Annotated in this window: 43 protein-coding genes, 2 tRNA genes and 2 pseudogenes (1 of these 47 running past the window's edge); 29 read left to right on the top strand and 18 right to left on the bottom strand. The window is 65.0% G+C overall.

Annotated elements, in window-relative coordinates:
• A protein-coding gene (locus tag NGM28_RS13465; RefSeq protein WP_252090481.1) for a carboxy terminal-processing peptidase crosses the window boundary here: on the top strand, positions 1–1,499 show its 3' portion. It extends 583 nt beyond the left edge of the window; only the last 1,499 of its 2,082 coding nucleotides appear in the window; its start codon lies beyond the left edge, outside the window; it ends in the stop codon at positions 1,497–1,499.
• 108 nt (positions 1,500–1,607) lie between these two features.
• A complete protein-coding gene (locus NGM28_RS13460) occupies positions 1,608–3,359 on the top strand; it encodes a bifunctional diguanylate cyclase/phosphodiesterase (protein ID WP_252090480.1) in 1,752 nt (583 codons plus the stop codon).
• Between the two features lie 100 nt (positions 3,360–3,459).
• Here the strand turns inward: NGM28_RS13460 and NGM28_RS13455 are convergent, their stop codons facing one another.
• The 4 genes from NGM28_RS13455 to bamJ all read right to left on the bottom strand — a co-directional run bounded on the left by NGM28_RS13455 (position 3,460) and on the right by bamJ (position 5,719).
• Entirely contained in the window at positions 3,460–3,834 is a 375-nt protein-coding gene (locus NGM28_RS13455) for a hypothetical protein (RefSeq protein WP_011532716.1), read from the bottom strand.
• The gene (locus tag NGM28_RS13450; protein ID WP_252090479.1) at positions 3,831–4,175 is read right to left on the bottom strand and encodes a helix-turn-helix domain-containing protein; all 345 of its coding nucleotides are present in this window, start codon (positions 4,173–4,175) and stop codon (positions 3,831–3,833) included. The genes NGM28_RS13455 and NGM28_RS13450 overlap by 4 nt, the downstream gene beginning before the upstream one ends.
• A gap of 90 nt (positions 4,176–4,265) precedes the next feature.
• Positions 4,266–4,706: a YkvA family protein gene (locus NGM28_RS13445; RefSeq protein ID WP_252090478.1), complete on the bottom strand. Its 441-nt coding sequence runs from the start codon at positions 4,704–4,706 to the stop codon at positions 4,266–4,268.
• Between the two features lie 284 nt (positions 4,707–4,990).
• Positions 4,991–5,719, bottom strand: a complete 729-nt coding sequence (gene bamJ / locus NGM28_RS13440; protein ID WP_011532713.1) for a BamJ family beta-barrel-assembly machinery protein — start codon at positions 5,717–5,719, stop codon at positions 4,991–4,993.
• A 258-nt stretch (positions 5,720–5,977) separates the two neighbouring features.
• Between bamJ and NGM28_RS13435 the strand changes: the two genes are divergently transcribed.
• The 11 genes from NGM28_RS13435 (at position 5,978) to NGM28_RS13385 (ending at position 17,507) form a co-directional block, all read left to right on the top strand.
• Positions 5,978–6,712 carry an AraC family transcriptional regulator gene (locus tag NGM28_RS13435; RefSeq protein ID WP_240067091.1) on the top strand — a complete coding sequence of 245 codons (735 nt, stop codon included), beginning with the start codon at positions 5,978–5,980 and terminating at the stop codon, positions 6,710–6,712.
• Positions 6,713–6,895: 183 nt separating this feature from the next.
• Positions 6,896–7,969 (top strand): SDR family oxidoreductase, encoded by a 1,074-nt coding sequence (locus NGM28_RS13430; RefSeq protein WP_240067092.1) that lies wholly within the window; start codon positions 6,896–6,898, stop codon positions 7,967–7,969.
• Between the two features lie 5 nt (positions 7,970–7,974).
• Positions 7,975–9,234: an aspartate aminotransferase family protein gene (locus tag NGM28_RS13425; RefSeq protein WP_252090477.1), complete on the top strand. Its 1,260-nt coding sequence runs from the start codon at positions 7,975–7,977 to the stop codon at positions 9,232–9,234.
• A gap of 10 nt (positions 9,235–9,244) precedes the next feature.
• Entirely contained in the window at positions 9,245–9,688 is a 444-nt protein-coding gene (locus NGM28_RS13420; RefSeq protein WP_213659997.1) for a type II toxin-antitoxin system RatA family toxin, read from the top strand.
• Between the two features lie 4 nt (positions 9,689–9,692).
• A complete protein-coding gene (locus NGM28_RS13415) occupies positions 9,693–10,838 on the top strand; it encodes an acyl-CoA dehydrogenase family protein (protein WP_240067094.1) in 1,146 nt (381 codons plus the stop codon).
• Positions 10,835–11,662 (top strand): SDR family NAD(P)-dependent oxidoreductase, encoded by an 828-nt coding sequence (locus NGM28_RS13410; protein WP_240067095.1) that lies wholly within the window; start codon positions 10,835–10,837, stop codon positions 11,660–11,662. The genes NGM28_RS13415 and NGM28_RS13410 overlap by 4 nt, the downstream gene beginning before the upstream one ends.
• Positions 11,663–11,672: 10 nt before the next feature.
• The gene (locus NGM28_RS13405) at positions 11,673–12,644 is read left to right on the top strand and encodes a fatty acid desaturase (protein ID WP_240067096.1); all 972 of its coding nucleotides are present in this window, start codon (positions 11,673–11,675) and stop codon (positions 12,642–12,644) included.
• Positions 12,645–12,684: 40 nt separating this feature from the next.
• Positions 12,685–13,485 (top strand): DUF3050 domain-containing protein, encoded by an 801-nt coding sequence (locus tag NGM28_RS13400; RefSeq protein WP_240067097.1) that lies wholly within the window; start codon positions 12,685–12,687, stop codon positions 13,483–13,485.
• A gap of 70 nt (positions 13,486–13,555) precedes the next feature.
• Entirely contained in the window at positions 13,556–14,623 is a 1,068-nt protein-coding gene (locus NGM28_RS13395; protein ID WP_252090476.1) for an HlyD family secretion protein, read from the top strand.
• A complete protein-coding gene (locus tag NGM28_RS13390; RefSeq protein WP_252090475.1) occupies positions 14,620–16,191 on the top strand; it encodes a DHA2 family efflux MFS transporter permease subunit in 1,572 nt (523 codons plus the stop codon). Before NGM28_RS13395 ends, NGM28_RS13390 begins: the two co-directional genes overlap by 4 nt.
• Complete coding sequence (locus NGM28_RS13385) at positions 16,161–17,507, top strand: TolC family outer membrane protein (RefSeq protein ID WP_252090474.1); 1,347 nt, start codon at positions 16,161–16,163, stop codon at positions 17,505–17,507. The genes NGM28_RS13390 and NGM28_RS13385 overlap by 31 nt, the downstream gene beginning before the upstream one ends.
• Here the strand turns inward: NGM28_RS13385 and pcaQ are convergent.
• Positions 17,498–18,430 (bottom strand): pca operon transcription factor PcaQ, encoded by a 933-nt coding sequence (pcaQ, locus tag NGM28_RS13380; protein ID WP_252090473.1) that lies wholly within the window; start codon positions 18,428–18,430, stop codon positions 17,498–17,500. The two genes, NGM28_RS13385 and pcaQ, sit on opposite strands and share 10 nt — an antisense overlap.
• Positions 18,431–19,061: 631 nt before the next feature.
• Between pcaQ and NGM28_RS13375 the strand changes: the two are divergent.
• Both NGM28_RS13375 and NGM28_RS13370 read left to right on the top strand, forming a co-directional pair.
• Positions 19,062–19,280, top strand: a pseudogene (locus NGM28_RS13375) (hypothetical protein).
• Positions 19,281–19,401: 121 nt separating this feature from the next.
• A complete protein-coding gene (locus NGM28_RS13370) occupies positions 19,402–19,671 on the top strand; it encodes a DUF3077 domain-containing protein (RefSeq protein WP_240066207.1) in 270 nt (89 codons plus the stop codon).
• A gap of 158 nt (positions 19,672–19,829) precedes the next feature.
• Here the strand turns inward: NGM28_RS13370 and NGM28_RS13365 are convergent, their stop codons facing one another.
• The 5 genes and pseudogenes from NGM28_RS13365 to NGM28_RS13345 form a co-directional block, all read right to left on the bottom strand.
• The gene (locus tag NGM28_RS13365) at positions 19,830–20,222 is read right to left on the bottom strand and encodes a hypothetical protein (protein WP_252090472.1); all 393 of its coding nucleotides are present in this window, start codon (positions 20,220–20,222) and stop codon (positions 19,830–19,832) included.
• Positions 20,223–20,583: 361 nt separating this feature from the next.
• A pseudogene (locus tag NGM28_RS13360) lies at positions 20,584–24,907 on the bottom strand (RHS repeat-associated core domain-containing protein); the annotation flags it as partial.
• 282 nt (positions 24,908–25,189) lie between these two features.
• A complete protein-coding gene (nirD, locus tag NGM28_RS13355) occupies positions 25,190–25,552 on the bottom strand; it encodes a nitrite reductase small subunit NirD (RefSeq protein ID WP_248919074.1) in 363 nt (120 codons plus the stop codon).
• A complete protein-coding gene (gene nirB, locus NGM28_RS13350) occupies positions 25,552–28,104 on the bottom strand; it encodes a nitrite reductase large subunit NirB (RefSeq protein ID WP_252090471.1) in 2,553 nt (850 codons plus the stop codon). Before nirB ends, nirD begins: the two co-directional genes overlap by 1 nt.
• 282 nt (positions 28,105–28,386) lie before the next feature.
• Complete coding sequence (locus NGM28_RS13345) at positions 28,387–32,370, bottom strand: bifunctional nitrate reductase/sulfite reductase flavoprotein subunit alpha (RefSeq protein WP_252090470.1); 3,984 nt, start codon at positions 32,368–32,370, stop codon at positions 28,387–28,389.
• A 340-nt stretch (positions 32,371–32,710) separates the two neighbouring features.
• Between NGM28_RS13345 and NGM28_RS13340 the strand changes: the two genes are divergently transcribed.
• The 4 genes from NGM28_RS13340 to NGM28_RS13325 all read left to right on the top strand — a co-directional run bounded on the left by NGM28_RS13340 (position 32,711) and on the right by NGM28_RS13325 (position 37,140).
• Positions 32,711–32,914, top strand: a complete 204-nt coding sequence (locus NGM28_RS13340) for a ParD-like family protein (RefSeq protein ID WP_011532704.1) — start codon at positions 32,711–32,713, stop codon at positions 32,912–32,914.
• Positions 32,911–33,687, top strand: a complete 777-nt coding sequence (gene map / locus NGM28_RS13335) for a type I methionyl aminopeptidase (protein WP_252090469.1) — start codon at positions 32,911–32,913, stop codon at positions 33,685–33,687. The genes NGM28_RS13340 and map overlap by 4 nt, the downstream gene beginning before the upstream one ends.
• Before the next feature lie 136 nt (positions 33,688–33,823).
• Positions 33,824–34,516, top strand: coding sequence for a DUF1266 domain-containing protein (locus NGM28_RS13330; RefSeq protein WP_240066215.1), 693 nt, complete (start codon positions 33,824–33,826; stop codon positions 34,514–34,516).
• Entirely contained in the window at positions 34,513–37,140 is a 2,628-nt protein-coding gene (locus tag NGM28_RS13325) for a DUF805 domain-containing protein (protein WP_252090468.1), read from the top strand. Before NGM28_RS13330 ends, NGM28_RS13325 begins: the two co-directional genes overlap by 4 nt.
• Here NGM28_RS13325 and NGM28_RS13320 read toward each other — a convergent pair.
• The 3 genes from NGM28_RS13320 to NGM28_RS13310 all read right to left on the bottom strand — a co-directional run bounded on the left by NGM28_RS13320 (position 37,134) and on the right by NGM28_RS13310 (position 39,164).
• Complete coding sequence (locus NGM28_RS13320; RefSeq protein WP_252090467.1) at positions 37,134–38,840, bottom strand: molecular chaperone HscC; 1,707 nt, start codon at positions 38,838–38,840, stop codon at positions 37,134–37,136. The genes NGM28_RS13325 and NGM28_RS13320 overlap by 7 nt on opposite strands.
• A 158-nt stretch (positions 38,841–38,998) precedes the next feature.
• Positions 38,999–39,075 (bottom strand) — tRNA-Asp (locus NGM28_RS13315).
• A gap of 13 nt (positions 39,076–39,088) precedes the next feature.
• Positions 39,089–39,164 (bottom strand) — tRNA-Val (locus NGM28_RS13310).
• Between the two features lie 216 nt (positions 39,165–39,380).
• On the opposite strand from NGM28_RS13310, the gene rdgC reads away from it, so the two are divergent.
• Positions 39,381–40,301 (top strand): recombination-associated protein RdgC, encoded by a 921-nt coding sequence (gene rdgC / locus NGM28_RS13305; protein WP_240066218.1) that lies wholly within the window; start codon positions 39,381–39,383, stop codon positions 40,299–40,301.
• A gap of 195 nt (positions 40,302–40,496) precedes the next feature.
• Positions 40,497–40,814 (top strand): quaternary ammonium compound efflux SMR transporter SugE, encoded by a 318-nt coding sequence (gene sugE, locus NGM28_RS13300; RefSeq protein WP_240066219.1) that lies wholly within the window; start codon positions 40,497–40,499, stop codon positions 40,812–40,814.
• 18 nt (positions 40,815–40,832) lie between these two features.
• Here sugE and NGM28_RS13295 read toward each other — a convergent pair whose 3' ends face one another.
• A complete protein-coding gene (locus tag NGM28_RS13295; RefSeq protein ID WP_252090466.1) occupies positions 40,833–42,707 on the bottom strand; it encodes an MFS transporter in 1,875 nt (624 codons plus the stop codon).
• 236 nt (positions 42,708–42,943) lie between these two features.
• Here NGM28_RS13295 and NGM28_RS13290 point away from each other — a divergent pair, with 236 nt between their 5' ends.
• Positions 42,944–44,044: a hypothetical protein gene (locus NGM28_RS13290; RefSeq protein ID WP_252090465.1), complete on the top strand. Its 1,101-nt coding sequence runs from the start codon at positions 42,944–42,946 to the stop codon at positions 44,042–44,044.
• 2 nt (positions 44,045–44,046) lie between these two features.
• The gene (locus tag NGM28_RS13285) at positions 44,047–44,616 is read left to right on the top strand and encodes a LemA family protein (RefSeq protein WP_252090464.1); all 570 of its coding nucleotides are present in this window, start codon (positions 44,047–44,049) and stop codon (positions 44,614–44,616) included.
• 14 nt (positions 44,617–44,630) lie between these two features.
• Here NGM28_RS13285 and NGM28_RS13280 read toward each other — a convergent pair whose 3' ends face one another.
• Entirely contained in the window at positions 44,631–45,770 is a 1,140-nt protein-coding gene (locus NGM28_RS13280) for a TDT family transporter (RefSeq protein ID WP_252090463.1), read from the bottom strand.
• A 163-nt stretch (positions 45,771–45,933) separates the two neighbouring features.
• On the opposite strand from NGM28_RS13280, the gene NGM28_RS13275 reads away from it, so the two are divergent.
• Both NGM28_RS13275 and NGM28_RS13270 read left to right on the top strand, forming a co-directional pair.
• A complete protein-coding gene (locus NGM28_RS13275; protein ID WP_252090462.1) occupies positions 45,934–47,118 on the top strand; it encodes an MFS transporter in 1,185 nt (394 codons plus the stop codon).
• Between the two features lie 222 nt (positions 47,119–47,340).
• Positions 47,341–50,817 carry a hybrid sensor histidine kinase/response regulator gene (locus NGM28_RS13270; protein WP_252090461.1) on the top strand — a complete coding sequence of 1,159 codons (3,477 nt, stop codon included), beginning with the start codon at positions 47,341–47,343 and terminating at the stop codon, positions 50,815–50,817.
• Here NGM28_RS13270 and NGM28_RS13265 read toward each other — a convergent pair.
• Both NGM28_RS13265 and NGM28_RS13260 read right to left on the bottom strand, forming a co-directional pair.
• Positions 50,789–52,147: a DNA recombination protein RmuC gene (locus NGM28_RS13265; protein ID WP_240066268.1), complete on the bottom strand. Its 1,359-nt coding sequence runs from the start codon at positions 52,145–52,147 to the stop codon at positions 50,789–50,791. The two genes, NGM28_RS13270 and NGM28_RS13265, sit on opposite strands and share 29 nt — an antisense overlap.
• Positions 52,148–52,527: 380 nt before the next feature.
• Complete coding sequence (locus NGM28_RS13260) at positions 52,528–52,932, bottom strand: tetratricopeptide repeat protein (protein WP_240066226.1); 405 nt, start codon at positions 52,930–52,932, stop codon at positions 52,528–52,530.
• Positions 52,933–53,861: 929 nt separating this feature from the next.
• On the opposite strand from NGM28_RS13260, the gene NGM28_RS13255 reads away from it, so the two are divergent.
• From NGM28_RS13255 to NGM28_RS13245, 3 genes are all read left to right on the top strand, one after another.
• Positions 53,862–54,086, top strand: coding sequence for a hypothetical protein (locus tag NGM28_RS13255; RefSeq protein WP_011532690.1), 225 nt, complete (start codon positions 53,862–53,864; stop codon positions 54,084–54,086).
• A 260-nt stretch (positions 54,087–54,346) separates the two neighbouring features.
• On the top strand, positions 54,347–54,829 hold the full coding sequence (locus tag NGM28_RS13250; protein WP_240066227.1) for a hypothetical protein: 483 nt from the start codon (positions 54,347–54,349) through the stop codon (positions 54,827–54,829).
• Positions 54,830–54,975: 146 nt separating this feature from the next.
• Entirely contained in the window at positions 54,976–56,238 is a 1,263-nt protein-coding gene (locus tag NGM28_RS13245) for an OmpP1/FadL family transporter (RefSeq protein ID WP_240066228.1), read from the top strand.
• Positions 56,239–56,280: 42 nt separating this feature from the next.
• Here the strand turns inward: NGM28_RS13245 and NGM28_RS13240 are convergent, their stop codons facing one another.
• Complete coding sequence (locus NGM28_RS13240; RefSeq protein WP_240066229.1) at positions 56,281–57,213, bottom strand: LysR family transcriptional regulator; 933 nt, start codon at positions 57,211–57,213, stop codon at positions 56,281–56,283.
• A 116-nt stretch (positions 57,214–57,329) separates the two neighbouring features.
• On the opposite strand from NGM28_RS13240, the gene NGM28_RS13235 reads away from it, so the two are divergent.
• The gene (locus tag NGM28_RS13235) at positions 57,330–57,590 is read left to right on the top strand and encodes a DUF2798 domain-containing protein (protein WP_213659964.1); all 261 of its coding nucleotides are present in this window, start codon (positions 57,330–57,332) and stop codon (positions 57,588–57,590) included.
• Positions 57,591–57,671 lie beyond the last annotated feature (81 nt).

Raw genomic sequence — 57,671 nt, 5'->3', positions numbered from 1 at the left:
AGCGCTACAAGAACCAGCTGTCGCGCCTGGACCAGACCCGTGCCGAAGACATCTTCCAGGCCTACATCAACACCTTCGCCCAATCCTACGACCCGCACACCAACTACCTGTCGCCGGACAACGCCGAGAACTTCGACATCAACATGAGCCTGTCGCTCGAAGGCATCGGCGCGGTGCTGCAGAGCGACAACGACCAGGTCAAGATCGTGCGCCTGGTGCCGGCCGGCCCGGCGGCGAAAACCAAGCAGGTCGCCCCCGCCGACAAGATCATCGGCGTTGCCCAGGGCAACAAGGAAATGGTCGATGTGGTCGGCTGGCGCCTGGACGAAGTGGTCAAGCTGATCCGCGGCCCGAAAGGCTCGGTGGTGCGCCTGGAAGTCATCCCGGCCAGCAACGCGCCGAACGACCAGACCAGCAAGATCGTCGCGATCACCCGCGAAGCCGTGAAGCTCGAGGAGCAGGCGGCGAAGAAGTCGGTGCTCAAGCTCAAGCAGGACGGGCGCGACTACAAGCTGGGGATCATCGAGATCCCGGCCTTCTACCTGGACTTCAAGGCCTACCGCGCGGGTGACCCGGACTACAAGAGCACCACCCGCGACGTGAAGAAGCTGCTGACCGAACTGCAGAAGGAAAAGGTCGACGGCGTGGTCATCGACCTGCGCAACAATGGTGGCGGCTCGCTGCAGGAAGCCACCGAACTGACCAGCCTGTTCATCGAGAAAGGCCCGACCGTGCTGGTGCGCAACGCCGACGGCCGTGTCGACGTGCTCGAGGACGAGAACCCCGGCGCCTTCTACAAGGGCCCGCTGGCGCTGCTGGTCAACCGCCTCTCGGCGTCCGCCTCGGAGATCTTCGCCGGTGCCATGCAGGACTACCACCGCGCGCTGATCATCGGTGGCCAGACCTTCGGCAAGGGTACCGTGCAAACCATCCAGCCGCTCAACCACGGCGAGCTCAAGCTCACCCTGGCCAAGTTCTACCGGGTTTCCGGGCAGAGCACCCAGCACCAGGGCGTGCTGCCGGACATCGCCTATCCGTCGATCATCGACACGAAGGAAATCGGCGAAAGCGCGCTGCCTGAAGCCATGCCCTGGGACACCATCCGCCCGGTGGTCAAGCCGGCCTCCGACCCGTTCAAGCCGTTCCTGGCCCAGCTCAAGGCGCAGCATGACGCCCGCAGCGACAAGGACGCCGAGTTCGTCTACATCCGCGACCGCCTGGCGTTGACGCAGAAGCTGATGAACGAGAAGACCGTCAGCCTCAACGAGCAGGAACGTCGCGCCCGCCACGACGAGATCGAGGCCAAGCAACTGGCCCTTGAGAACATCCGTCGCAAGGCCAAGGGCGAGGAGCCGCTCAAGGAGCTGAAGAAGGAAGACGAAGATGCGCTGCCGGCCGAGCCGGAAGACACCAAGCCCGAGGACGACGCCTACCTGTCCGAGACAGGCCGCATCCTGCTCGATTACCTGAGCCTGAGCACTTCGGTGGCCAAGCACTGAAGTGATGGCAGAATAATGTGACCTGTCATCAAACAGTCATCGCGCTGTCGTGAAATAGAAGGGCCGGACGTGCAAGCGTCCGGCCCTTTTTCATTCAGGAAGCAGTCCATGACCGTCACCGAACAGCTCAGCGCATTGAGCGCCATCCTGGCTCAACGCAGCGTCCACAGCCTGTTCCAGCCCATCGTCTGCCTGTCCGAACGCCGCATCCTCGGTTACGAGGCCCTCAGCCGCGGCCCGTCCAACAGCCCGTTGCATTCGCCGTTGAACCTGTTCGCCATCGCCCGTCAGGCCGGGCGCCTGAGCGAGCTGGAAGTGCTGTGCCGGGAAAGCGCCTGCCGCCGCTTCAGCGAGCAGGGCCTGGAGGGCAAGCTGTTTCTCAACATCTCGCCGGAATCGCTGCTCGAACCCCACCACCCGTCCGGGCGCACCCTGGAGATGCTCGAACAGGTCGGCCTGCCACCCAGCCGCGTGGTCATCGAGCTGACCGAACAGACGCCCACCGAAGACTTCCAGCTGCTGTACAACGCCCTGCACCACTACCGCGACATGGGCTTCTCGATTGCCCTGGACGACCTCGGGGCGGGCTATTCGAGCCTGCGCCTGTGGTCGGAACTGCGCCCCGACTACGTGAAGATCGACCGCCATTTCATCGACGGTATTCACCTGGACCCGCTCAAGCGTGAGTTCGTCGGCTCCATCCTGCAGATCGCCCGCGCTTCCCGTGCCCAGGTGATCGCCGAAGGTATCGAACTGAAAGAAGAACTGGCGGTACTCGGCGAGATGGGCGTCGACCTGGTGCAGGGCTACCTGCTTGGCCGTCCCCAGGAGTTTCCACCCCGCGACACCCTCACCCTGCTGCCCCAGGCGCCAGGTACTGGCGTGGCCCTGGGCGAAGACAGCCGCGACCTCAGCGCCCTGCTCATCGAGCAACCTGCGGTGACCCTCGACACAGCTACGCAGCACGTACTCGAAGCCTTTCGCCGCCAGGCCAACCTGAACTCCCTGGCGGTGCTGGACGAGCGCGGCAAACCCTGCGGCATCGTGCATCGCCATTCGCTGGCCGATGCCCTGCTAAAACCCTTCGGTACCGACCTGTTCGCGCGCAAGCCGATCAGCCGGTTGATGAGCCAGGACTACCTGGCTGTCGAGCGCGGCCAATCGCTGCAACAGGTCAGCCGCTTGCTCACCAGCCGTGCCCGCCAGCGTATCGAGGAAGATTTCATCATCACCCAGAGCGGTCGTTACCTGGGGCTGGGGCGAGTGATCGACGTGCTCAAGCTGATCACCGAGCAGAAGCTCCAGCAGGCCCGGCATGCCAACCCGCTGACCCTGCTGCCGGGCAATGTGCCGATCCAGCAGTGCCTGGCCCGCCTGCTGGAACAGCGACGCGAGGCGGCGGTGTGCTACGTCGATATCGACAGCTTCAAGCCGTTCAACGACATCTACGGCTACGCCCGGGGCGATGAAGTGCTGCTGTGCCTGGCCCAGTGCCTGAACGATTGCGTGGACCCGAGCCGCGACTTCGTCGGGCATATCGGCGGGGATGATTTCATGCTGGTGCTGGGGTCCAGGGACTGGCGCGCGCGCCTGCAACTGCTGCTGGAAGCCTTTGCCCGGCAATGCCGGCGCTTCTACCGCAGCGAGCACCTGGAGGCAGGGGGCTTCACCTCGCACAACCGCCAGGGCCAGCGCGAGACCTTTGCGTTGCTGTCGCTCTCGATCGGGGTGGTGTGGCTGGCGGCCGATAGTCGCCTAGAGCTGGATGCGGGGCAGTTGGCCGAGCTGGCCTCCCAGGCCAAGCGTCAGGCCAAGGATACCCGCGGGCCGAGCCTGAGCCTGATTGATACCACACTGTAGGAGCGGCTTCAGCCGCGATCACCCGCGAAACGGGTGCCAGGTAACGCGTTGCCTGCATCGCGGCTGAAGCCGCTCCTACAGTGGTGTGTTGGTATGAACATCAGGCCCGTTCGGCCTCCGGATAGCGGTACTCGAACACTCGAACTACTTCCGAGGCATGCCAGGACGCCGCCTCCATGCCATCCACCGGCCCCGAGAACCGCCCCAGCCGCTCGACGCACTCGAAGAACCCGGTGCGCGGCAGGCGACTGGCGCCCTGGCTGATCACCAGCGAGCTGCGCAAGGGCTGCTCGGCGCGGGCATCGAGCACGGCGAGATACTCCAGGGCGGCGGTCAGGGTCTGCATGGCCGGGCTGGGTAGCTGCAGACGCTCGAGCAGCGCCCGGTAAGTGAGCAGGTGGCGTTGACGGCGGGCCAGGTCGAGCTCGGTCAACAGGTTCTCCCATTGCTGACGGCTGATCCTGACCTGGCTCATGACGGTTCGCTCCAGCCCGCCACGCCCAGGTGCCAGGCCAGGCTGCGCAGGATCGCCGCATCCGGGCGACGCTCGCCGGCCTCGATCATGGCGAGGTAAGCCGGGCTGATACCAACCGTGCGCGCCAGCTGTTCGGGCGCAAGCCCCTTGGCCTGGCGCAACGACACCAGCTGGTCCAATGAAGACAAGCTGGCGCTCTGAGGTGTGCTTGCGCTGTTGTCGGTGGAGCTTGATGTACTGGCAGGTGCCTGGCCTGCGGCCGCGAGCAGCGCCTGGTATTGCTCCCAGGGCACGACGGCGTACTCGGGCTGACCGTCCCGGCTGATGACCTGAATACCCATAACAACCCCCTTGACGTTGGATCACGGCATGTAATCCGTAGGCATAACGCTTATGCCAATTATATTACCAACCTCGGGGATCCGGTGAACTCAGTTGCCAGGTCGTTCCAGGCGCAGGGCTTCAGGGTTGTCCGGCAGGCGCTCGACCACCCGCAGTTTCTCCGGGGCCTGGCTGTCGCGCCAGGCCTTGAAGCGGCCCAGTTCGTCGGCGACGGTCTTGAGCACCCAGCCCAGCACGGCGATGTCGTCGAGCAGACCGACACCGAGCAACCAGTCCGGGATCGCATCCAGCGGGCTGACGAAGTACAGCAGCCCGGCAACAATGGTGACCAGCGCCTTGGGGCTCACCGCACGGTACTCGCCACGCCACCAGGCCAGGCACAGCGCCTGCATCAACCGTACATCCTCACGCAGTTGCCCCAGCTTGGGGCCCTTGCGGGCCACGGCGAACAGCAGCGCCGGCAAGCGCCCACGGCTGAGCAGGCGCTCGGCCAAGGGCAGGAAGCGGGCAAAATTCCAGGGTGCGCTCATGAAACCTCCAGAGGAGCCAGGAAGGTTATCCACAAAAATTGTGGATAACCTTGTGAACAGGGTCGCCTTCACGGCACAAGGTGCCCGTCAGGCAAGGGCCGGGCACGAATCGGGCGTTTTTTACACAGTCGTTTCAAAGACGCAAACGTTTTGCGACAACCACACCCGTGTTCGCGCGCCAGCATAGTTTGCGACAGTGGCGCAGGCCATCCGTTCGCGTCAAGCGCCCCTGAAAACGACGACGCCCCGTCGAAACGGGGCGCCAGGGGGAAGCAAGCCAGGGTTTACTTGGCGGGCGCTTCTTCGACTTCAGCCTTGCTCAGGTCCTTGATGCCCAGCAATTCCAGGTCGAACACCAGTACCGAGTTGGCCGGGATCAGCGGGCTCGGGCTCTGGGCGCCGTAGGCCAGTTCGGCCGGGATGTACAGCTTGTACTTCTCGCCGACGTGCATCAGTTGCAGGCCTTCGACCCAGCCTGGGATCACGCCGCTGACCGGCAGGTCGATCGGGCTGCCGCGCTCGACGGAGCTGTCGAACACCTTGCCGTCGATCAGCTTGCCTTCGTAGTGGACAGTGACCACGTCGGTCGGCTTGGGCTGCGGGCCGTCGGCCTTCTTGACCACTTCGTACTGCAGGCCGGAAGCAGTGGTGACCACGCCGGGTTTCTTGGCGTTTTCCTCGAGGAATTTCTTGCCGCTGGCGGCCGCTTCCTCGCTGGCCTTGGCCAGGCGCTCTTCGGCGCGCTTCTGCAGGGCGCTGAAAGCCTCGACCAGCTCTTCGTCCTTCAGGCGCTGTTCTTTCTTGCCGACAGCGTCTTCGATACCTTGGGCGACGGCTTTGGAGTCCAGGTCGTCCATGCCTTCCTGAGCCAGGCTCTTGCCCATGTTCAGGCCGATACCGTAGGAGGCTTTCTGTGCCGGAGTCTTCAGCTCGACGCTGCTGGTCTGGGCGTCGCAACCGGCCAGGACCAGGCCTACCAGGGCAACCGCAGCCGCCAAACGATGCTGTTTCATGCTAATTCCTTGTTCATGCGCCATAGGGGCAATCAGGGTAAAGCCGCGAGCTTATCAGGCGGCCACGACCAATGGCTACCGGCATGAGAGCGACAAAAGTCCTGGAAGTTCCACTACTGAAACGGCTGGCGTCAGTGCAAATGATTATATGTTGCGAATTGTATCGACCGACATATATCAGACCGCTATCATGGCCGGCGATTCAGCGGCTGGCCGAGGGACGGCCAGCCTGTCAGGAACGGGCTTCAGGGACGTGCGATGAGATGGGATGGCGAGGTAACTTTCGGTGACTACTGGCTGGGCTATACCGGCACGGCCGACCAGACCAGCGCCCATGCCCACGTTGCCATCCAGCTCTGCATTGGCCTGCGCGGCGACATCACCGTGGAACTTGCCGGCCGCACGCTGACCGGTGCCGGGGTGATCATCGGCCCCTTCGTCGACCACCGCTCCCTGCCCAGCCCCGACCGCATCGCGTTCCTCTATCTCTACCCCGACGCTCCACTGGGCCGTGCGCTGAATGCCCTGGTCGACGCCAGCGGCACAGCTGTGGCCAGCGCCGAGATCGTCGACTGTATCCGCCAGGCCGACAGCTTCCAGGAGGTGGTCGAAACCCTGGAGCGCCTGCTGGTGACTGAAGACGCCTTCGACCCGCGGCTCTCCAATGCCCTGCACCTGTTGCGCGACGATTGTGCGGGGATCGGCGCGGTCTCCCGCGCGGCCAGCGCCGTCGGCCTTTCCAGCCCACGCCTGCGCTTCTTCGCCACCCGCCACATGGGCGTGCCGCTCTCGCAATGGATCATCTGGCGCAAGCTCGAACGTGCCTGCCACGCCCTCGCCCACGATGCCAGCCTCACTGACGCGGCCATGGCCGGCGGTTTCGCCGACCAGGCCCACCTCACCCGCATGATGCGGCGCATGGTCGGGATGTCGCCCAGCCGCGTCGCCCAGGTACTGCGCAATACGAGCGATTCGTTCAAGAATCAGCAGTAGTGAAACGCCATCATCGCCTCCGACCTCCGCTGACCGGGATCTCCACTTCCTAGCGCAGGCATTGCCGGCCCAGGCCGGCTTTTTTCATCGTTCCGATCACGTGGTCGCCGGCGCAGCCGTGCGGGCGGCTGCCCATGAAAACTGCCAATTCACCCACTTTCTGCGAGCAAGGAGTGCAAGCACATGTCCGGTCCTTCACGGATGACTGTTTTCCTTACCGGCGGTGCCGGCGTACTGGGCGATACCCTGATTGACCAACTGGCCGAGCGCTACGACCTGATCTGCCTGACCCGGCGCAGCGCCATTCGCCACCCCGGCGTCGAGACCCTGCGCGGCGACATCTGCCAACCACGCCTGGGCCTGAGCGCAGCCGACTACCTGGCCCTGCTGCCACGCATCGACTGGGTGATCCACAGCGCCGCCATCACCCGCCTGGATGGCCACGCCGAAGCCGTGTTCTCGGTCAACTACCAGGGCACCGAGCAGGTGCTGCAGCTGGTGCGCGACGCCCAGGTGCCGCTCTACCACATCAGCACCGCGTTCACCCACCCATGCGACTACCACCCCGGCGTGATGCCCTCGACGCCCTACGAGATCGTCAAGCGCCAGGCCGAGACCCTGGTGCGCGAGGCCGGTGTGCCGGTGTCGATCTTCCGCCCGTCGATCATCATCGGCGACAGCCAGACCGGCCACATGCCCATCCTGCAAGGGTTCCACCTGACCATGGGGCTGATGATGTCGGGCTACCTGCCGATCATCCCGTGCCCGGAGGGCGGGCGGGTCGACGTGATTGCCCGCGACGTCGCCGCCGCAGCCATCGTCAGCGCCCTGGACCAGCGCCTGATCGGCGACGACTACTTCCTCAGCAATGGCCCGCAGGCGCTGGACATCCGCACGCTGCTGGACCTGATGTGCGCCGAGATGGCCCAGCAAGGCAAGCCGTTCCAGCGCCCGCGCTGCATGAACCCGGATATCTACGAGCGCCTGGTGCGCCCGGTGTTCCTGCCTGCGCTTGAAGAAAACATCCGCGCGGCCCTCGGCCGGGCCACCCAGCTGTGCCGCTACGCCAGCCTGCTGCAGCCACTGCCCAGTTCGCTGGCCGAGCTGCTGCCGGCCAGGCGCCTGGCGCAACGCTCACCGCGCGAAGAGCTGGCGCTCACCCTCGCCCGCCTGTCACCCAAGCTCTCGGCCATGCAACGCATGCTGAAAGTGCCCGCCCCCGCGCAACGCCGCGCCGATGTCGCCCTGGAGGCCTGAACACGATGAACAGCTTCAGCACAATGCCCGATGCCTTCGACACCGCGCTGATCCAGCAGCAGTACCGTGATCACGTCAACGCCGGCTACGCCCGCCTGGCGTCGATGATGAACCTGCCGATCGAGACCGCGAGCGCCGGGGTGTACCTGTTCGACAGCGAGGGCAATCGCTACCTGGACGCCGGTGGCTATGGCGTGTTCCTGCTGGGCCACGGGCACCCCGACGTATTGGAGCGGGTCAGCCGCCAGTTGCACGGCCATCCGCTGGCCAGCAAGCTGCTGCTCAACCCGTACCAGGCCCAGGCCGCCGCGGCGCTGGCCGCAGTCTGCCCCGGCAACCTGCAGTACGTGTATTTCTGCAGCTCCGGCACCGAGGCCACCGAGGCGGCGCTCAAGCTGGCCTGGCTCAACGACTGCAAGCACGTGATCTCGACCGTCGGCGGCTACCACGGCAAGACCTTGGGCGCGCTGGCAGTAACCGGCCGGGAGCTCTATCGCTCGCCGTTCGCCAACCGCCTTGGCGAAAGCCAGTTCGTGCCGTTCGGTGACATCGAGGCACTGCGTCACACCCTCGAAGGGCTGCCTGAACGGGCCTGCGTGATCCTCGAGCCGGTGCAGGCCGAAGCGGGCGTGATCCTGCCGCCACCCGGTTATCTGCGCCAGGTGCGCGACCTGTGCGACCAGTACAACGCGGTGCTGATCGCCGACGAGATCCAGTCGGGGCTGGGCCGCACCGGGCGCTGGTGGGCCTGCGACCATGAAGGCGTGGTGCCCGACATCCTGTTGGTAGGCAAGAGCCTGTCCGGCGGCTGCGTGCCGGTCAGCGCCATGGTCTGCACCCCCGACATCCAGGCACCGCTCAACCGCAACCCGTTGATGCACACCACTACCTTTGGTGCCAACCCGCTGGCCATGGCTGCGGTGCTGGCCACGCTGCAGGTCATGCAGCGCGACAGCCTGGTGGCGCGGGCCGAGGCCTTGGGTCAGCAGGTGCAAAGCGGCCTGCAAGCCGTGCTGCGCGAACAGCCCCGCGCCGACCAGGTGCGCTTGCGCTGCGCCGGCCTGCTGCTGGGGCTGGAGTTCGCCGACGCGGGGCTGGCCGCCAACATGGTCATGCACCTGATCGACCAGCGCATCGTGGTCAACCACTCGCTCAACGATCACCGGGTGATCCGCCTCACGCCACCCGCACTGTACAGCGACAGCGACGTAGCCTGGCTGCTCGACGGCCTCGCCAAAGCCCTTGCCCGCACTTTCGCCCAATAAGGAGCGCGACATGAAAGAAGTCAGCCTCAACGCCTACGTTCCCAGCCAGAGCGCCGAGCAGGTGTATGCCGCCATCAGCAACTTCAGCCTGTACCCGCAACTGTGCGAGTCGGTGCGCAACATCGAGATCGAATCGATCGACGACAACCAGGTGCTGAGCAACTGGGAGGTGAACTTCCACAGCGGCATTCTCAAGTGGCAGGAGCGCGATGTCTTCGACCCCGCCAACCTGCATATCCACTTCCGCCAGACTGCCGGCGACATCGACCACTTCTCGGGGTACTGGCAGGTCAGCGAAGCACCCGAGGGCGCCAGCATCGCCTTCCACTCCTGCTTCGACCTGGGCATGCCGATGCTCGCCGACATGCTCGACCCGGTGGCCCGCCAGGCGATCCGCGACAACATCAGCGCCATCATCAATGGCCTGTTCCCGAACAGTCAGATCAAGGATTGATGTGATGCCCTTGTCATTGCTACAGCGCGCCAGGCAGACCCTGGAACACTTCGCCCCCGGTTTCGCCCGCTTGCTGGCGGAGCTGCCCTTCGACCAGCGCGAAGCCCACGGCAGCCCGGTGGTGGACTGGTTCAAGCGCACCGGCCCGGTGGGCCTGCTGGTGCCCAAGGCGGCAGGCGGCCTGGGGGCCACGGCGTTAGAAGCCGTACAGGTGCAGTTGGCCATCGGCGCCCTGTCGCCCTCGCTGGCGATCGCCAGCACCATGCACCAGTTCTCCGTCGCCAGCCTGGTCGCCGTGGCGGCCAAGGGCGCGGGCGCCGAAGGCCTGCTGCTGTCGGCCATCGCCCAGCAACGTTTGCTGGTGGCCTCGGGCTTCGCCGAGGGCGTGCCGGGGGGCGGCATCCTCGACGCCGGCATGGAAGCGGTGCGCCTGGCCGACGGCGTGCGCCTCAACGGCAGCAAGCAACCCTGCAGCCTGGCCAGTTCCATGGACCTGCTGACCGCCAGTTTCAGCCGTGACACCGACCAGGGTGAAGAGCTGATGATCGCCTTGATTCCAGCTGCGGCGCCGGGCATGAGCCGCCACCCGTTCTGGGCCAACAGCGCGCTGGCTGGGGCCCAGAGCCTGGAGCTGCGCCTGGAGGACGTCTACGTCAACGACAAGATGATCTTCTCGGCCGGGCTCAAGGCGCAGCTGGGCGAAGTGCAGACCATCGGTTTCGTCTGGTTCGAGCTGCTGATCTGCGCCACCTACCTGGGCGCCTGCCTGGGCATGGCCGAGACCGTGGTCGGCGAGCGGCGCTGGAACGACCTGCAGCGTGTCGAACTGGCCAGCCAGCTGCAGCTGTGCCTGAGCGCCGTCGAGGGCCTTGCCCACGAAGTCGAGCACCTGGACGACGGCGCGGACGACCTACTGGCGCGCCTGCTGCTGACCCGCTACGGCATCGAGCAACAGCTGGCCCGGGCCTCGGACCTGGCCCAACAGATGCTGGGGGGCCTGGCGTTCATCCGCAGCAACGACACCAGCAACTGGCTGAACAGCACCCGTGGCCTGCAATTCCACCCGCCGGGGCGCTTCAGCATGTCGGCCAACCTCGACCACTACCTGCACACCGCCACATTCAGCATCGCCAAGGGAGCCAACGCGTGAACCTGCATAACAAGATCGTCGTCATGACCGGCGCGGCGCGCGGCCTCGGCCTGCAGACGGCGCGCAAACTCAAGCGCCAGGGCGCCACGGTGATCGGCATCGATCGCCTCGAACCCCAGGCCGCCGTGGACTTCGACGCCTACTACCAGCTCGACCTGTGCGACCAGGCCCGGGTGAACGAGACCGTCGACGCGATCCAGCAACGCTTCGGCGACATCGACATCCTGGTCAACAACGCCGGCGTGCTCACCCTCGAGCGTGGCGAGACCGGGGTCAATGATGAAGTGCGCCGTGCCCTTGAAGTCAACCTGCTGGCGCCCTGGCAGTTGACCGCGCGTTTTTTGCCGGCGCTGCTGCGCACCCACGGCAAGGTGGTCAACGTGTCCTCGCTGTTCGCCCTGGTCAACGCGCCCTATGTCGCCGCCTATGCCACCAGCAAGCGTGCCATGAGCGCCTACTCCGACGTGCTGCGCATGCAGTACCCGGGGCAACTGGACGTGGTCACGGTGTTCCCCGGCTTCATCGACACCGCCATCCACGACCCGGCCGAACGGGTGGGCTTGTCGGTCAAGCGCCTGGTCAGCTTCAAGCGTGGCGACCGTGTGCTGCTATCGCTGGAGGAAAAGCTCGACGACGCCAGCAACGGGCTGCTGCGGGCCTGCGTCAAGCGTGGCCTGCGCAACCGTGGCTTGACCTTCATGGGTAGCGTGGCGATGTACACCGCGCGCTGGCTGCCGAGCCTGGTCGACGCCTTCATCGGCCTGCGCCTGCGCAGCCTGAGCAAGGCCGGGCAACTGGCGCTCAAGCCTGAACTGATCGACTGAGGCCCGGCCGATGAAGCACCTGCCGCTGGACAAGCCCACCTTGCGCCCGGACCGCCGCCTGCTGACGCCGTCGGCACTGGAATCGGCGTTGGTGATCGGCTACTCGCTGCTGCTGTTCGGCGTGCCCCTGGCCTTGTTCGTGGTGGCCGCCGAGCAGGCACCCTGGGCATGGCTGCTGGCCTGGCCGCTGCTGTTGCCGGCCGGCTACGGCCTGTTCGTGCAAGGCATCCTCGGGCACGAGGGCTTGCACTTCAACCTCAGCCACAACCGCCTGCTCAGCTGCCTGCTGGCGGTGCTGCTGAGCTCGTTGCTGTGCGGTTTCTGCGCCACCGGCTACTTCGTCGACCATTGGCAGCATCACCGTTACAACGGTGGCCCCAAGGACCCGGACTGGCGCCTGCTGCGGCGCTACCGGCTGGCCGTGACCCGGCTGCTGGTGTCGCGCCTGCATGCCACCGCACGCTACCTGTTGCAGACCCTGCGCCTGGCCCTGCCCGGCGCCGAAGTCGAAGGCGCGTTGCCGCTGCCGGCCGGGCAGATCCGCCTGCTGGCCAGGTTCAACCTGGCCTGCCAGGTACTGTGGCCACTGTTCTGGCTGTGGCTGGTGATGCGCTGGCCGGTGCTGTTGCCAGCCCTGCTGGCCTGCCTGCTGGTCGCCTTGCTGGTGTCGGCGCTCAACGCCTACCAGGAGCACGCCTTCGACGTCGGTGTCGAGCAGCCGGTCGCCCGTTCGCGCACCGATTTGCTGAGCACCCTGCTGCACCTGGGTTCGAACTTCCACCTGGAGCACCACCTGTACCCGCGGGTGCCGTGCTGGCGCCTGCCACAGCTGCACCGGCAACTGCTGGCCAGCGGCTGGTACGACGGCCGCCAGGCGCTGCTCGAACCGCGTTTTCTGGGCGCCTTGCGTTACTGCCAGGCGCGCTTCCCCTACTCCGGCACCTGGCAAACGGTTCCGCAGCAGGCCCCACAACAACACTGAAATGCCCCAACACACAACAATCACACTCATGGAGCCGAGTATGTCCTTCGAAGTCGATGACCTGATCCAGCACGAACGCCGCACCCTGCTGGAACACCCCTTGTTCGCCCGCATCAGCACGGTGGAGGATGTCCGCCTGCTGATGGAGAACCACGTGTTCGCCGTCTGGGACTTCATGACGCTGCTCAAGCGCATCCAGCGCGACCTGACCTGCGTCGACCTGCCCTGGCTGCCGCCACGCCACACCCTGGCCGCGCGCCTGATCAACGAGATCGTCACCGGCGAGGAAACCGACGAACGTCCGGGCGGCGGCTTCATCAGCCACCTGGAACTGTACCTGCAAGCCATGGATGAGATCGGCGCCGACACCGGGCCGTTCCGCCACTTCCAGGCCCTGCTGCAGGCCGGCACCTCGCTGGCCCATGCCCTGGACATCGCCGATATTCCGGCGCCGGCCCGGGTGTTCGTCAGCAAGACCCTCGACGTGGCCCTGAATGGCTCGACCGTGCAGGTGCTGGCGTATTTCTTCTTCGGCCGCGAAGACATCATCCCCGACATGTTCGGCCGCCTGCTCGAGCAATGGGCGATCGATGAGTCCAACGTGCCGATGCTGACCTACTACCTCAAGCGCCACATCGAGATGGACGGCGACGACCACGGCCCGGCGGCCAAGCGGATCATCGCCGAGATCGTCGACCAGCCGGAGCAGCAGCAAGCGCTGGTGCACAGCGCGCGCGACGCCCTGGTCGCCCGCACGCTGCTGTGGCAGGGCGTGCTCGAACAGCTCGACCAGCGCGCGGCGCACAAGGCCCGCCAGGCGAGCGTCGCCGCCACCGTGTAACCCCACGCCCCTGCCCGTCGATGTGGCGGGCAAGGGCCCCTGTCCCCTTACACGAACGAGGGTGTATGACATGTTGAAAGGCAAGCATGCCAAGTTGGCGGTCTGCGCGGCGGTGCTCGCGGGCCTGGCGCTGCTGGGCTGGCAGCGCTGGCAGTATGCGCGGCAGTACGTCAGCACCGACAACGCCGAAGTGGAAGGGATCATCATCCCGATCCGCGCCAAGCTGAGCGGTGTGGTGGTCCAGGTGCCGGTGCGCGAGAACACCCAGGTGGGCAAAGGCGACCTGCTGTTCCAGGTGCGCGAGGACGAGTACCACCAGCGGGTCGAACGGGCCGAGGCCAACTACCTGGGCGCCCTGGTGGCGACCGGCCAGGGCGGCATGCCCGGGCTGGTGGACAGCCAGGTGCGCGGCGCCGTCGCCCGCAGCCAGGCCGCCAAGGCCATGATCGGCCAGCTGGTGGCCAACGTCGAACAGGCCGCCAGCGACTACCGGCGCACCCAGCGCCTGGCCGAGCAGGGAGTGGTGAGCACCCAGGACCTGGAAGCCGCGCGCGCCCGCTACAGCGCCCTGAACCACCAGTTGCAGGGCGCGCGCGACAACTCCAACGCCGCCCGCGAGGGCACCCTGGCCAACCAGGCGGCGCTCAAGGTAGAGGAGTACCGGATCAAGGCCGCCGAGTCCGAGCTGGCCCTGGCACGCATCAACCTGCAGGACACCCGGCAAACCTCGCCGCGTGCCGGCTTCATCGTGCACAAGGACGTCCAGCCCGGGCAATTCGTGGTGGCCGGGCAGAAACTGCTGAGCCTGGTGAGCACCGAGCACGTCTGGGTGGTGGCCAACTTCAAGGAGACCCAGATCGGCCGCGTGCGGGTCGGCCAGCCGGCGCGGATCAGCGTCGATGCCTTCCCCGGCCAGACCTTCGAAGGCGTGGTGCACAGCCTGGTGCCGGCCACCGGCGCGCGCTTCTCGTTGCTGCCCCAGGAGAACGCCACGGGCAACTTCACCAAGGTGGTGCAGCGGGTGCAGACGCGCATCGAGTTCAAGGGGCTGCCCGCTGGGATGAAGGATGCCATCAGCCAGGGCATGAGCGTGTTCGTCGAGGTCGACACCCGTGACGACAAGGGCCAGACCCTATGAAATCGCCCTGGCTGGTGGCCCTGACGGTCACCCTGATCTCGATGATGGAACTGCTCGACGTGACAATCGTCAACGTTGCGATCCCCAGCCTGATGGGCAGCTACGGGGCGTCGGTGGACGAGATCTCCTGGGTGTCGACCGGCTACATCGTCGCCAACGTGGTGATCCTGCCGGCCAGTGGCTGGCTGTCGGCCTGGTTCGGCCGGCGCGCCTACTACCTGGTGTCGTCCGCCGTGTTCGTGGTCGCCTCGCTGGGCTGTGCGCTGTCGGTGGAGCTGTGGCAGATGGTGCTGTGCCGGGTGGTCCAGGGCCTGGCCGGCGGCGGCCTGCTGGGGATATCCCAGGCGATCATCTACGACGTGTTCCCCAAGGAGAAGGTCAGCGCCGGCATGGCGGTGTACGGTGTCGGGGTGATGATGGGGCCGACCCTGGGCCCGTCAGTGGGCGGCTACCTGATAGATGCGTTCTCCTGGCACTGGATCTTCCTGATCAACCTGCCGATCGGCGCGCTGGCCCTGCTGCTGGCCTGGCTGTGCGTGGACGACTCACGCCATGAGCAGCGCCCGCAGAGCATCGACTATCTCGGCTTCATCCTGCTCGCCCTCGGGGTGGGCAGCCTGCAGATCCTGCTGGAACGCGGCGAGCACTGGGACTGGCTGGAGTCGGACCTCACCGTGCTGTGCCTGGTGCTGTCGGCGCTAGGCCTGGTTGGGTTCTGCTATTGGGAGCGGCGGGTCGCCAACCCGATCGTCAACCTGTCGCTGTTCGCCAACCGCGAGTTCCTGCTCGGCTCGATCTGCGCGTTCTGTGTGGGCTTCGGCCTGTACAGCACCCTGTTCATGGTGCCGCTGTTGTTGCAGACCTTGCTTGAGCAGAGCGCCTACCAAAGTGGCCTGGTGATCTTCCCCGGTGCCCTGGCCAGCGCTGTCAGCACCCTGGTGATCGGCAAGCTGTCCCAGGAGAACCGTATCGACGAGCGAGTGTTCATCTGCCTGGGCATCTTGATCTACGGCTACGCCATGTACCTGCACACCCAGTTCACCCTGCAAAGCAACCCGGACACGCTGTTCTGGCCGCTGGTCATCCGCGGCTTCGGCCTGGGCATGATCTTCGTGCCGCTGACCAACCTGGCCATGCGCCAATTGCCGCAAGGGCTGATCTCGGTCGGCTCCGGCGTGCTCAACCTGATGCGCCAGCTCGGCGGCAGCGTCGGCATCGCCATCGCCGCCACCCTGCTCACGCGCTTCTCCTGGTCGCGCTACCGGCAGTTGTCCGAGCACGTCGACGAAACCCGCCTGCTCGCCGGCGGCTGGGAAATCGCCAACCTCGACCCCAGGCGCCTGTCCACCGACCTGCTCGACCCCGGCCAGGCCAACACCCTGCTGGCCTTCCTCGAAGCCCGCGACCAGGCGCAGATGCTCGGCTTCAGCATGCTCTTCGGCCTGCTCGGCGCGGTCATGCTGGTCGGCGTGCCCATGGTGCTGATGATGCGCAACCCCAGGACCCCCAAGCCTCAACCCGCAAAGGAATCTGCGACATGCCCGGACACCGCCCCCGAATCCGCGTAGCCGCGTTGGCGCTGCTGGCGCTCTGCGCCAACCCTGGCCAGGCCAGCGACCTGTACCAGACCTACCTCAAGGCCGTGGACCACGACATGGCCTACGCCGCCGCCCAGCAACGCCAGCAGGCCGCGGCAGAGAAAGCCCCCCAGGGGCTGGCCACGCTGTTGCCGCACCTGTCGCTGGAAAGCGGCGCGGCCTGGGTGGACCGCGAACACAGCGGCGGCGCGCGGCGCGACAAGGACAACTCCAACGCCTACGCGCTGGTGCTGGTGCAGCCGCTGCTGCGCTGGCAGAACGTCATCGACCATGCCCAGGGCAAGGCCCAGGCCACCGCCGGCGAGATCGAGCTGCTGGCGGCGCGCCAGGACCTGATGCTGCGCGTGGCCGACACCTACTTCGAACTGCTGCTGGCCGAAGATCAGTTGCACACCAGCCGCGAGCAGGTGCGCAGCCTCGGCCAGCAGTTGGACAAGGCGCAACGCTTCCGCCGCGAAGGCTCGGGCACCGAGAACGAAGTGCAGCGCATCCAGGCCAGCTACGACCTGGCCCAGGCCGAGCAGATCGCCGCCGGCAATGCCCTGCGCCTGCAACAGCAAGCCATGGCGCGGTTGATCGGCAACGACCCCGGTGAACTGGCGCGGCTGGATGACCAAGTGGCCTTCGCCGGCCCGCAACCGGCGCGCATGGAGGCCTGGACCGAACAGGCCCGGGCGCAGAACCTCAAGGTGCAGGCCGCCGAAGTGCGCCGGCTGATCGCCGAGCAGGAAGTGGAAAAACAACAGGCCGGCCACCTGCCGACCCTCGACCTGGTCGCCGCCCACGGGCGTTTCGCCTCGGTCGGCGGCAGCCTCTACGACGTCACCGTGCCCGAGGAGAAGTACACCCAGACCGTGGTCGGCGTGCAACTGAGCGTGCCGCTGTACGCCGGTGGCGGCACCCAGAGCCGCACCCGCGAGGCCCGCGCCCTGCACGGCGCCGCCGAGGATGAACTGGAAGATGCCCGCCGCGAGGCCGACTTCATGGCCCGCCAGGCCTACCTCAACCTGACCGGCGGGCTCAGCCAGTACCAGGCCTTGCAGCAGGCACTACGCTCCAGCCAGAGCAACCTGCAGATCACCACCCACGCCTTCGAAGCCGGCGCGCGGATCAGCAGCGACGTGGTGGATGCCGAACAGCAGGTGACCCGCACCACCCTGCAACTGGCCCGCCAGCGCTACGCCATCCTCCAGGCCCAGCTGCGCCTGATGGCCGCCAGCGGCAGCCTGGGCGACGACAACCTCAAGCGCCTCAGCGCCCTGCTCACCCGCCCGGCTCAGGGGTAATCGCCGTCCCGGTACTGCCCGGCCACCTCGCGCAGTACCTCGCACATCCACTGGGCCGGCAGGCTCTGCGGCAAGGCGGCGTTGCGGCAGATGCCCACCGAGCCACCCGGCTCGCGCACGCCCACGTCGAGTTCGGCCAACTCGTGGTGCCGCAGGTCGAGCAGCACCGCGTCGCGCGGCGCCACCCACAACGCGTCGCTGCCCAGCAGGTAGCGGCGGCTCAAGGCCAGAGACAAGGTTTCCAAGCGCTGCGCCGGCATCGGGATGCCGCACTGCACGAACAGGCTGTCGGCGTGCTGGCGAATGGTGGTGCGCTGGGGCGGCAGCACCAGCGGATAGCGCCCCACCTGGGCCCGCTCCACCGGTGTACTGGCCAGCAGCGGATGGCCCGGGCGCACCACCAGGGCCATCGATTCGCTGTACAGGTGCTCGAACGACAGGCCCTGGATCTGCGGGCTGTCGGTCATGCGCCCGACCACCAGTTCCAGCTCGCCCAGGTGCAACTGCCCGAGCAGTTGCGCGCTCACCCCAGTCACCACGCTGATCACCAATGCCTCGTGGCGCTGGTGCAGGCGGCAGAGCACCTCCGGCATCAACAGCCCCTCGACGGTGGACAGCACGCCGATGCGCACCTGCGACGGCGTGCGCGCCTCGCCGCGCACGCAGCTCACGCCCTCGCGCAGGGCCTGCACGCTGGGGCCGGCGTAGCGCATGAAGCGGGTGCCGGCCGGGGTCAGCGCGACGCCATTGCGTGAGCGCTCGAACAGACGCGCCTCGAGCAGGTCTTCCAGTTCCTTGAGGGTCTTGGAGATTGCCGGCTGGCTGATGGCGAGCACGTCGGCGGCCCTGGCCAGGCTGCCCTGCCGGGCAATCTCCAGGAAGCACAGCAGGTGGCGGTACTTGATGCGGGTGTCGAGGTTCATGCCCGGCAGTGTATCCGCAAAACGACGGTCCCTGGAGGAGCGGGCTCGCCCGCGAACACCGGCAACGGGGTGTCTGCTTCGCGGGCAAACCCCACCACCTTAAGCGTGATCCCTGTAGGAGCGGCCTCGTGCCGCGAAAGGGCTGCGTAGCGGCCCCAGGATTTCGGTGGCGAACAAAGATCGCCGGGGCCGCTTTGCGGCCCTTTCGCGGCACGAGGCCGCTCCTACAGGCTGCGTGCTGAATCACGCCAGAGCCATGCCACTGTTGGGTAAAGCAGAATCCACAGGGATATAGCACTCACCGACGATGATTGCATTTCAGGCTCTCAAATCAGATTTAACCCCTTTCTTGCAGTCCATTTCCCAAACATACTCCCGCCGCCCTTTTTCCGTTGCGGTCGTTTTGGCGCGGCTCTAGTCTCGGCGGGTCGCTTGAATCAATGACCGGCTTTGACAGGCCAACTTCCAAGAGCAACTTCAACGGTTTCGCTTTATATGGCGGCTGTATGTGGGGCACTTCGTGTGCGCCGGGGTTTTGCTCTTGCTGACCGGTCTGTCAACCCATGTACAGCTGCCACCCTCTTGTTTGACAGCAGGCGGTGATGGTCCCACTCATCAGCAAGAGGTCGTCATGTTAAAGATCGTCCCCGACCCACCCCATCCTCATTCCCTTGAAGACACCCTCATCCAGGCCACCTAGTACGCCCTGTGCGCATTGACCGTGGCCCATCAGGCCGTGCATGCCCAGCCCAGGTCCCCGGCCACGATCCTGATGATGGCGTCGATGCATGAAGTCGAATCGGCGTTGATCCAGGTGCAGATGCCCAAGGTTCCGCAGACGCTGCACTAGCCCGCGCCCGACCCTGTTCGCCGGCAAGCCGGCTCCTACCGGGGCTGCGTTTCACCTGTAGGAGCCAGCCTTGCTGGCGAAAGGGCCCGCCCAGGCACCAACAACTTCAGGGAGAAAAACAATGACCACAGACGACACCAACCCCAACACCACCGCAGGCAAAACCAAGTTCTACCAAGGCGAAGGCCGGGCCGCTCCGCTGTTCTGCATCGAACCCGGCATCCCCTGCCAGCACGCCCGCGAACAAGCCTCGGAACTGATGGGCTGCGTGCGCGACCTGACCATCGCCGGGATCATGGAAGAAAAGCCGCAACTGCTCTGGGCGTCGTACTACCTGAGCGCGATGACCAAGGCGCTGATGGATGATGCGGAGCTGGGGAAGAGGCACTGAGGCTCATATGGCTTGGCCTAGGCCTCCGACAGCCAGTCAGCAAGGTTCGATGATGTGACGCTATACGTATTGAGGGTGGAAGGTGCCGCCCTCAATACGTTGCACCCTATTGCCTTTCTCCGTTCTGCGCGGATCATTCTTCCATTGACTGACCGAAACTAAATCACTACGACTTCACCATTATTTAGATATATGGTGCAACTTTCAAATTCGTCACCATCAGATGACATTATTGTCAGGCAGCCATCCGTACCGAAATTTATCTTCAGGTTTGAGATTTCCGATACTGTCACGCTACTCACATCGCTCAGTATTAGATTTAGCAGTGCTGCGCTGCTGTAGGGGTCGCCAAAGTCTCGATTTCCATTGTGCCCTCCAATATTGAAGGCCAGACCTCCCTCCACAGCAAATGACACTGTGTACGCCCTGATCCCGGGGGCATGTTGTGGGCGCTTAAAATTCAATATAGTAACCTGGGCGCCAAAGCAAATTGTTTCCAAATAGCAGCCCGACAATAGCTCGAAATCAAAATCTTCTGGTAGCTTATACATAAACTTTCCTCATTCTTTATCCCTAGCGGCGGAATGGTGGTAATGAATCAGGTGGTAGCGGAACATGCGTGTCACCTTGTCCCTTGCCAGGTTTACCTGAGGCAGGGTTCATCGGTTGCTTATGTTCGTTTTGCCATCTCCAGTAACCGTGTTCATATCCTGGCACCGGTGAAGAGCCTGGAGGCATGACACGGATATGCTCACCTTTCGCGGGATCTGTGCCAGGTGGGTAATAGATTTCACCCCCATTTCGACCAGGGCGACTCTCCCAGCCCGGAGGTATCACTGGCGCTTGAGGTGGGTTTGCGATCGTTTCTAGTGTTTTGGGCGTTTTAGGCCCACATTTGCAATCGTCAGTACTTGCGCTTAAACCGTAAGGGTCGATCCAGTTTATCGGGTTTGGAGCATATGTGAGGAAATTGTAGCCGCCCGCGTACTTAATTGGATCCGGGCAAACAAACCGTCCAGCCAGCGGATCGTAATATCGATAGCGGTTGTAGTGCAGCCCGGTCTCATGGTCGTGGTATTGCCCCTGGAAGCGAAGCGGGTTGCCCAGACCGTGCTGCTTAGCCCAGTCCGAGCGCTCCTCCCTCACTTCACCCCACGCCTTGTACTGCCCTGCCCAAGCGACGTGGCCCTGCTCATCGGTCAGTTCCATCGGCGTGCCGAGGTGATCGCAGTGGTACCAGGCAATCGCCTCGAACGGCTGTGGCTTCACCTCGGTGTGCCACAGCGGATCCTGATCGAAGTCGTACTCGCGCTGGCTCCAGTCCGGTTGCTTGTGCAGGCGGATCGGGCTCTTGCGCAGGGCTTGGGCGACCGGCACAAAACTGTTTGGCTCGTACAGGTAATGCACAGTGCGACCGGTATCACCTTCGTCGCGCGGCGGTGAACTCTCCCAGGCCAGGGTGTCGCCATCCCAGCCGAACAGGGTGAAGCCGCAGCCAAGTTCGCGTTGCCGCTTGGCCCGTTGCAGCTGGTTCCAGCCGGTGCCCGCTTCCGGGCGGTCCCAGAAATGCGCTACCGAATGCTTGTGCAGGCGCCGGCCCAAGGCGTCGTAGCTGTAATCGACTTTGAGCTTGTCGTCGTTGTAGCTGGCCAGCCGGTCGAACAAGTCCCAGGTGAAGTGCGCGTGGGTACCGTTGTGCAGGCGGTGGATCAGGTTGCCGCGCTCGTCGTAGCGGTAATGGGTCCCGGCATACTCGCGCAGCAGGTTGTCCATCAGCTTGTTGCGCCGTGGATCGGCTTCCAGCGGGCGGTTCAGTTCCTGAGTCTTCTGGTCCAGCAGGTTGCCAGCCGGGTCGAAAGCGAAGGTTTCCACACCCAAGCGGCTGGTGGCCTTGAGCAGGCGACCGACGGGGTCGTACTGGTACTCCAGCGGACCACGACGGCTATCGTGGATGTTAGTCAGCTGGCCAGCGGCGTCATAGCGGTACTGACGCTTGAGCAAGGTGGACTGGCCGTCATGGCTGCCCAGCAGTTGTTCCTGCAAACGCCCGACCGGGTCCCAGGCCTGGCTCTGCATCAGCTGATTGCCTTGATGCCGCACCACCTCGCGGTGCAGGTCATCGCGCTCGTAGGCCAGCATCTCGTGCTGATCGAGGGTCATGCCGAGCAGGTGGCCACTGCCGTAGGTCAGCCAGCTGACCTTGTGGCCGTCCGGGCGAATCGTGGCGGTGCGTTGGTTGAGCGCATCGTATTCGTGCTGCCACACTGCGACCATCGGCGTGCCGGTGGCCAGGTAGTGCTGGTGCTCGCGGGTCAGGTTGCCGGCTTCGTCGTGGAACCATTGCAGCTTGCTGGCGGCGTTGACGGCCTGGATCAACTGGCCGTTGCCATCGTAGGCAAAGGTTTCGCTCTGGCTCTGGTTGCCCAGGCGGGCCGTGCGCTCACTCAATCGACCCATCGGGTCGAAGGTCAGCTCGATGCGGCGTTGGCCAACCAGGGTGCTCGCCAACCGACCGCTGTACGGGTCGTACTGGTAACGGGTGACCAGGCCATCGAAGCCGGTTTCTTGCAGCAGCCGACCGACCGGGTCGTAGAGGAAGGTGGCCTTGCTGGTGTTCTCGTTTTCCAGCCCGATCAAGCGGCCGAGCTTGTCCCAGCGATAACGCAGGGTGTGCTCGTTGGCGTCGACGCGTTCGCTCAGCAGGCCGACCGCGTTGTAGGTCCAGGTGGTACAGCGATCAAGGGCATCGACATGCGCCAGCAGGCGACCTTCGGCGTCGTAGTTGAAACGCTCCTCGGTCTTGTCCGGGTGGGTGATCTTGGCCAGCTGTCCGGCCTGGTATTCATAGGCGGTCGTGTTACCCGCTGCATCGGTGAAGGCGGTCAGCTGACCGAAAGCGTTGTACGTCCACTGGCTGGTCTTGCCGGAGCAGTCGGTGTACTCAAGCAACTGCCCGGCGGCGTTGTAGGCGAGCGTCTTTTCGTTGCCCAACGCATCCTTGATCGCCTTGACCAACCCGGCCGGGGTGTAGGCGAACTCGGTCTTGTGGCCCAGCGGATCGATGCTCTCGACCAGGTTGCCGCGCTCGTCGTAGTCGCGTAGCCACAGCCCGCCCTCGGCATCACGCAGCTTGATCGGCTGGTCGTGATCGTCGTAGGCGTAATGCACCGTGCTGTGGTCGGCGCGGATGTGCTGCAACAGGTTGCTGCGTTCATCGTAGGTGTAGCGGTCCTGGCTGCCATCGGGGTGGACGTGGCGGATGACGTTCTTGCGTTCATCGCGGAACAGCCATTCCTCGCGGCCGTCCGGGTGGATCAGGCGGTAGGTGTAGCCCAGGGCGTCGTAGTAGTGCCAGGTTTCCTGGCCGTGGGCGTCGGTGACGTAGGTCGGGCGGATGTTCGGGTCCCAGGCCAGGCGGGTCTCGAAGCTGCCGTCGTCGGCCCATTCGTGGATGGCCTTGGCGTGCGGGCCGCTGCCGTCCCATTCGAGGTTGATGCCACGCCTGGTGCGGTCGGTGTAGCGGGTCACCAAATGATGCTGGTATTGGTACTGCCAGGCGGCGCCGTGCTCGTCCTGGGCGGCGGTCAGGTCGCCGTGGGTGTCGTAGTGGTAGCCGCACAGCTGGCGCAGCGGCGTGCCATCGACCACCTGCCACAGGCCCTGGATATGCCCGTGGTCATCAAGCAAGGTGCCCAGTTGCAGGTGGACTTTTTCGGGGTCGTTGTCGGAATAGGTGTTGATGTCCGACAGCACTGGGCGACCTTGGAACTGGTGCTCGTAGTGCAGCATCGCCGCGGCGCAGCTGAATGTGCGTCAGGTAGAAGCGGTCACCCTGGCGGGCATAGGTTTCGCGGCGGTCCAGGCCACGCAGCAGCACCAGTTGCTGCTCGGCGGTGCGCACCAGGCTGAGGTACTCGATCGGGTCGTAGTGCGGCTTGCCGACCTTGGGCAGCGGGTAGTCGTGGCTGCGGCCGTCGCTGTCGTGGAACACCACGCCCCTGTCCACGACATCGAGGCAGGTGGTGAACTCGGTGATCCAGCGGGCACCGAGGCTGCCGTCGTCCAGCTTGTCCAGCCGCGAGTTGTAGGTGCGCGTCCAGTTGACCGGGAACGGCCCGGACAGGCTGAAATCCTGGTGCGATAGCGTCTCGTCGCCGAGCACATGGCCGATGCTGAAGCCGGTGCAGGCACACGGGCCGTTCTTCTCCGGCTTGGGCTGCTTGTTGGCGCGGACCTGGCTGCGCACCACCTCGGTCGGGCCTTCGGCGTGGACATGCCGGGCCTGGTGAGTGACGCCGGGGCGGATGGCGACGGCCATGCCTGGGCGGCGCGGGTTGGCCAGCACGGTGTCGAGCAGGCGGGTCAGCAGCCAGGCGATGCTGTTTTCCATACCCGCGCTGCCCAGCGCCTGCAGGCGCTGGGGCACGACCTTGGCCAGGTCTTCGAGGGTGCGGATCAGCGGGCCGAGCAGGGTGTCCAGCTCACCGCTGAAGTGGCGGGCGACGCTGTTGTAGCCGTCCTTGAGGCTGCCTTCGGTGGCGTTGGCCAGGGCCGACAAGGCCAGGCGCCAGGCGTCGGTCTCCAAGGCCGAGTCGTACAGCGCCACCTGGGCCATCTGTGCGCGGGCCAGGCGGTGGCTGCTGGCGGCATCCAGCTTGCCACGAGCGGCGGCGCTAATGGTCTTGGCCAACGAGGTGAACAACAGGCGCGCAGTGTCGGCGGCAGCGCTGAGCATGGCCGGCAACTGGGCCAAGGCCTCGCGCACGTAGTGCTCCAGGGCACCGCGGATATTGGCATGCAGGTGGCCGTCGATGATTTCCAGGATCACCGCGCCGATGCGCGCGCCGGGGCGGCGGCGCAGGGTCTGGCGGGTCAGTTGCAATACCGGGCGCAGCACCGTGCGGGCCCGGGACAGGCCGGGTGGGTAGGGGACGATGCCGATCAGGTTGATGCCCAGGCTGACCCACAGCAGCGGGTCGGGGGAAGGGTTTTCGACCAGTTCGAGGATGTCGATCAGCGCGTCCATGCAGGACAGAGCGTTGGTCATCACCGGCACGCTTTCGGCGGCCTGGCGCAGCAGTTGCAGGTCGACCAGGCCGTAGCTGATTTCCCGCAGCCAGTGGTCGACGGACGCGGCGGCGGCGCCGAGGTCTTCGCTGAGGAGGGTGTCGAGGGGGGCAATGGCGATCTGGATGTCGCGCGTGGTGAGCGCGGCATCGGCGGGTGCGGCAGACATCGTGAAAGGGCCTTCCTAGGCGGGGGACGCTGGGGTCCCGGGTGCTCCGTGAGGGCGAAATGATACTAAGGCGGGGGTGGTTCGGCCATGGGGGAAACCCTGAGGTGGGTGTGGGAATGCGCGGGGCCAAGGGTGTATGTTCCGGCCCTTTCGCCGGCAAGCCGGCTCCTACAGGAGACCGCGTGTAGGAGCGGCTTCAGCCGCGATGCAGACGACGCGGTGCCTGGCACCCGCTTTGCGGGTGATCGCGGCTGAAGCCGCTCCTACAAAGTTCGTGCTAAGTCAGTGCTGGGCGATCTCTACTTGCTCCCCGGTCACCCGCACTGGCCACACCCGCAGTCGCTGCGCCGGATCCTCCAGGCAACGCCCGTCCTGCAAGCTGAAATGCTGCTTGTACAACGGCGCCGCCACCACCAGCTCGCCGCCCAGGCTGCCGACCAACCCGCGGCCGATGACATTGGCCCCCGACCGCGGATCGCGGTTGTCGACGGCATACAGCACCTGCTCGCGTCCCGGCAGGTAGAACAGCGCCACCTGTTCCCCGTCGAACCAGGCCACCACGCCCGAATCGGCCACCAGGTCCCGGACCTGGCACACCGCCTGCCAATGCAACGGTTGTGTCTCGGCAACATTGGAACGGTTCATCAGACAGCCTCCTCGGTGATGGTGGGGATCAGGTGCAGCGGCGCGGTGGGCCGGCGCTGTTCGCGCTCGCGAACGAAATGCACATCGGGGTCAGGGCGCTGGTCGTTGACGAAGGTGCGGAAGCGCTTGAGCTTCTCGGGGTCTTTCAGGGCGTTGGCCCATTCGCATTCGTAGCGGTCGACCACCTGTTGCATCTGCGCCTCCAGCTCGTGGCCAAGGCCCAGGCTGTCGTCGAGGATCACCGCCTTGAGGTAATCCAGCCCGCCCTCCAGGCTTTCGCGCCACACCGAGGTGCGCTGCAGCTTGTCGGCGGTGCGGATGTAGAACATCAGCACCCGGTCAATCAGGCGCACCAGGGTTTCGTCGTCCAGGTCGGTGGCGAACAGTTCGGCATGGCGCGGGCGCATGCCGCCATTACCACAGACGTAAAGGTTCCAGCCCTTGTCGGTGGCGATCACGCCGATATCCTTGCTCTGCGCCTCGGCGCACTCGCGGGTGCAGCCCGACACTGCGAACTTGAGCTTGTGCGGCGAGCGCAGGCCCTTGTAGCGGTCCTCCAGGCGCAAGGCCATGGCCACGCTGTCCTGCACACCATAGCGGCACCAGGTGCTGCCCACGCAGGACTTCACCGTGCGCGTCGACTTGCCGTAGGCGTGCCCGGTCTCGAAACCGGCCTCGATCAACTCGCCCCAGATCAGCGGCAGCTCGTGCAACTGGGCGCCGAACAGGTCGATGCGCTGGCCACCGGTGATCTTGGTGTAGAGGTCGTATTTCTTCGCCACCTGGCCGATCACGATCAGCTTGTCCGGGGTGATCTCGCCACCGGGAATGCGCGGCACCACCGAGTAGGTGCCGTTCTTCTGCATGTTGGCCATGAAGGTGTCGTTGGTGTCCTGCAGGGGCACCAGCGAGGGGTCCATGATCGGCTGGTTCCAGCACGAGGCGAGGATCGAGCCCACCGTCGGCTTGCAGATGTCGCAGCCGACATGGCCGCGACCATGGCGCACCAGCAAGTCGTCGAAGCTGCGGATGCCCTCGACCCGCACCAGGGCGTAGAGCTCCTGGCGGGTGTAGGCGAAGTGTTCGCACAGGCTTTTGTCCACGGTCACGCCACGGGCGGTGAGCGCGTGTTCGAACACCTGCTTGAGCAGCGCCGCGCAGCCCCCGCAGCCGGTGGCCGCCTTGGTGCAGCCCTTCAAGGCGGCAAGGTCGCCACAGCCGCTGTCGATGGCCGCGCACACCGCGCCCTTGCTGACGTTGTGGCAGGAGCAGATGGTCGCGCTGTCGGGCAGCGCATCGGCGCCAAGGGCCGGTGCGCCGCCTTGCGGCAGGATCAGCGCGGCCGGGTCGGCCGGCAGCGCGATGCCGTTCTGGGCGTATTGCAGCAGGGTGTCGTAGTAGCTGTTGTCGCCGACCAGCACCGCGCCGAGCACGTGCTTGCCGCTGGCATCCACCACCAGGCGGCGGTAGGCCGCGTTGGCCTCGTCGATGAAGCGGTAGCTGCGCGAACCCGGCGTGGCGCCGTGGGCGTCGCCGATGGAGCCGACATCGACGCCCAGCAGCTTGAGCTTGGTCGACATGTCGGCGCCGGTGAACGCACCCGCCGTGTCGCCGACCAACAGCGCCGCGAGGTTGCGCGCCATGGCATAGCCCGGCGCGACCAGGCCGAACACACTGCCGTTCCACGAAGCGCATTCACCAATGGCGAAAATCCGCGGGTCACTGCTGCGGCACGCGTTGTCGATCACCACCCCACCGCGCGCGGCGATGTCCAGGCCACAGGCACGGCCCAGGGCGTCCTGGGGGCGGATACCGGCGGAGAACACGATCAGGTCGGTCTCCAGGTACTCGCCACCGTCGAACTGCATGCGGTAGCGATAGTCTTCGCCCGCGCCGACCGACTGGGTGGCGCGGGACAGGTGCACGCCCACGCCGAGGGCTTCGATCTGTGCCTTGAGGGCCGCGCCGCCTTCAGCGTCGAGTTGCACCGGCATCAGCCGTGGGGCGAACTCCACCACATGCGCTTCCAGGCCCAGCGACTTGAGCGCGTTGGCGGCTTCCAGGCCCAGCAGGCCGCCGCCCACCACCACGCCACGGCGGGCGTCGGCGGCCGCATTGCGGATGGCGTCGAGGTCATCGAGCGTGCGGTAGACCAGCCGGGCATTGCCGCTGGAACCTTCGATCGGCGGCACGAAGGGATAGGAGCCGGTGGCCAGGATGAGTTGGTCATAGCCGTAGCGGCCTTCGCCAGTGACCACCTCGCAGCGCTCGCGGTCGATCTCCAGCACCGCTTCGCCCAGGTGCAGGTGCACCCCATGGCGCGTGTAGAAGTCCTGCTCGCACAGGGCCAAGGTCTCGGCACAGCTACCGGTGAAGTACTCGGACAGGTGCACCCGGTCGTAGGCGCGCTGGCGTTCCTCGCCGAACACATGCAGCTCGAAACGGTCCTGGGCACCTCGCTCGAGCAGTTGCTCGACGCAGTGGTGGCCGACCATGCCGTTGCCGACGATGACCAGTCGCGCACGTGGTGCGCCGTTCGCTGTTGCCTTCATAGCCGATCCTCGATCACGGAAAACAAAAAGGCGCCTGGAGCCGAAGCTCCAGGCGCCTTTGCCTGTACTCATCAGTGTGAGGCCCCTGGATGATCGCCGTTGATCAGCGGGGCATTTGTGCAATGTTCAAAGCAGAGAGTGTGCCAATGCACTTGTAGGAGCGGCTTCAGCCGCGATGCAGGCGGCGCGGAGCCTGGGATGATCGCGGCTGAAGCCGCTCCTACAGAGATCGTGCCCGTTTACATGCACCGCTTGGGTGCAGGGCTCACCATCACGGGGCGTTCAATACACATCCCGCCGATAGCGCCCAGCCTTGCCCAGCGCCTCGACCCAGGCAGCCGCTGCCTCAGCATTCATCCCGCCCTGCACCGCCACCACCTGACGCAGCGCCGCATCCACATCCCTGGCCATGCGCTGGGCATCGCCGCAGACATAAATAAAGGCGCCCTCCTCCAGCCATTGCCACAGCTCGGCGCCATGCTCCAGCAGGCGCTGCTGTACATAGATTTTCTCTGGCTGGTCACGGGAGAACGCAGTACTCAGCCGCAAGTGCCCACTGCCCTCCCAATCCAGCAACTGCTCGCGGTAATAGAAATCGCTGGCCGCATGCTGCTCGCCGAAGAATAGCCAGTTGCGCCCGCTCGCCTGGCGCACCTCGCGCTCCTCCAGAAAGGCGCGAAACGGCGCGATACCGGTGCCTGGGCCAACCATGATGATCGGCGTGGCGTCATCCTCGGGCAGGCGGAAGTGCTTCGACGGCTGCGGGAAGATCGCCACCTCCAACGCGCCGGCACGGTCGGCGAGAAAGCTTGAACAGACACCTTTGCGCTCCCCGTAGCGCACGGTCGAGACGGTCAGGTGTACCTGGTCGGGGTGCGCATTGGGGCTGGAGCTGATCGAGTAAAGGCGTGGCTGCAAGGGTTTGAGCAGGCCCAACCAGTCCGTCAGCGACAAGCGCTGTGGAAAGGCGCTCAACACATCGGCCAGTTGCCGTCCCCACAGCCAGGCCTTCAATTCGGCCTTGCGCTCAGGTTGCAGCAGACGGCGCAGGTCGTCGCTGCCTTGGCTGAACCGCTCGAGTTGCTGCGGGGTGACCCGGGTGATATCCAGGTGATGTTCCAGCGCGACCGAGAGCGGCATTGGCGCATGCCCCTTGAGCTCGACCGTGGCCTGCCCATCGAGTTGCATCAGTTGCAACAACGCCTCGACCAGCGCCGGGCAATTGCGTGGCCACACACCCAGCGCGTCGCCCGGTTGATAGGTGAAGCCACTATCGCGCAGGTCAAACACCAACTGACGGGTTTCCTTGGCCGACCCGGGGGTATTGAGCAAGCGGTTTTCCAGCACCGTCGCACGCCACGGTTGCTGCTTGCCATAGCCCGTTACCGGCTTGGGCTCGGCGGGTGCCGGCCTGGCACTGCCCAACTGTTCCATCAAGGCGCCCAGCCAACCGCTGAAGGCCTCGTCGGCATCCCCTTCGCAATCGACCCGCGCCAGCAGGCGCCGAGCCCCCAGCTCGGCCAGGCGCTGGTCGAGCTTGCGCCCGAAACCACAGAACTGGTCGTAGCTGGAATCGCCCAAGGCCAATACCGCGTAGGGCAAAGTGGCGCAGTGCCCGCCCTCTTCCCCTTGCAGGGCCTGCCAGAACGCCGTGGCGCAATCCGGGGCGTCACCGTCGCCGAAGGTACTGGCGATCAGCAGCACACTGGCAGCCCCCTGCAACTGCGCCGGGCCGAGCGTATCCATGCAACTGAGGCGCACCGGCAACCCCGCTTCACGCAGGTGCTGTGCACAACGCTCAGCCAAGGTTTCGCTGTTGCCGGTCTGCGAGGCCCACACCACATGATGACTGGGGACTTCACTGGCCGCTGGCGGTTGGCTGAACAAAGCTGCCAGCAGACCATCGACGAACAGGCGCCGGGCGGGAGCCAGGGGCGCCTCGGCCGGCAAGCGCGGAACCCCTTCTGCACGGGCCTGGCCCAGGCCGAACAGGAAACCTTGCAGGTAATGGCGTTCATCCTCTGCCAGCTCCGGCGCTGGCAGGACATCCAGGCCAAGCAGGCGAGACACGGTGGCGGTGGGCATGCGGGTGGGCTCCGAAACAAGCTCGATGGCGTCGATACGCTCGCCCGCGACCCGCTCCAGGGCCACGGCGCAATACTTGAAAGCCGGTTGCAGGGAGGTCGGGTCGACTGCGTCACAGGTGACGGCGTTGATCGCCAGTCGCTCGCCATACAGGTCGTTCCAGTGGAACGGCGCGAAGCAACCGCCGGGCAACACGCGATCACTGACCCGCGCGGGCAACTGGGCCAGGCCGCGCCGCGAGCGGATCGCCACCGTGTCCCGGTCACGTATCCCCAGGCGCTGGGCGTCCTCAGGGTTGATTTCGACAAAGGGACCCGGCTCCAGCTTGTTCAGGCTGGGCACCTGGCCGGTTTTGGTCAGGGTGTGCCACTGGTGCTGCACACGCCCGGTATTGAGTACGAAGGGATACGCCTCGTCCGGCTGCTCGGCGGCGGGCAGCCAGGGCCGTGCCAGGAACCGCGCCTTGCCGCTGGGCGTGGGAAAGGCCAAGGCCTGCCCATCGTGCAATAGCGACTGGCTGATACCTTCGTTGAGGTAGCGCAACGGGCTGCGGTCGTCTTCCCGACCCGGCGCACAGGGCCACTGCCGCGGGCGCTCACGCAGTTCGGGGTAGCCGATACCGCGCAGGTCGTAACCGGTGGCGGGGTTCCAGAAACGGCGGATCTCTTCGTACACCGCCTCGGCATCGGGGTAGTCGAAGGCGTGTCCATAACCCATGGCGCAGGCCACCCGGGCAATGAGACGCCAATCCTCCAGGCTTTCACCGGGCGGCTCCACCGCCCGCGGCATCAGGGTGAGGTTACGCTCGCTGTTGATCATCACCCCCTCGCCTTCGGCCCACAGCGCGGCCGGCAGGAGGATGTCGGCGTGGCGGTTGGTCTCGGTGTCGAGGAAGGCGTCCTGGCAAATCACCCATTCGGCCTGGCGCAGGCCGTCGATCACCTGCTGGCGGTTGGCGACGCTGGCCACCGGGTTGCTGCAGATGATCCAACAAGCCTTTACCTCGCCCTGCTTCATCTGCTCGAACAACGCCACCGTGCCCTCGCCGCCGTCGCTGCGCAGCGTGCCCGGCGCCAACTGCCACTGCCGCTCGACAAAGGCACGGTCGGCCTCGACCTGCGCCGAGCGCTGGCCCGGCAGGCCCGGCCCCATGTAGCCCATCTCGCGCCCACCCATGGCGTTGGGCTGTCCGGTCAGGGAAAACGGCCCGCTGCCCAGGCGGCAGATAGCGCCGGTGGCCAGGTGCAGGTTGCACAGCGCGTTGCTGTGCCAGGTGCCGTGGATGCTCTGGTTCAGGCCCATGGTCCAACAGCTCATCCAGTTTTCGGACTCGCCGATCCAGGTGGCGGCCTGGCGGATATCGGCCTCGGCCAGGCCGGTGATGGCGGCGACACGTTCAGGGGTGTAGTCAGCGAGAAAGGCCGGCAGCGCCTCCCAGCCTTCGGTGTGATGGGCAATGAAATCGGGGTCGGTATGGCCGTTGGCATGCAGCAGGTGCAACAGGCCATTGAGCAGCGCCAGGTCGGTGCCCGGGCGCAGTTGCAGGAACAGGTCGGCCTTGTCGGCGGTGGCCGTGCGCCGGGGGTCGACGACGATCAGCCGGGCCCCGGCCTTGGCCCGCTCGAGCAAGCGCAGGAAGAGAATCGGGTGGCAGTCGGCCATATTTGCGCCGATCACCAGGAACACCTCGGCGTGCTCGAAATCCTGATAGCTGCCGGGCGGCCCATCGGCACCCAGCGATTGCTTGTAGCCACTGCCGGCACTGGCCATGCAGAGGCGCGAGTTGGATTCGATATGACGGGTGCGGATGTACCCTTTGGCCAGTTTGTTGGCCAGGTACTGGGCCTCCAGCGACATCTGCCCCGACACGTACAAGGCCACGGCGTCCGCCCCATGCCGGTCGATGATCGCGCGCAGGCGCGACGCGGTTTCGGCGATGGCCACGTCCAGCCCGGCGCGCACCGGCTCCTGGTCGCGCTGGCGGCGCAGCCAGGCGTAGGCCATGCGCCCGGTGCTCAGGGGGATGTGCGCGGTCAGGCCCTTGGTGCACAGGCGGCCGAAATTGCTCGGGTGCTGCTTGTCGCCACTGACCTTGACCACCTTGCCGTCGGCCACGCTCATGACGATGCCGCACCCCACGCCACAGTAGGGGCAAACGCTGCGGACCTCGCTGCTGCTCATCGGCGATCTCCTGCTGATGAAACGACAAAGGCGCCGGCTGCCCCGGCCTGCACTGGCAAGCGAGGGCAACACGGCGCCTTCGTCGTGATGAAAGTCGGCCATCGGCGTTGATGGCCTGATGAATGAGCGACAGCAAAAGCCGGGCCATGACCAGCGCCTGCCTGCGAATCAGGCACCGTGGCGCTTGGCACCGGCTTTGCCGGTGTTCGCCGGCAACGCCGGCTCCTACGTGGGATCGCGTCGTGTCGCACCGTCTTGGGCCTGTTGCACCATTGGGTAGCGTTCAGGCCTGGTCAAGCGATATGATTCGTATACGTTTCATATATATGGGTACACCACCATGGGCATCGTCAAGATCTCCGACGACCTCCACGAAGACCTGCGCGTGGCCAGCGCCGCGCTGTCGCGCTCGATCAACGCCCAGGCCGAACACTGGATCCGCCTCGGCATGCTCGCCGAGCTGCATCCGCAAGCCACCTACCAGGACCTGCTGCGCCAATTGCTGCGCCAGGAACAGGCCAATCTCAAGGAACTGCTGCAATGAGCCAGGTCATGCTCAAGGATGCCGCCCAACTGGCGCTGATGCGCCGCGCCGGGCAACTGCTGGCCCAGGTGTTCGCCCACCTCGACGGTTTCATCCGCCCGGGCGTGACGACGATGCAGATCAACGACCGCGCCGAGGCGTTCATCGTCGAGACGCTCAAGTCGCGCCCGGCGAGCAAGGGCCAGTACGGCTTTCCCTATGCACTGAACACCTCGGTGGACCATGTGGTGTGCCATGGCATGCCCAAGGTGGGCGAGGTGCTGAACGAAGGCTCGATCGTCAACGTCGACATCACCCTGGAACAGGGCGGCTATATCGCCGACTCGTCGAAGATGTACTGCATCGGGCAGATCAGCGATGAGGCCCGGCGGCTGGTCGATACCACCTACGACGCGTTGTGGAAGGGCATCGAGCAGGTGCGCCCCGGCGCCACCCTCGGTGATATCGGCCATGCCATCCAGCTGCACGCCGAAGCGGCCGGCTACAGCGTGGTCCGCGAGTACTGCGGGCATGGTATCGGCACGCAGATGCACGAGGCCCCCGAGGTGCTGCATTACGGCCATCGCGGAATGGGCATGAAACTGCAGCCGGGGATGGTGTTCACCATCGAGCCGATGATCAACCAGGGCGGCCTCGGGACCCGGGGGCTGCGCGATGGTTGGACGGTGATCACGCGGGATCACACGCTTTCGGCGCAGTGGGAGCATACCGTGGCGGTGACCGAAAGTGGGTACGAGGTGCTGACGCTTCGGGGGGAGGAGGTTCGGCGCTGACGGATCGGCATTCGGATACCTTTGCCAGGCCTTTCAGGGGTCGCTATGAGAGATGTGGCGCCAGGGAGATCAAGCGCGCAGCAAGACTATTGCATTACAATCCGCGCCAGCCCAAAGCCGCACCTCAGGACCCCTCATGGACGAACCCGCCCAGCACTGGCTACATGCCCTCTCCGCCCCCATGGCCGCCCTGAACGGCGCCAGCTACACCGCCCCCGACTACTTCGAAGACGAAGACCAGACAGACCTGGAACGTTGGTGGGGCATCAGTACCCGCGCCCAGTTGCTCGACATGCTCAGCATGGCCGACAACGGCCACGCCACCGAACTGAGCGAAGCCTACTGGCAGTACCAGCGCTGCCTGCCCAGTCAATGGCAGGCCCTGCTCGAAACCCTGCCCGTACGTGAACGCATCCGCCACCAGTACGCCGCACGCACCTTCCCCGACTGCGGCCCCGGCGGCACCCGCGCCTGGGACCTGGGCCGCATGAGCTACCTGCTGCGCGCCGGAGTCAAGAAAGGCCTGGTCAGCCGCGAGGAAAGCCTCTACCTCCACTACCGCCTGGCCTTGCGCGCCCGCCACTACTACAACCGCTGGGACAGCTACCTGGCCGGCTACCTGTTCGGCAAGGCACTGTGGAACGCCAACGGCAGCAGCGATGAAACACTGGCTGCCAACCTCGAGCGCCAGGGCAGTGAGCACTGGAACCGCTGCATCCTGCTCAACCTGCGTCATGGTGCCCACGCCTTGTTCGCCGAGCTGCCCTGGGACCTGCCCCTGCCCGAGCCACAACGCCCCACAACGCTGGAAGAGGACTGCTGGTCATGAGTTGCTGGATTCGCCTGGGGATCGAACCCACCCAGGACCTCGATGCCATCCGCCTGGCTTACCGCAGCCGGCTGCCCTCGCACCACCCCGAAACCGACCCGGAAGGTTTCAAGGCACTGCGCGAAGCCTACGAGCAAGCCCAGCGCCTGGCCCGCGAACGCGCCGCACCAGCGCCTGACGACCTGGAGCCCGAGGCCGAGCACGCCGCCGTGCATCCTGCGCTGCAAGCCTTCCATAGCCTGCTCGAAGCGCCGGCTACCCGTTTCGATCCGCCCGCCTGGCAGCGCTACATCGACGAACTGGACACACTGCCACTGGACGAACTGGAGGACCTGAGCTGGCACCTGCTCGCCACCCTTCGCGACGCCGGTCCGCTTTCGCATCGCTGCGCCAGCTTGCTGGCCCACCGCCTGGGTTGGGCGCAACAACTGCTGCGCCTGGAAAACCCTCATGAGGTGGAAGCCTTCCTCGACCGCCTGGAAGAGCCCGACCCCTACGACACCGCATTGATGCGCGATTGGCCGCCCAGCGCCCAGCTGGAAAGCCTGTGGTATTTCCGCAGCCTCGAATACTGCTACCAGCAGCACCCGCTGTTCGAATACAAGCAGTTCGTCAACGTGCACACCTGCCTGGCCATCCCCGACGACCCTGCCCTGATGCAGCGCCTGCTGGTGCAGTTCAGCCAGGCGGGCATCGGCAGCCGCGCCTTCCATGGCCAACTGCAGGAGCGCCTGCAGCAGGCACCCAACGACATCGACCTGCTTTACCTGCTGGCACGCCAGGCCCATGCCCTGGACGCCGAACAGCAAGCCCTGGACTGCTGGCTGCGACTGTACCGCGAACACCAGCACCCCCAGGCCGAACGGTGGCTGATCGACCTGTGCGCACGCCATCAACCGCAGCGCCTGCCCTTGTTGATCCAGGCCTTCGACCACCTGCACATGCCCGCCTCCTGGCCCACCGACCTGGCCGACCCGGCCCAGGCCTGGGGCAGCCCGGCGCAGACGCCGCAGACCTTGGCACGCTGGGCGGAAGCCGCGCGCCTGGAGCTTGGCGGGATTGCCGGCACCTTTGTCGATTGGCGCCTGGACGGTGACGACGAGCTGCCGCTGCTGGCCTGGTTGCTACACGAGCAGCACGACCGCGAACTGCACCACCTGTACTGGCAAGCCTGGGCCCTGCAACGCGGCGAAGCAGGCCTGTTGCGCCAGATCCTGTCGCGCCAACCGGGCGAGGACCCGCTCGACGCACTGATCCTGGAAGGTTTCCAACGTCAGGCCGCGCAACACCTGCGCTGGCTCGAGCAATCGCCCGTGGTGCAGGCCCTGGTGCAGTTCTGCGCCAGCGAAGACCCTGCGCTCGAGCTGCCCGACGCACTGACCGAGGATGCCATTCGCCCGGTATGTCGCGAATGGCTGCGGCGCATGCGCGTCTATTCGGCCCAGGCCCTGCGCGCACTCAACAACCAGTTCGAGATGAGCCGCCTGTTCACCACGCCATTCGCCCTGCCTTTGCAGGGCCGCCTGGCCGAGGACGGCGTGCTGTTGCCAGCGATGCCTGACGGCGAGGCCTTGTGGGCCTGGCATCGCCAGCAGTTGTTCATGCTCGCCCTGATGGAGCAGCAATCACGCTGGCTGGCCCTGATCGACCCGGCCTTGCCCAGGCAGTTGCAGTACCCCGCCGACCACCCCTTCGCCGAGCAGCACGCGCAGCTCCTGCAGGCGCTCGATGCCCCCGAAGGCAGCAAAAGCCTGCCAGAGCTCACCGTGTCCACGCCCCTGCAGACCCTGCAGCAGGCCCTCGACAGCGCACGCCTGCCCAGCGCCGCGCAACTGGCCGCCTGCCTGGACAATGAAGATGGCCGCCTGCTCGACGAGAGCCCGCTGAGCTACCTGCTGTTCTGCGCGGTGCTGTACCACGACCGCTCGGTGGGCGAAGAGCAACGCACGCGCCTGCGCAACCGGCTTGAAGCCATGGCGCTGCATGGCGCCTGGTTCGAGCCGCTGCGCCGCGGGCTGGTGAACGGCAAGGCCGGAAGGCCGCCAGCCGAAGTTCTGCGCAGCCAGGGCATCGACAGCCACGCGTTCAAGGATGTGATGGACGCGCTGAGCAGCCTGCTCAACGACTGCACGCCACCCAAGCCCAAGGCGTTGTGCGCCCTGCAGAAAATCAAGGACGATACCCGGCAGTACCCCGGCCTGCGCTGCGCCAGCATGGCCGTGCTGTCCTGGGCAGAGCGCATGCTGGGCAACGACCTGAAACAGCCGCCCGCCCCCTTCTGGTCATTCTGGAAGCTCAACAGCTGCCTGAACCGCACTGGCTTCGCCGTGCACCTGGTGGCCGCCGTGCCATGCAGCGCCATGGCCCTGAAGTTCCCGGCACTGATGGCGGTGGTGGCGGTGCTGATGATCAGCGCCAGCCTGCGCCGCTTGCGCGACCTCGGCCGGGGTGTACCGACCCTGCTGCTGTTATTGGTGATCAGCCGGGTGCTGCCATTCGTGATGCTGGTGCTGCTGGGCCTGCCCGGCAACAAGCTGCCAAACCGGTACGGGCCGCCGCCAGGCAAGGGCATGCCGATGGAAGGTGGCCTGCAGGCCACCTTGCGGCGTTTGAACGGTCAGTAGCGCAGCTCGTCGAGCGCTTGGCTCAATGCCAGGCGCTCGCGGCTGATCTCACCGGCCTGCTGCCTGGCCAACACCGCGTTGAATGCATCCAGCCAACTGCCGATCTGCTCGCGCTCATCGCCCAGGCTCTGCATCCAAGCCCGCTCCAGGCGGGCCAGCAGGGTGCGGTTGGCCAAGGTGTCGCGCGGGTGGATCTTCAGGCGCTCCAGCCGCTCCTGGCTGACCTGGCGCGCTTCGGCGTCCAGGCCGGTGGGGCTGCGGTCGATGCTGTGGCTGTGTTTCTGGCCACTTTCGAGGAAGGTCACGTCCACTTCCAACAGGCCGTTGATGTCGTAGCTGAAGCGTACATCCAGCGACTGGATCGCACCTGTCTGCTGCAACGGCACCACGAAGCTGTCGACCAGGATGTTGTCACGCACCCAAGGGCGCTCGCCCTGATACACGGCAATGCGAATGGACGCCTGTTCGGGGTGGCTGCTGTAGAAGCGCTGGACCTTCGAGGTCGGAATCACCGTGTTGCGCTCGATGATCGGCGAAAAAGCCCCGGTGACGTCTTCGCCGCGCGAGGAGGCAATGCCCAGGGTGTAGGGGCAGACATCGGTCAGGATCAGCTCGTCGATCGCCGCGTCGCGCGCCTTGCAAGCGGCCTGGCTGGCGGCCCCCAGGGCGACGATGGTGTCCGGGTCCAGGTGCCGGTACGGCAGGCGACCGAACAGTTTGGCCACCAGCTGCTGCACCTGCGGCATCCGCGTGGCGCCACCGACCAGCACCAGGCTGTCCAGTTCGCGCGGGCTCAGCCGGGCATCGCGCAGGGCCTGTTCGATGGGGGTGCGCACCCGCGCCAGCAACGGCGCCCAGATCGCTTGCAGCTTCAGGTCGTCCAGCACCCACTCACGGGCCTGGCCAGCACCACTCCAGTACAATGTGCGGCTACCCTCGCCCGCCTCGCGCTTGAGCTGCTCGATGGCATCATGCAGGCTGGCCAGGGCTTGCGGGTCCAGGCTTTCGGCCTTGAGGTTCCAATCGTGCAGGCAAGCTTGCAGCAGCGCGTCGGTGAAATCCTCGCCACCCAGGTAGTTGTCACCGGTAGAGGCATGCACCTCGATCAACGGCAAGGCGTACTCGAGCACCGTGACGTCGAAGGTGCCGCCACCCAGGTCGAAGACCAGGGTGCGTTCGAACTTCTGCTCGTGGAGGCCATAGGCCATGGCGGCGGCGGTTGGCTCGTTGATCAGCCGTTGCACCTTGAGCCCGGCCAGCTCGGCGGCAAACACTGTGCGCTTGCGCTGCTCGTCGCTGAAATAGGCAGGCACCGATATCACCGCCTCACTCACCGGGCAGCCCAGGTACGCCTCGGCGTCCTGCTTCAATGCGCCCAGCACCAGGGCCGACAGCTCTTCAGGCGTGAAAAGGTGCTCACCCAGCGAGTAGAGCTTGTCACTGCCCATGAAGCGCTTGAAGGCGCCCACCGTGCGCTGCGGGTGGGTGGTCAGCCGGGCCCGGGCAGCCTGGCCGACCAGGATGCTGCCATCGTCATCGACACTGACCACCGAAGGGGTCAGCACTTCGCCCAGGGCATTGGCGATCAGGCGCGCTTCGCCATCCTGCCAGACCGCGATCAGGCTGTTGGTGGTCCCCAGGTCGATGCCCAGGAGCGGGGTGGATTGTGTAGAAGGCGTAGAGAGGCTGGCATCCTGCATGGTCGGTCTCTTGCTTGCGATAAGAACCGGCGCAGGGCCTGCTGGCCACGTGCGGCGGACAGGGGGCATTCTGGCGCAACGCCAGAAACAAAAAAAGCGACCCTAAGGTCGCTTTCTCTGTAGCTTCAGGGTGTTCAGTGGGCCCTTGAAGCTGAATATGGCGCGGCGGACGGGACTCGAACCCGCGACCCCCGGCGTGACAGGCCGGTATTCTAACCGACTGAACTACCGCCGCGCTATACATCGAGTGGTGGGTGATGACGGGATCGAACCGCCGACCCTCTGCTTGTAAGGCAGATGCTCTCCCGGCTGAGCTAATCACCCTTCGTCTCGGTGTGGCGCGCATTCTACGGAGGACCCTGTACCCTGGCAAGCACTTTTTTCAAAAAAATCAAAAAAAAATGCCAGGCCTTTCAAAGACCTAGCTGCGCCGGGCTTTTCCCTCCTTATATATGCCTGCTGGCCCTCTGACAGGGCTGGCCTCGAATCACCGCTCGGAGAATAATGCCCGCCTTATGCATTAAGGAGAGATTGCCCCTCATGTGGTTCAAGAACCTGCTGACCTACCGCCTGACCCAGGATGTCCCGTTCGAGCCTGAAGCGCTGGAAGCCGCCCTGGCCAGCAAGCCGGCCCGCCCCTGCGCCAGCCAGGAGCTGACCACCTACGGCTTCGTCGCTCCGTTCGGCAAGGGCGCCGACGCTCCCCTGGTACACGTCAGCGGTGACTTCCTGCTGATCGCCGCGCGTAAAGAAGAACGCATCCTGCCCAGCAGCGTGGTCAACGACGCGGTCAAGGAGAAGGTCGAGGAAATCGAGACCGAGCAGATGCGCAAGGTCTATAAGAAGGAGCGCGACCAGATCAAGGACGAGATCATCCAGGCCTTCCTGCCGCGCGCGTTCATCCGCCGCTCGATGATCTTTGCCGCCATCGCCCCGCGCCTGGGCCTGATCCTGGTCAACTCGGCCAGCGCCAAGCGCGCCGAGGACCTGCTGTCGACCCTGCGCGAAGTCATGGGTTCGCTGCCGGTGCGTCCGGTGACCGTGAAGGTGGCCCCGGCCGCGACCATGACCGACTGGGTCAAGTCGCAGCAAGCCGCCGAAGGCTTCTATGTGCTGGACGAGTGCGAACTGCGCGACACCGGCGAAGACGGCGGCATCGTGCGCTGCAAGCGCCAGGACCTGACCGGTGAAGAAATCCAGCTGCACCTGAGCACCGGCAAGGTGGTCACGCAACTGGCCCTGGCCTGGCAGGACAAGCTGTCGTTCGTGCTCGACGACAAGACCGTGATCAAGCGCCTGAAGTTCGAGGAGCTGCTGCAGGAGCAGGCCGAGCAGGACGGCGGCGAAGAAGCCCAGCAGCAGTTCGATGCAAGCTTCACCCTGATGATGATGACCTTCACCGAGTTCCTGCCGGCGCTGTTCGAGGCGTTGGGGGGCGAGGAAATTCCCCAGGGCGTCTGAATCGGCCCTTTCGCCGGCAAGCCGGCTCCTACTTGACCCCGTAGGAGCCGGCTTGCCGGCGACACCGTTGATCCACCCGGCTTGCACCCGCACCTACAAATGTGCACTATAGTGCGCACTGTGAGGACGACCTCACGACGCAGTGCGTGATCGCTTCGGGGACGGCCCCATCGTTAACAATGATGGAGACTCACCATGTCCTGGATCATCCTGTTCTTCGCCGGCCTGTTCGAAGTCGGCTGGGCTGTCGGCCTCAAGTACACCGACGGCTTCACTCGCCCCATGCCTACCATTCTCACAGTCGGCGCCATGGTCATCAGCCTCGGCCTGCTGGGCCTGGCCATGAAAGAGCTGCCGCTGGGCACCGCCTATGCCATCTGGACCGGTGTCGGCGCGGTCGGCACGGTGATCGCCGGGATCATCCTGTTCGGCGAATCGATGGCTTTGGTGCGCCTGGCCAGCGTTGCGCTGATCATCACCGGCCTGGTCGGCCTGAAGGTCAGCGCCAGCTGACCTCCACGTCCCTCCCCTTCAACGCATATCGCCGCGCAGCAGGCTGACCTGCTCGCGCAGCGCCTCGGGCTGCGCCGCCTCCACCGGGATGGCGGCGCCGGCCACGATGGTCACCCGCGACCACAGGCGCTTGAAGAAGCCCTTGTTCGGGTCGCGACTGAAGAAACTGCCCCACAGCCCCTGCAACGCCAGCGGAATCACCGGCACTGGTGTCTCCTGCAGGATGCGGTTCACCCCACCCTTGAACACATCGATCTCACCGTCGGCACTGAGCTTGCCCTCGGGGAAGATGCACACCAGTTCGCCGTCGGCCAGGTACTGGGCAATTCGAGCGAAGGCGCGCTCGTAGGTGGCCTCGTCTTCGCCGCGCCCGGCGATGGGGATCGCACCAGCGGTACGGAACACGAAGTTGAGCACCGGCAGGTTGTAGATCTTGTAGTACATGACAAAGCGCACAGGCCGGCGAATGGCGCCGCCGATCAGCAGCGCATCGACGAACGACACGTGGTTGCACACCAGCAAGGCCGCGCCCTCGTCGGGGATGCGCTCGAGCTCGCGGTGCTCGACCCGGTACATCGAATGGCTGAGCAGCCAGATCAGGAAGCGCATGGTGAACTCGGGCACGATCCTGAAGATGTAGGCGTTCACCGCGATGTTGAGCAGCGACACCACCAGGAACAGCTGCGGGATGCTCAGTTTTGCAACGCTCAGCAAGACGATGGTGACGATCGCCGAAACCACCATGAACAGGGCGTTGAGGATGTTGTTGGCAGCGATCACCCGGGCCCGTTGATCCTCTGGGGTACGCGCCTGGATCAGCGCATACAGCGGCACGATGTAGAAACCACCGAAGATACCCAGCCCGACGATGGACAGCATGATCCACCAGGCCTGGCTCATGCCCAGCAACGCCAGCCAGTCATGGGGCACGGCGCCGACCGGCACATCGCCCGAATGCCACCACCAGAGCAAACCGAACAGGGTCAGGCCGAAGGAGCCGAACGGCACCAGGCCGATCTCCACCTTGCGGCCACTCAAGCGCTCGCACAGCAGCGAGCCGATGGCGATGCCTACCGAGAACAAGGTCAGCACCAGGGTGACGACGGTTTCGTCACCGTGCAGCCAGTCCTTGGCATAGGCCGGGATCTGCGTGAGGTAGATGGCACCGACGAACCAGAACCACGAGTTGCCGACGATCGAGCGCGACACCGCCGGGGTCTGCCCCAGGCCCATGCGCAGGGTGGCCCACGACTGGCGGAAGATGTTCCAGTCCAGCTTCATCTGCGGCGCGGCGGCAGCGGCGCGGGGGATCCAGCGGCTGGCCAGGTAACCGAGCACCGCGGTGCCCACCACGCCGATGGCGGCCACCGTGGCGTAGTTCGACGACGACATCATCACCCCGGCGCCGATGGTGCCGGCGAGGATGGCCAGGAATGTGCCCATCTCCACCAGGCCGTTGCCCCCCACCAGTTCCTCTTCACGCAGGGCCTGGGGCAGGATCGAATACTTGACCGGGCCGAACAGCGCCGAGTGGGTGCCCATGGCGAACAGGGCCACCAGCATCAGCTCCAGGTGGTGGGTGACGAAGCCGGTCGCACCGATGGCCATGATGACGATCTCGGCCAGCTTGATCGCGCGGATCAACCTGTCCTTGGCGAATTTCTCGCCAAACTGCCCGGCCAGGGCCGAGAACAGGAAGAACGGCAGGATGAACAGCAGCGCGCAGAGGTTGACCCAGATCGAGCGGTCGCCTTCCAGGCTCAGCTTGTAGAGGATCGCCAGGATCAACGACTGCTTGAACAGGTTGTCGTTGAAGGCACCCAGCGACTGGGTGATGAAGAACGGCAGGAAGCGCCGCTTGCCGAGCAGGGTGAATTGCGAGGGGTGACTCATCGTCCTTGGTACCTGGTTGGGCTTTGTCATTGGAGGCACGCCGGGCGCGCGAAGCCACAAATCTGCACGGGAATGCCCGGTCATGGCAACCTTACTCGACACGCTGGAAAGACCGCCAGGGCGATGGCAGACTGCCAGGCATCGAAAAAGGCCGCCCGTGCAGGGCGCATGAGAGAGGCAGGGCGCAACGCAAGCCTCTCGGCAGGACGCCCCCAGGAAATGGAAACAGAAAGACCATGAATGAAGACAAGCGGTTGGCGGCGATGATCGACGCGGCCACCGAAGCCACGAAGTCGGCGAAGAACACCACCGACCTCCTGACTATCGTGGGCCATTTCGTTGACTACAAGGGCAAGCTGCAGTTCGAGTACAAAGCCGAATGGCAAGCGGTCCTGGCCTTCGCAGTCCTGGCGATCGTCGCCCTGGCGGCCAACTATCTGGGGCCTTGGGCAATCCTGATATGGCTGTCCGAAGCCTGGGGTTTCACACCGTCGACCTGCGCCTGGATCATCGCGGGGCCAAGCATCCTTTTCGTCACCAGCACGCTTTCCTACATCGTTCGCGGCCGCAACCTGCTGCCCGAGCTGTCCAAAGCACTGGCCCTGCGCTCAAGCCGGATCACCAGCGGCCTTGAGGAAATCGACACGCCTCCCGAAGCGCTGCTGCGCCAGTTGCAGCAATCCTTCAGTGATTATGCGCGAGGCAACCACAGCCGCCAGATACAGCTCGCATTGAAAGGCTGCTTCAAAGGCCCTCGGCACACCCTCGCCTACCAGTACATCGACCTGGAATACGTCGACAGCCGTGAACAGACCTACACCGAGACAAACAGCAAGGGCGAAACCGTGACCCGGTCCCGAACCGTCTACCACCACTATCGACGCTACAGCCTGGTGGTGGATTTTCCGTGGGTGCAAGGTATCGCCGTGTGCAGCGACCAACAGGACAAGATCGACCTCGCCCACACCTATCAAACCACCTCGAGCGCCTTCAACCGCACACTCACCCTCAGCGGCACGAGTGCGATGGCCTGCGCCCGGTTCGCCAAGCCTGTCACGGTACTGCACCTGCTGACCATGACCGCGCGCCTGCGCAACCCCAACCTGGAATTCGCCGCCAACGGCGCCGGGCTCTGCCTCAGCTTCGACGATGACAACCTCATCGACTTCAAGATGCCGGGTGACTTGAGCAACCCAGGAGCCTTTTACAAGGCTGTCGAAGCTGGCATCGACTTGCCGGCGCTGACCACCCTGCTGGAGGTGATCCACGTGCTCGCCGAGCAACATGACGACAACTTCGAATCACCCACTGCAACCGCCATTCACAGGGAACACTGACAATGGATCTACCCGTCATCATCGGCATTACCGTCGCCGTTCTGGGCCTGCTGGCCGTGATCAGCTACTACAACGCAATCATCGGTGGCCACAACCGCGCGCAACGGGCCTGGGCCGATGTGCTGACCTACGAGCGGCAGAAGAGCAAGGTACTCGACGGCCTGCAGCCGCACGTCAGCCATTATCAGGACTACGAACACAACCTGATGAGCGAGATCACGCGCCTGCGCAGCGCCGTCGCCGAGCTGCCGAGCGCGGCCAACGGCAATTCGCTGGTCGCCGCCGAGAGCGCCACCCGCTCGCTGCTCAATGGCCTGCGCGTTGCCGTCGAAGCCTACCCTGACCTCAAGGCGTCCGAAGTGCTCGGCAACTTCATGCGGGAAATCGCCGAACAACAGGAAAACGTCGGTGCGGCGATCGTCATCTTCAACGGCGAAGTGGAGCGCTTCAACAACAGCATCCAGATGTTCCCGGGCTCGATGGTCAATGACATGCTGAACCACAAGTCGCCGATCACCCCGTTCACCGACGCAGAAGCTTCAGGCAGTTTCAGCTACACGCCCAACCTCTGAGTGAACGCCCGCCGTCATTGCCGGGCAATGCAAGGCGAGACGAACAGCTCGCCACGCCATGCCCCGCGCAGGGTGCGGCTGGCCACCAGCAGCCACAACAGGGCCAGCGCCACCACCAGCACCTGGCCGAACACGCTGAAGAAACCCAACCCCAGCCAGGCCGCCAGCTTCAGGGTGGCCAGGCAGTACACGCCCAGCGGGAAGGTGAAGCCCCACCAGCCCAGGTTGAACGGCATGCCCTGGCGCATGTAGCGCAGGGTGATCAACACCGCCGTCAGCAGCCACCACAAACCGGCGCCCCAGAGCACGATCCCGGCCACCAGGCCAAGGCCCCGGGCCACTTCCCCCAGGCTGCCCAGGCCATTGGCGGCGAACACCGCCGGTGCATCGCTCCCCAGCACCAGCATGCCCAGCGCGCCGGTGCCGATCGGCCCCAGCGCCAGCCAGCTGGACGCCGCCATGTTGGCCGGCGGCAGCTTGTGCAGGGCCATGCGCAGCATGAGGATGGTGAGGATGCTGAAGGCCACCGGCAACGACACCGCCCACATCACGTAGCTGGTGATCACCACCAGGAACTGCCGATGCACATCCACCAGGTGCGGCGCCAGCAGCCCGCCACTGGCCGCGGCCACTTCGGCCGCCACCACCGGCAACAGCCACACCGCGGTCATCTGGTCGATGCTGTGTTCCTGGCGGGTGAACATCAGGTACGGAATGGCCACGCCGCACAGCAGCGCCAGGCCAACGTCCAGCCACCAGAGCATTTCGACCCACGGCACCACGGCCTCGCCCCACCGCGCCAGGCCGAATACCAGCGCACCGTTGAGAATGGTGGCCAGGCCCATGGGGATGGTGCCGAAGAACATCGACACGGTGGAGTGGGCGAAGATCCGCCGCGCCTCGTCGAAGAACAGCAGCCAGCGTGCGCCATACAGGACACAGAACAGGACGAACAGGCCGATGGTCGACCACCACAGGCCCTCGGCCACGGCATCGAGCAGTGGCACCTGGACTTGATGCAGGGCCAGCGCCAGCACGCCAGTCCCCATGGTCGCGGCGAACCAGTTGGGGGTGAACTGGCGGATCACCTCGCGGGGATGGGCCAACTGGCTGAAGGGGCGCCACGACGGTGCGCGAGTCTGGGTGCATGGCATGGGATGTCTCCTGGCCTTGTGTAAGGTGGAACTATCTTATGCCCGTAGAGAATATCCATATAACGGGTAATTTCTCTATCTGTTATCTATTTTGCAGATATAGCGCACCCCATAGCCCTTGGAATATGCTTGGCGACTGCCCCACCCAGACCAGGACGTCGCAATGCTTGCCGCTCTCAAAGGCTACCCGAAGCCGGTACGCCTGCTGTTGCTCACCACCTTCACCTTGACGCTCGCCCGAGCCATCACCCTGCCCTACCTGGTGGTCTACCTGGCCGACAACTTCCAGCTCTCGGTCGGCCGCATCGGCCTGCTGATCGGCGGCGCGCTGATCGTCGCTTCGCTACTGAGCCTGTACGGCGGGCACCTGGTCGATACCGTGCGCAACCATACGCTGGTCATCGCCAGCCTGCTGATCTTCGCGCTGGCCTTCGCCGGCGCCATCGCCAGCCCGTCGGCGGCGCTGTTCTTCCTTTGCCTGGTACTGATCAACCTGACCCTGGCCATGGTCGACATCGCTGCCAAGGCGGGCTTCTGCGCCCTGCTGCCGGTGGAAGCGCGCGCGGAGGTATTCGCGATCAAGTACACCCTGAGCAACATCGGTTATGCCGTCGGCCCGATGCTTGGGGTGGCCATGATCGAAGTGGACGGCCACCTGCCGTTCGTGGCGTCCGCGCTGATCGGCCTGGGCATGTGCCTGGCGTACCAACGCCTGGGCGCCCGTGGCCTGGAGGCCCGCGCCGAAACACAGCCCAGCGCCGGCTTCGCCCAGGTGGCATTGGGCCTGGCCCGCGACCGGCGCCTGGTGTGCTTCACCTTGGGCGGCGTGCTCAGCGCCGTGGTGTTCGGCCAGTTCACCGCCTACCTGTCGCAATACCTGGTGGTCACCAGCAGCCCCGAGGAGGCGGCACGGCTGGTCGGGTACCTGGTGACCACCAACGCCGTGACGGTGATCGCCCTGCAGTACCTGATCGGCCGGCGCATCAATCGGCGCCGTCTGATGCCCTGGCTGATGGCCGGCATGGCGATGTTCGTCGCGGGCTTGCTGGGCTTCTCCCTGGCCGGCTCGGTGCTGGCGTGGTGCATCGCCATGCTGGTGTTCACCTTGGGCGAGATCATCGTGATTCCGGCCGAATACATGTTCATCGACCTGATTGCGCCTGAACACCTGAGGGGTGTCTATTACGGGGCGCAGAACCTGGGCAACCTTGGCGCGGCGCTGGGGCCGGTGCTGGTGGGGGCGGCGCTGGGGTACCTGGTGCCGGGGGCGGTGTTCTATCTGCTGATCGGGTCGGTGATACTGGCGGCGGTGTTCTATTGGTTGGGTACACGAAGCGTGGTGCAATAGGCGGTGACGATTGCAGGAGCGGGGTTACCCGCGATGCAGCCAGCACTGAGCATGGCCCCGGCTCCGCCGGTGATCGCGGGTAAACCCGCTCCTACAGGCTGTGCCATGCCCTCCCCCCTGCGACGTCCTGCCACTGCGACCATGGTCTGCGCTGACGAACCCGCCCTCGCGTGCCAGACTGATTGATCGGGACCGCGTTCTATTTTTTGCTCCGGAGTTTGCATGTCGTTGTCCAGCGGGCTGATCGCCGTGGTCGCCCTGGCCTATATGGCCATCATGTTCGCCATCGCCTTCTATGGCGACCGCCGCAGCACGCCGCTGCCGCCGCGCCTGCGCGCCTGGGTGTACAGCCTGTCGCTGGCGGTGTACTGCACCAGCTGGACCTTCTTCGGCGCGGTCGGCCAGGCCGCCGAGCAGTTGTGGGCGTTCCTGCCCATCTATCTCGGGCCGATGCTGCTGCTGATCTTCGCACCCTGGGTGGTGCAGAAGATGGTGCTGATCAGCAAGCAGCAGAACATCACCTCCATTGCCGACTTTATCGCCGCCCGCTACGGCAAGTCGCAGACGCTTGCGGTGGTGGTGGCGCTGATCTGCCTGGTCGGCGTGCTGCCCTACATTGCCCTGCAGCTCAAGGGCATCGTGCTGGGAGTGAACCTGCTGATCGGTGCCAATGCCGACGCCACCGGCAGCCGGGTGCAGGACACCGCGCTGGTGATCTCGCTGGTGCTGGCGCTGTTCGCCATCGTCTTCGGTACCCGCAGCCTGGACGTTACCGAGCACCACCGGGGCATGGTCCTGGCCATCGCCTTCGAGTCACTGGTCAAGCTGCTGGCGTTCCTCGCCGTGGGTGCCTTCGTGGTGTTCAACCTGTATGACGGCTTCGACGACCTGTTCACCCAGGCGCGCCAGTCGGTGCACCTGGAAAGCTACTGGCAGGAGACCATCAACTGGCCGTCGATGGTGGTGCAGACCGCCGTGGCGATGATGGCGATCATCTGCCTGCCACGGCAGTTCCACGTCACCGTGGTGGAGAACATCGAGCCCCAGGACATGCGCCTGGCGCGCTGGGTGTTCCCGCTGTACCTGGCGCTGGCCGCGCTGTTCGTGGTGCCCATTGCCCTGGCCGGGCAGATGCTGCTGCCGGGCACGGTGATCTCCGACTCGTTCGTCATCAGCCTGCCGCTGGCCGAAGCGCATCCGAGCCTGGCGCTGCTGGCCTTCATCGGCGGCGCCTCGGCGGCCACCGGCATGGTCATCGTCGAGGCGGTAGCGCTGTCGACCATGGTCTCCAACGACATGCTGCTGCCCTGGCTGTTGCGGCGCAACAACGCCGAGCGGCCGTTCGAGGCGTTCCGCCACTGGATGCTCTCGGTGCGCCGGGTGACCATCGTGGTGATCCTGCTGCTGGCCTACGTCAGCTACCGCCTGCTGGGCTCCACCGCGAGCCTGGCGACCATCGGCCAGATCGCCTTCGCCGCGGTCACCCAACTGACCCCGGCGATGCTCGGCGCACTGTACTGGAAGCAGGCCAACCGCCGCGGCGTGTTCGCCGGCCTCGCCGCCGGCATCTTCTTGTGGTTCTACACCCTGGTCCTGCCCATCACCGCCCATAGCCTGGGCTGGTCGCTGTCGCTGTTCCCTGGCCTGGCGTGGCTGCACGGCAACCCGCTGAACCTGCCGATCACACCCCTCACCCAAGGTGTGGTGCTGTCGCTGGCGGGCAACTTCACCCTGTTCGCCTGGGTATCGATCCTGTCGCGCACGCGGGTCTCCGAGCACTGGCAAGCCGGCCGCTTCATCGGCCAGCAGACCAGCGCCAGCCCCTCCAGCAAACCGCTGCTGGCGGTGCAGATAGACGACCTGCTCAAGCTCGCCGCGCGTTTCGTCGGCGAGGAGCGAGCCCGGCAGAGCTTCATCCGCTTCGCCTACCGCCAGGGCAAGGGCTTCAACCCCAACCAGAACGCCGACGGCGACTGGATCGAACACACCGAGCGCCTGCTCGCCGGGGTGCTCGGCACCTCCTCCACCCGCGCGGTGGTCAAGGCGGCCATCGAAGGCCGCGAGATGCAGCTCGAGGACGTGGTACGCATCGCCGACGAGGCCAGCGAGGTGCTGCAGTTCAACCGCGCCCTGCTGCAGGGCGCCATCGAGAACATCAACCAGGGCATCAGCGTGGTCGACCAGAACCTGCGCCTGGTGGCGTGGAACCGCCGCTACCTGGAGCTGTTCAACTACCCCGACGGCCTGATCAGCGTCGGTCGGCCGATCGCCGACATCATCCGCTACAACGCCGAGCGCGGCCTGTGCGGCCCGGGCGAGGCCCAGGTCCACGTGGCCCGGCGCCTGCACTGGATGCGCCAGGGCCGCGCCCACTCTTCCGAGCGGCTGTTCCCCAATGGCCGGGTGATCGAGCTGATCGGCAACCCGATGCCTGGTGGCGGCTTCGTCATGAGCTTTACCGACATCACCCCGTTCCGTGAAGCCGAACAAGCGCTGCGCGATTCCAACGAAAGCCTGGAACAGCGGGTCGCCGAGCGCACCCACGAATTGTCGCAGCTCAACCAGGCGCTGACCGAAGCCAAGAGCCGCGCCGAAGCGGTCAGTCAGTCGAAGACCCGCTTCCTCGCCGCCGTCAGCCATGACCTGATGCAACCGCTCAATGCCGCACGGCTGTTCTCGGCGGCCCTGTCGCAACAAGCCGAGGGCATGAACGACGAAGCCCAGCAACTGGTGCAGCACATGGACAGCTCGCTGCGCTCGGCCGAAGAACTGATCAGCGACCTGCTGGACATCTCGCGCCTGGAAAACGGCAAGGTCACCCCGGACGCCAAACCCTTCGCCCTCAACGAGCTGTTCGACACCCTGGGCGCCGAGTTCAAGGTGCTGGCCGCCGAAAAGGGCCTGGAATTCCGCCTGCGCGGCAGCCAGCTGCGGGTCGACAGCGACATGAAGCTGCTGCGCCGGATCCTGCAGAATTTCCTCACCAACGCCCTGCGCTACGGCAAGAGCCCGCTCCTGCTCGGCGTGCGGCGCCAGGGCGAGCGCTTGTGGCTGGAGGTGTGGGACCGCGGCCCGGGTATCGCCGACGACAAGCTGCAGGTGATCTTCCAGGAGTTCAAGCGCCTGGACAGCCACCAGACCCGCGCCGAGAAAGGCCTGGGCCTGGGCCTGGCGATTGCCGATGGCCTGTGCCGGGTACTGGGGCATCAGCTGGAAGTGCGCTCATGGCCAGGCAAGGGCAGCGTGTTCCGCGTCAGCGTGCCGATCGCCCACAGCCCGGCGCCCGTCGCCGTGGCCCCCGTGGAGCAGGCCGGCCAGCCCCTGGCCGGGTTGCAGGTGCTGTGTGTCGACAACGAAGACAGCATCCTGATCGGCATGAACAGCCTGCTTGGGCGCTGGGGTTGCCAGGTGTGGACCGCGCGCAACCAGGCTGAATGCGAAGCGCTGCTGGCCGAAGGGCTACGCCCGCACCTGGCCCTGGTGGACTATCACCTGGACGACGGCGAGACCGGTACCGGCTTGATGGGTTGGCTACGCGCGCGCCTGGGCGAACCTGTGCCAGGCGTGGTGATCAGTGCCGACGGGCGCAACGAAACCATCGCCATGGTCCACGCCGCCGGCCTCGACTACCTGGCCAAGCCGGTCAAGCCGGCCGCCCTGCGCGCCCTGCTCAATCGGCATCTGAGCCTGGTTCAGTAACGGCTTCGTCCGCCAGCGCCCGTTCGATCAGTTCGCTGGGCAGGCTCTTGCTGGCGCGGGCGCCGAGCAGCTTGAGTTGTTCGCTGCGGCTGACCAGGTTGCCGCGCCCTTCGCAGAGCTTGTTGCGCGCCGCGGCGTAGGCCTTGTCCACCTGGGTGAGACGAGCGCCCAGTTCGTCCAGGTCCTGGATGAACAGCACGAACTTGTCATACAGCCAGCCCGCACGCTCGGCGATTTCGCGGGCGTTCTGGCTCTGGCGTTCCTGCTTCCACAAACTGTCGATGACCCGCAGGGTGGCCAGCAAGGTGGTTGGGCTGACGATCACGATCTGCCGGTCGAAGGCTTCCTGGAACAGGTTGGGCTCGGCCTGCAGCGCCGCCGAGAACGCCGCCTCGATCGGCACGAAGAGCAAGACGAAGTCCAGGCTGTGCAACCCGTCCAGGCGGTTGTAGTCCTTGCTCGACAAGCCTTTGACATGGTTGCGCAGGGACTGCACGTGCTGCTTGAGCGCAGTCTCGTCGTTGTTGCCGACAAATTGCTGGTAGGCGGTGAGGCTCACTTTGGCGTCGACCACCACCTGCTTGTCGCCGGGCAGCATGATCAATACATCGGGCTGGAAGCGCTCGCCATCGGCGCTCTTGAGGCTGACCTGGGTCTGGTACTCGCGGCCCTTCTCCAGGCCAGCATGCTCCAGCACCCGTTCGAGGATCAGCTCGCCCCAGTTGCCCTGGGTCTTCTGGCCCTTGAGCGCCTGGGTGAGGTTGGTGGCTTCGTCGGAGAGGCGCAGGTTGAGCTGCTGCAGGCGCTCGAGCTCCTTGCCCAGGGAAAAACGCTCGCGGGCCTCCTGCTGGTAGCTTTCCTCGACGCGCTTCTCGAAGGCCTGGATGCGCTCCTTGAGCGGATCGAGCAATTGCCCCAGGTGCTGCTGGCTGGTCTGGGCGAAACGCTGCTCGCGCTCGTCGAAGATCTTTGTCGCCATCTCGGCGAACTGGGCACGCAGGGTGTCACGCGCCTCCTGCAGGTCTTCAAGGCGTTGCTGGTGGCTCTCCTGCTGCTCGCGCAGTTCGGCCTCCAGGCGCGCGGCCTGCGCCTCCAGGCGACGCAGTTCGGCTTCACGGTTGGCGCGCTCCAGGCTCCAGGCGTGGGCGGCGTCGCGGGCGTTGTCACGGTCGATCTGCAGCAATTCGAGTTCACGGCCCTGAGCGGCGAGCTGGGTCTGCTTGACGGTGTTGGCCTCACTGAGGTCGCTGATCTCATCGCGCCCGGCCTCCAGTTGCGCCTGCAACCCGGCCTGGGCCATCTGCGCGGCGTTCAGGCGCTCCTCGAGCAGCGCCTGCTCGGCCCTGCGCGCGCCCTGACCACGCTGCACCTGCATGACCCAGCCCAGGCAGGGTACCGCGCCGGCCACCAAGCCCAGCAGAATGCTGGTCAGATCCACTGTCATGCTTACCCCGATCTAACGTTGACGATTGCTGCGCAGCTTATCAGCCCGATTACGAGGTTGCCTGCTAGCCGTGTGTAGGAGCGGATTCATCTGCGATGCGCCGCGTGCCGGCGCTCGGTCCCAATGGTCCCATCACGCCCTCGCCGGGCAACTTGGACTCCATCCAAAATTGCGAAATGCCAGGGGCGCAAGGTGCTCGCCGGCAGAGGTGTTGCGTTAGTGCAATCGAGCGCCGCCCAGGCGGCGCATCGCGGATGAATCCGCTCCTACAGCAACAACCGCCGGGCTTCCTGCGACCCCTGCCCAGCCGCCAGCTCCAGCCAGTAACGGGCCTGCTCCGGTTCCTGCGCCAGGCACAACCGGCCGTATTCCAGTTGCGCTCGGCGGTCACCGGCACGCGCGGCCTGGCGCAACAGGTCATGGCCGATACGCCGGTCCCGGGCGTTGTCGCAGTCATGGCAAAGCATCTGGCCCAGACGGCTCTGGGCCACCACCACGCCCTGGCGCGCCGGCTGCTTGAGCATGCGCCCAGCCAGGTGCTTGACGCTGGGTTTGTCACCTAGGCGCGGGTTGTCGAGCAGCCACAGGGCCACTTTCAGGGAAAAACGTCTTGGGGATGGCAGCACAGGCAATGCAACAGGACTGGCGAGGTGTTTACCGCGAAGCTTCATGACCGACAGCGATGGTGACTCGAGAGGCGCGCCACTCTACTCCTTTTTCACGATCGTGACGTGTTCGACTTTTGGCCACGCACAAAAATATTCAATGTTTTTTTCTTGACGTTTCACAGCTACCCACGTGTGACTTCCAGCATGGAACCCGATTGTCGGACAGTTCATGAAACTGCTGGCACGCCCGTCCTAGAGCAAGCGCACGGGACAATCCACAGAAGCTGTGGATAACTCGGTGGACAACCACTCTACACAGCCCGCAAACCCCTGTGAAATGGGGCTTTCAGTCAAACTGTCGATTTTTTCACCAGCAAAAATTAGTGTTTTTTTTCATTGACTTAAGCCCCCAGTCAAGGCATTGGCGAGCCATCCACAACCTGTTGCAAGGGGGTTACAAGTGCTCGCCCGAATGTGTACAAGTGCACCATCAAACGGCACGCCCATGCACGAAATCGGTACATCCGAGGGATTGCCGGGGTATTCACCCCTCTTCACAGCCGCCTCGGGAAGCGACATAATGGTCGGCTTCGCGCAATAAACATCAAAAACTTGCAACCCCTGAATCATTCGTGTAGGGTTGCGCCCTGTTAGTACCCAGCTGAAAGTCAATTCTGGCCACTCAGTCCTTGCAGCCCAGCGCTGCCCCATCGGGACCGGCCCATTCGATGATTCACTCGGCGGCTCACGCTGCTCAAGCACGAATCACGTTTCAGATTGATCAGGATCTTCCCCGGCGCCTCGAACCCTGGCCCCGGTGTGCTGCCTGCCTTCTGTCGTACCTACCAGTCAGCCCAGCGCCACCTATTGCATGCGCCCCTCTGGCTGCCCTGTTCCAGTCAGGTTCTGCATCTCCTTAATAAAGATGTCACTGGAACGTTTCTATTGTGCACGGATCAAAAGCCGTGTCTTACGCAGGAACATCCAACAATATGAGTAACCATCAACAGATCCAGGTTGCCTTCGGCACCCTTTCCAAAGCCTTCGCTCCACTGAAGTGCCTTATCGTTGCCCCACGCAAGGGCAGCTTCAGCTTCACCCTGGTCGACGAACATGGCATCGCCTGCCACTCCGAGCGCCTCTACCCGGACCAGTACACCCGTGCTGAACCGCTCCAGGCCGTGATCGAGCGCACCCGCCAATCGCTGACCGCATGAACGAATGGCGGCAGATTCACACCATGAATGCATGCCCCGCCAAACTGCCTGAAGGGCCCCGGCTTAATTGCCTGCGGGCATATGCCCCGCACCCTCAGGCAGCAATCGATTTAAAAACAGCCCTTTACACCACGATTATCACACTACACTTCAACTCGAGCGGCTGCGGTCGCTTCCGGCGGGCCTGACCACTCACCAGCTGCCAAGCTCCAGCGCCCGTCGGCCCTTTCCATAACAAGGGCATCCTGGGCGAGGGCATCATGGGCATCGCTGCGACCGAGTTGAGCCGGTATGTGATCCGGCCAACCCTGATCTACCTGAACCGCCACTCTGAAAGCGCCGAAGCTTTGTTACTGGGCGTTGCCGCAAGCCAATCGGCGCTGGGCTCGGCACTGCATGATCGCCGTGGCCATGGCCTGTACCGCATCGGTGAACAACGCCATCAATCGGTGTGGGACGACTTTCTCGCCCGCGACCCCGAGCTCGCCAGCCTGGTCCGAGGCCTGGCAAGCCAGCATGCCTTCCTCGGCGGCCCGCACCTGGAACTGACCGTCAACCTGCGCTACGCCACGGCTATCGCCTGGATGCTGATCGAAGAACAGGCCTCCCCCTTGCCACCCGCCGACGACGTGCTGGGATTGGCGAGAATCTGGCGACAGACCTTCAACCCTCAAGGGCGGCTACGCGATTTCACCCTCGCCTGGCACCACTGCATCACCCCGATGCTGGCCCAGACTTCCTGAGCGCCATCTCCCTGGAAGACCGGAAAAAAAGGAATTTTGGTCGGATTGTCCTACAAAACCGCTCTATCTCCTGTGTTACAGGCTATAGCGTGGAGCGAGATTTGTTGGTAGCTTTTCGCCCCGGAGATCCCAAGGAGTTTCTAATAATGAAAAAAGCAATGCTCAAAACCTCCCTCGGTATTGCCGTTGCCCTCGCTTCCAGCCACTTGCTCGCCAGCGGTTTCGCGCTGAACGAACAAAGTGTCAGCGGCATGGGGACAGGTTTCGCGGGTCGTTCTTCATCTGCCGAAGATGCCAGCACGGTCTTTGGAAACCCGGCGGGCATGTCGCGCCTGAAGCGCGAGCAAATTACCGTGGGTGGCGCAGCCGTCATCGCCAAATCCGATATTTCGGGCCGTGGAAGCAACCTCGGGGGGGAAACCGATGGTGACATGGTGCCGTTCGTCGGTGTGCCAATGGGCTACTACGTCAAGCCGCTGGACAACAACTGGAGCGTCGGCTTCGGTGTGTACGTTCCGTTCGGCCTGGTGACCGACTATGGCAGTGGAGACGCCGCACGTTACTGGGGCAAGAAGAGCCACGTAGAAGTGGTCACCTTCCAGCCCACCGTCAGCTACGCCTTCAACGACAAGGTTTCGATCGGCTTCGGTCCGACCATCAACCGCATCAAGGGCGAGCTGGGCTCGAACACCATCAACCCGTTCACCCCGGGTCGCAACGATGGTGAAGTGAAGATCAAGGGCGACGACACCGCGGTCGGCTACAACATCGGTATCCTGGTACAGGCCACCGATCACACCCGCCTCGGCCTGACCTACCACTCGATGGTGGACTACAAGCTCGAAGGCAAGACCAAGATCAACAACGCGCTCATCGGTCCCTACAGCGGCAGCAAGTTCGATGCCGACCTGAAGATCAAGACCCCTGAGTCGGTGGACTTCTCGGTCACCCACGAGCTCGACGACCAGTGGACCCTGTACGCAGGCACCACCTGGACGCGCTGGAGCCGCCTGAAGGACATCACGGTGAACAACGATGTTCCGGCAGCGCTGCGCGCGCAGTTCGGCACCATCAGCGAAGAGCAGAACTGGCATGACACCTGGGCTGGCGCCGTTGGTGCCTCGTACAAGGTGAACAAGGAGTGGACCCTGCGCACTGGCTTCTCCGTCGACCAGTCGCCGACCAACAACCACGACCGCTCGCCACGCATCCCCACTGGCGATCGCAAGATCTTCAGCCTGGGTGCCGGTTGGAGCCCGAACGACGACATGACCATCGACGTGGCTTACTCCTACCTGTGGGAAGAAGACACCAAGGTCAACCTGGCAAGCCCGACCAAGGGTACTTACCAGGCCAAGTACGAAAACAGCGCTCACGGCCTCGGTGCTTCCCTCACCTACCGCTTCTGATTCGCTCGCGCTGCATGAAAAAACCGCCTTCGGGCGGTTTTTTCATGCCTGCACGCGCCAGGTATCGCCGAGCTGTTCTTCCAGATACGTCATGAACGCCCGGACCTTGGTAGTCATCGCGAAGCGATCGGCCAGGCACAGGTACACCTCCATGGGTTCGGTCTGGGCATAGGCCTGCTGGCCGTGAGCACTGAACTCGAACAACGGCACCAGCCGGCCAGCCTCCAGGTGCGGGCGAACGATGAACTCGGCCAGGCGGGTGATACCGCCATCGTTCAAGGCCATCTGGGTCAAGGCATCGATGTCGTCGCTGATCAGCACCGGGCCGAAGGGCGCTTCAAAGCGCAACCCATCGCGCACAAAGCCCCAGGGCAGGAAGCGCCCGTCCACCGGGTAGCGGAACACCAGGCATCGATGATCGCGCAGGGCCTCTGGGCTGTCCGGCCAGCCGGCGCTGGCCAGGTAGCCGGGTGATGCGCAGCAGATGAAGGGAATCCGCGCAATGTGCCGGGCCAGCAGATTGTCCTCCAACTGCGGCGTGATGCGCAGGCTGACATCGATATCCTCGCGGGCGTGGTTGACCTTGCGATCAGTCGTTACCAACTCTATTGAAAGCTGCGGATAGCGTGCGGCAAAGGCCGGAATCATCGGCGCCAATATGTGCCGGCCGAAAGCCGAGGTCGATGCGATGCACAGGCGCCCCTGGGGCTCGCTATCGGGCGTGCTCAATGCCTGTTCGGCCCTTGCGAGGTCGCGATCGATCTCACGGACGCGCTCATAGTAGAGGCTGCCAGCGGCGGTCAAGGCCATGCTGCGAGTGGTGCGCGACAGCAGGCGGACCTGCAGGTGCGCCTCGAGCCGGGCCAGCGTCTGGCTGACCGCCGCCGGGCTGATCCCAAGCGCACGAGCACCGCCTGCGATGCTGCCGGCCTCGACCACCTTGATGAAGCTACGGATAGCGTTGAGCAGGTCCATCGCATTTTCCTGAGCATTCGTAAGATTTTATTTATAAAGAACTCATCGAACGAGGTCTACAGCGGGCCGGGTGGCCATTGCTAACCTGCGCCTCCACTCAAGCGAACGGGGTTTCCATGAACGAACTGTCTGCACCACGTAGCCGGCGCAAGCTGCGGCCGGGGGCCATGCCCTACGTCTTCGCCTTCTACATGTCGGCGATCATGGCGATGCTGATGTGCTTTGTGATCACGGCGGCCAATGGCGGGGTTGGTGGCGATTATCTGGGGAGTGTGCTCAAGGCTTATCAGTTGGCGATGCCGGTGGCGTTTGTCTGTGTGCTGGTGGTGCGGCCGGTGGTGGTTCGGTTGGTGGCGTTGACGGTGGATTTGCGCTGAGGGGATCGGCTTCGGCTTCGGCTTGTTAGAGTGTGGGTTTGGAATTTTTGGAGCATATCCATTGGCGATGGTGACGCTGAT

Source organism: Pseudomonas sp. MWU13-3659, assembly GCF_023757525.1.
Taxonomy (GTDB): Bacteria; Pseudomonadota; Gammaproteobacteria; order Pseudomonadales; family Pseudomonadaceae; genus Aquipseudomonas; species Aquipseudomonas entomophila_E.
The sequence above is the reverse complement of the archived record's forward strand: the minus strand, read 5'-3'. Positions and strand labels throughout refer to the sequence as shown.

Excerpts from the sequence above, each read along its gene's own strand:
- NGM28_RS13460 (WP_252090480.1), top strand. The coding sequence starts at position 1,608 with ATGACCGTCACCGAACAGCTCAGCGCATTGAGCGCCATCCTGGCTCAA.
- NGM28_RS13455 (WP_011532716.1), bottom strand. The coding sequence starts at position 3,834 with ATGAGCCAGGTCAGGATCAGCCGTCAGCAATGGGAGAACCTGTTGACC.
- NGM28_RS13450 (WP_252090479.1), bottom strand. The coding sequence starts at position 4,175 with ATGGGTATTCAGGTCATCAGCCGGGACGGTCAGCCCGAGTACGCCGTC.
- NGM28_RS13445 (WP_252090478.1), bottom strand. The coding sequence starts at position 4,706 with ATGAGCGCACCCTGGAATTTTGCCCGCTTCCTGCCCTTGGCCGAGCGC.
- bamJ (WP_011532713.1), bottom strand. The coding sequence starts at position 5,719 with ATGAAACAGCATCGTTTGGCGGCTGCGGTTGCCCTGGTAGGCCTGGTC.
- NGM28_RS13435 (WP_240067091.1), top strand. The coding sequence starts at position 5,978 with ATGAGATGGGATGGCGAGGTAACTTTCGGTGACTACTGGCTGGGCTAT.
- NGM28_RS13430 (WP_240067092.1), top strand. The coding sequence starts at position 6,896 with ATGTCCGGTCCTTCACGGATGACTGTTTTCCTTACCGGCGGTGCCGGC.
- NGM28_RS13425 (WP_252090477.1), top strand. The coding sequence starts at position 7,975 with ATGAACAGCTTCAGCACAATGCCCGATGCCTTCGACACCGCGCTGATC.
- NGM28_RS13420 (WP_213659997.1), top strand. The coding sequence starts at position 9,245 with ATGAAAGAAGTCAGCCTCAACGCCTACGTTCCCAGCCAGAGCGCCGAG.
- NGM28_RS13415 (WP_240067094.1), top strand. The coding sequence starts at position 9,693 with ATGCCCTTGTCATTGCTACAGCGCGCCAGGCAGACCCTGGAACACTTC.
- NGM28_RS13405 (WP_240067096.1), top strand. The coding sequence starts at position 11,673 with ATGAAGCACCTGCCGCTGGACAAGCCCACCTTGCGCCCGGACCGCCGC.
- NGM28_RS13400 (WP_240067097.1), top strand. The coding sequence starts at position 12,685 with ATGTCCTTCGAAGTCGATGACCTGATCCAGCACGAACGCCGCACCCTG.
- NGM28_RS13395 (WP_252090476.1), top strand. The coding sequence starts at position 13,556 with ATGTTGAAAGGCAAGCATGCCAAGTTGGCGGTCTGCGCGGCGGTGCTC.
- NGM28_RS13390 (WP_252090475.1), top strand. The coding sequence starts at position 14,620 with ATGAAATCGCCCTGGCTGGTGGCCCTGACGGTCACCCTGATCTCGATG.
- NGM28_RS13385 (WP_252090474.1), top strand. The coding sequence starts at position 16,161 with ATGCCCGGACACCGCCCCCGAATCCGCGTAGCCGCGTTGGCGCTGCTG.
- pcaQ (WP_252090473.1), bottom strand. The coding sequence starts at position 18,430 with ATGAACCTCGACACCCGCATCAAGTACCGCCACCTGCTGTGCTTCCTG.
- NGM28_RS13370 (WP_240066207.1), top strand. The coding sequence starts at position 19,402 with ATGACCACAGACGACACCAACCCCAACACCACCGCAGGCAAAACCAAG.
- NGM28_RS13365 (WP_252090472.1), bottom strand. The coding sequence starts at position 20,222 with ATGTATAAGCTACCAGAAGATTTTGATTTCGAGCTATTGTCGGGCTGC.
- nirD (WP_248919074.1), bottom strand. The coding sequence starts at position 25,552 with ATGAACCGTTCCAATGTTGCCGAGACACAACCGTTGCATTGGCAGGCG.
- nirB (WP_252090471.1), bottom strand. The coding sequence starts at position 28,104 with ATGAAGGCAACAGCGAACGGCGCACCACGTGCGCGACTGGTCATCGTC.
- NGM28_RS13345 (WP_252090470.1), bottom strand. The coding sequence starts at position 32,370 with ATGAGCAGCAGCGAGGTCCGCAGCGTTTGCCCCTACTGTGGCGTGGGG.
- NGM28_RS13340 (WP_011532704.1), top strand. The coding sequence starts at position 32,711 with ATGGGCATCGTCAAGATCTCCGACGACCTCCACGAAGACCTGCGCGTG.
- map (WP_252090469.1), top strand. The coding sequence starts at position 32,911 with ATGAGCCAGGTCATGCTCAAGGATGCCGCCCAACTGGCGCTGATGCGC.
- NGM28_RS13330 (WP_240066215.1), top strand. The coding sequence starts at position 33,824 with ATGGACGAACCCGCCCAGCACTGGCTACATGCCCTCTCCGCCCCCATG.
- NGM28_RS13325 (WP_252090468.1), top strand. The coding sequence starts at position 34,513 with ATGAGTTGCTGGATTCGCCTGGGGATCGAACCCACCCAGGACCTCGAT.
- NGM28_RS13320 (WP_252090467.1), bottom strand. The coding sequence starts at position 38,840 with ATGCAGGATGCCAGCCTCTCTACGCCTTCTACACAATCCACCCCGCTC.
- rdgC (WP_240066218.1), top strand. The coding sequence starts at position 39,381 with ATGTGGTTCAAGAACCTGCTGACCTACCGCCTGACCCAGGATGTCCCG.
- sugE (WP_240066219.1), top strand. The coding sequence starts at position 40,497 with ATGTCCTGGATCATCCTGTTCTTCGCCGGCCTGTTCGAAGTCGGCTGG.
- NGM28_RS13295 (WP_252090466.1), bottom strand. The coding sequence starts at position 42,707 with ATGAGTCACCCCTCGCAATTCACCCTGCTCGGCAAGCGGCGCTTCCTG.
- NGM28_RS13290 (WP_252090465.1), top strand. The coding sequence starts at position 42,944 with ATGAATGAAGACAAGCGGTTGGCGGCGATGATCGACGCGGCCACCGAA.
- NGM28_RS13285 (WP_252090464.1), top strand. The coding sequence starts at position 44,047 with ATGGATCTACCCGTCATCATCGGCATTACCGTCGCCGTTCTGGGCCTG.
- NGM28_RS13280 (WP_252090463.1), bottom strand. The coding sequence starts at position 45,770 with ATGCCATGCACCCAGACTCGCGCACCGTCGTGGCGCCCCTTCAGCCAG.
- NGM28_RS13275 (WP_252090462.1), top strand. The coding sequence starts at position 45,934 with ATGCTTGCCGCTCTCAAAGGCTACCCGAAGCCGGTACGCCTGCTGTTG.
- NGM28_RS13270 (WP_252090461.1), top strand. The coding sequence starts at position 47,341 with ATGTCGTTGTCCAGCGGGCTGATCGCCGTGGTCGCCCTGGCCTATATG.
- NGM28_RS13260 (WP_240066226.1), bottom strand. The coding sequence starts at position 52,932 with ATGAAGCTTCGCGGTAAACACCTCGCCAGTCCTGTTGCATTGCCTGTG.
- NGM28_RS13255 (WP_011532690.1), top strand. The coding sequence starts at position 53,862 with ATGAGTAACCATCAACAGATCCAGGTTGCCTTCGGCACCCTTTCCAAA.
- NGM28_RS13250 (WP_240066227.1), top strand. The coding sequence starts at position 54,347 with ATGGGCATCGCTGCGACCGAGTTGAGCCGGTATGTGATCCGGCCAACC.
- NGM28_RS13245 (WP_240066228.1), top strand. The coding sequence starts at position 54,976 with ATGAAAAAAGCAATGCTCAAAACCTCCCTCGGTATTGCCGTTGCCCTC.
- NGM28_RS13240 (WP_240066229.1), bottom strand. The coding sequence starts at position 57,213 with ATGGACCTGCTCAACGCTATCCGTAGCTTCATCAAGGTGGTCGAGGCC.
- NGM28_RS13235 (WP_213659964.1), top strand. The coding sequence starts at position 57,330 with ATGAACGAACTGTCTGCACCACGTAGCCGGCGCAAGCTGCGGCCGGGG.